This window comes from Micromonospora sp. C41 (assembly GCF_018070485.1).
GTDB classification, from domain to species: Bacteria; Actinomycetota; Actinomycetes; order Mycobacteriales; family Micromonosporaceae; genus Micromonospora; species Micromonospora chalcea.
The window spans coordinates 1-56,936 of sequence record NZ_JAGPXP010000013.1; the positions used below are offsets into that span (position 1 = coordinate 1).

The 56,936-nt window shown below is 74.3% G+C and carries 48 protein-coding genes and 1 pseudogene (1 of these 49 running past the window's edge); 27 read left to right on the plus strand and 22 right to left on the minus strand.

All coding sequences use genetic code 11. The features are described 5' to 3' along the window. The 3 genes and pseudogenes from KBX43_RS15810 to KBX43_RS15820 form a co-directional block, all read left to right on the plus strand. A pseudogene (locus KBX43_RS15810) lies at positions 1-954 on the plus strand (glycosyl transferase); the annotation flags it as partial. A 3-nt stretch (positions 955-957) separates the two neighbouring features. After that, the gene (locus KBX43_RS15815; protein ID WP_113973780.1) at positions 958-2,181 is read left to right on the plus strand and encodes a dolichyl-phosphate beta-glucosyltransferase; all 1,224 of its coding nucleotides are present in this window, start codon (positions 958-960) and stop codon (positions 2,179-2,181) included. Between the two features lie 103 nt (positions 2,182-2,284). Beyond that, entirely contained in the window at positions 2,285-2,998 is a 714-nt protein-coding gene (locus tag KBX43_RS15820; RefSeq protein WP_113973778.1) for a helix-turn-helix domain-containing protein, read from the plus strand. Positions 2,999-3,009: 11 nt separating this feature from the next. On the opposite strand, the gene KBX43_RS15825 is transcribed toward KBX43_RS15820, so the two are convergent. Further along, complete coding sequence (locus tag KBX43_RS15825) at positions 3,010-3,411, minus strand: VOC family protein (protein ID WP_043324537.1); 402 nt, start codon at positions 3,409-3,411, stop codon at positions 3,010-3,012. 179 nt (positions 3,412-3,590) lie between these two features. On the opposite strand from KBX43_RS15825, the gene KBX43_RS15830 reads away from it, so the two are divergent. The 4 genes from KBX43_RS15830 (at position 3,591) to KBX43_RS15845 (ending at position 8,659) form a co-directional block, all read left to right on the plus strand. Then, entirely contained in the window at positions 3,591-3,749 is a 159-nt protein-coding gene (locus tag KBX43_RS15830) for a hypothetical protein (protein WP_166456093.1), read from the plus strand. After that, positions 3,746-5,161, plus strand: a complete 1,416-nt coding sequence (locus KBX43_RS15835) for a bifunctional 2-polyprenyl-6-hydroxyphenol methylase/3-demethylubiquinol 3-O-methyltransferase UbiG (protein WP_210885130.1) — start codon at positions 3,746-3,748, stop codon at positions 5,159-5,161. The genes KBX43_RS15830 and KBX43_RS15835 overlap by 4 nt, the downstream gene beginning before the upstream one ends. After that, the gene (locus tag KBX43_RS15840) at positions 5,154-7,199 is read left to right on the plus strand and encodes a sulfatase-like hydrolase/transferase (RefSeq protein ID WP_210885132.1); all 2,046 of its coding nucleotides are present in this window, start codon (positions 5,154-5,156) and stop codon (positions 7,197-7,199) included. Before KBX43_RS15835 ends, KBX43_RS15840 begins: the two co-directional genes overlap by 8 nt. 176 nt (positions 7,200-7,375) lie before the next feature. Beyond that, positions 7,376-8,659 (plus strand): citrate synthase, encoded by a 1,284-nt coding sequence (locus KBX43_RS15845; protein ID WP_064446152.1) that lies wholly within the window; start codon positions 7,376-7,378, stop codon positions 8,657-8,659. 177 nt (positions 8,660-8,836) lie between these two features. Here the strand turns inward: KBX43_RS15845 and KBX43_RS15850 are convergent, their stop codons facing one another. From KBX43_RS15850 to KBX43_RS15895, 10 genes are all read right to left on the minus strand, one after another. Continuing rightward, positions 8,837-10,234 (minus strand): glycosyltransferase family 4 protein, encoded by a 1,398-nt coding sequence (locus KBX43_RS15850; protein WP_210885140.1) that lies wholly within the window; start codon positions 10,232-10,234, stop codon positions 8,837-8,839. Positions 10,235-10,502: 268 nt separating this feature from the next. After that, the gene (locus tag KBX43_RS15855) at positions 10,503-12,452 is read right to left on the minus strand and encodes a TOMM precursor leader peptide-binding protein (RefSeq protein ID WP_209961654.1); all 1,950 of its coding nucleotides are present in this window, start codon (positions 12,450-12,452) and stop codon (positions 10,503-10,505) included. Continuing rightward, a complete protein-coding gene (locus tag KBX43_RS15860; protein WP_209961656.1) occupies positions 12,449-14,353 on the minus strand; it encodes a hypothetical protein in 1,905 nt (634 codons plus the stop codon). The genes KBX43_RS15855 and KBX43_RS15860 overlap by 4 nt, the downstream gene beginning before the upstream one ends. After that, complete coding sequence (locus tag KBX43_RS15865; RefSeq protein WP_069089836.1) at positions 14,350-15,231, minus strand: TauD/TfdA family dioxygenase; 882 nt, start codon at positions 15,229-15,231, stop codon at positions 14,350-14,352. The genes KBX43_RS15860 and KBX43_RS15865 overlap by 4 nt, the downstream gene beginning before the upstream one ends. Beyond that, the gene (locus KBX43_RS15870; protein ID WP_209961658.1) at positions 15,224-16,804 is read right to left on the minus strand and encodes a hypothetical protein; all 1,581 of its coding nucleotides are present in this window, start codon (positions 16,802-16,804) and stop codon (positions 15,224-15,226) included. Before KBX43_RS15870 ends, KBX43_RS15865 begins: the two co-directional genes overlap by 8 nt. Before the next feature lies 1 nt (position 16,805). After that, positions 16,806-17,594 (minus strand): ABC transporter permease, encoded by a 789-nt coding sequence (locus tag KBX43_RS15875; protein WP_245254740.1) that lies wholly within the window; start codon positions 17,592-17,594, stop codon positions 16,806-16,808. A gap of 7 nt (positions 17,595-17,601) precedes the next feature. After that, positions 17,602-18,396: an ABC-2 family transporter protein gene (locus KBX43_RS15880; protein ID WP_069089834.1), complete on the minus strand. Its 795-nt coding sequence runs from the start codon at positions 18,394-18,396 to the stop codon at positions 17,602-17,604. Further along, a complete protein-coding gene (locus KBX43_RS15885) occupies positions 18,393-19,400 on the minus strand; it encodes an ATP-binding cassette domain-containing protein (RefSeq protein ID WP_209961660.1) in 1,008 nt (335 codons plus the stop codon). Before KBX43_RS15885 ends, KBX43_RS15880 begins: the two co-directional genes overlap by 4 nt. An 18-nt stretch (positions 19,401-19,418) precedes the next feature. Further along, the gene (locus tag KBX43_RS15890) at positions 19,419-20,771 is read right to left on the minus strand and encodes a glycosyltransferase family 2 protein (RefSeq protein WP_209961662.1); all 1,353 of its coding nucleotides are present in this window, start codon (positions 20,769-20,771) and stop codon (positions 19,419-19,421) included. Between the two features lie 94 nt (positions 20,772-20,865). After that, positions 20,866-21,084 carry a hypothetical protein gene (locus KBX43_RS15895; RefSeq protein ID WP_113973761.1) on the minus strand — a complete coding sequence of 73 codons (219 nt, stop codon included), beginning with the start codon at positions 21,082-21,084 and terminating at the stop codon, positions 20,866-20,868. A 543-nt stretch (positions 21,085-21,627) separates the two neighbouring features. Between KBX43_RS15895 and glgX the strand changes: the two genes are divergently transcribed. The 4 genes from glgX (at position 21,628) to KBX43_RS15915 (ending at position 28,613) form a co-directional block, all read left to right on the plus strand. Next, on the plus strand, positions 21,628-23,748 hold the full coding sequence (glgX, locus tag KBX43_RS15900; RefSeq protein WP_209961664.1) for a glycogen debranching protein GlgX: 2,121 nt from the start codon (positions 21,628-21,630) through the stop codon (positions 23,746-23,748). 3 nt (positions 23,749-23,751) lie between these two features. Then, positions 23,752-26,052: a malto-oligosyltrehalose synthase gene (gene treY, locus KBX43_RS15905; protein ID WP_174537268.1), complete on the plus strand. Its 2,301-nt coding sequence runs from the start codon at positions 23,752-23,754 to the stop codon at positions 26,050-26,052. Further along, a complete protein-coding gene (treZ, locus tag KBX43_RS15910) occupies positions 26,049-27,782 on the plus strand; it encodes a malto-oligosyltrehalose trehalohydrolase (RefSeq protein ID WP_210885142.1) in 1,734 nt (577 codons plus the stop codon). Before treY ends, treZ begins: the two co-directional genes overlap by 4 nt. Positions 27,783-27,965: 183 nt before the next feature. Further along, positions 27,966-28,613, plus strand: coding sequence for a maleylpyruvate isomerase family mycothiol-dependent enzyme (locus KBX43_RS15915; protein ID WP_113973753.1), 648 nt, complete (start codon positions 27,966-27,968; stop codon positions 28,611-28,613). 18 nt (positions 28,614-28,631) lie between these two features. Here the strand turns inward: KBX43_RS15915 and map are convergent, their stop codons facing one another. Then, positions 28,632-29,405 (minus strand): type I methionyl aminopeptidase, encoded by a 774-nt coding sequence (map, locus tag KBX43_RS15920; RefSeq protein WP_064446143.1) that lies wholly within the window; start codon positions 29,403-29,405, stop codon positions 28,632-28,634. Positions 29,406-29,471: 66 nt separating this feature from the next. Between map and KBX43_RS15925 the strand changes: the two genes are divergently transcribed. The 3 genes from KBX43_RS15925 (at position 29,472) to bla (ending at position 31,519) form a co-directional block, all read left to right on the plus strand. Beyond that, entirely contained in the window at positions 29,472-29,762 is a 291-nt protein-coding gene (locus tag KBX43_RS15925) for a helix-turn-helix domain-containing protein (protein ID WP_069089831.1), read from the plus strand. A gap of 50 nt (positions 29,763-29,812) precedes the next feature. Next, on the plus strand, positions 29,813-30,421 hold the full coding sequence (locus KBX43_RS15930) for a DUF6518 family protein (RefSeq protein ID WP_187693675.1): 609 nt from the start codon (positions 29,813-29,815) through the stop codon (positions 30,419-30,421). A gap of 171 nt (positions 30,422-30,592) precedes the next feature. Next, positions 30,593-31,519, plus strand: coding sequence for a class A beta-lactamase (gene bla / locus KBX43_RS15935; RefSeq protein ID WP_209961666.1), 927 nt, complete (start codon positions 30,593-30,595; stop codon positions 31,517-31,519). Between the two features lie 12 nt (positions 31,520-31,531). Here bla and KBX43_RS15940 read toward each other — a convergent pair whose 3' ends face one another. Further along, positions 31,532-33,010, minus strand: coding sequence for a glutamate--cysteine ligase (locus KBX43_RS15940; protein WP_210885144.1), 1,479 nt, complete (start codon positions 33,008-33,010; stop codon positions 31,532-31,534). A gap of 157 nt (positions 33,011-33,167) precedes the next feature. Between KBX43_RS15940 and KBX43_RS15945 the strand changes: the two genes are divergently transcribed. Further along, the gene (locus KBX43_RS15945; protein ID WP_209961671.1) at positions 33,168-33,539 is read left to right on the plus strand and encodes a DUF3817 domain-containing protein; all 372 of its coding nucleotides are present in this window, start codon (positions 33,168-33,170) and stop codon (positions 33,537-33,539) included. Here the strand turns inward: KBX43_RS15945 and KBX43_RS15950 are convergent. Together KBX43_RS15950 and KBX43_RS15955 are read right to left on the minus strand one after the other, a co-directional pair. Next, the gene (locus KBX43_RS15950) at positions 33,520-34,410 is read right to left on the minus strand and encodes an alpha/beta fold hydrolase (protein WP_069089871.1); all 891 of its coding nucleotides are present in this window, start codon (positions 34,408-34,410) and stop codon (positions 33,520-33,522) included. The genes KBX43_RS15945 and KBX43_RS15950 overlap by 20 nt on opposite strands. A gap of 36 nt (positions 34,411-34,446) precedes the next feature. After that, a complete protein-coding gene (locus tag KBX43_RS15955; protein ID WP_176722897.1) occupies positions 34,447-34,995 on the minus strand; it encodes a hypothetical protein in 549 nt (182 codons plus the stop codon). Between the two features lie 142 nt (positions 34,996-35,137). Between KBX43_RS15955 and KBX43_RS15960 the strand changes: the two genes are divergently transcribed. From KBX43_RS15960 to KBX43_RS15975, 4 genes are all read left to right on the plus strand, one after another. Beyond that, a complete protein-coding gene (locus KBX43_RS15960) occupies positions 35,138-36,262 on the plus strand; it encodes a Vms1/Ankzf1 family peptidyl-tRNA hydrolase (RefSeq protein ID WP_030504049.1) in 1,125 nt (374 codons plus the stop codon). Further along, entirely contained in the window at positions 36,255-38,003 is a 1,749-nt protein-coding gene (locus KBX43_RS15965) for a thiamine pyrophosphate-binding protein (RefSeq protein WP_187693678.1), read from the plus strand. The genes KBX43_RS15960 and KBX43_RS15965 overlap by 8 nt, the downstream gene beginning before the upstream one ends. A 430-nt stretch (positions 38,004-38,433) precedes the next feature. Further along, positions 38,434-39,843, plus strand: a complete 1,410-nt coding sequence (locus tag KBX43_RS15970) for a hypothetical protein (RefSeq protein ID WP_064446138.1) — start codon at positions 38,434-38,436, stop codon at positions 39,841-39,843. Positions 39,844-40,087: 244 nt separating this feature from the next. Further along, complete coding sequence (locus KBX43_RS15975) at positions 40,088-41,221, plus strand: SigB/SigF/SigG family RNA polymerase sigma factor (RefSeq protein WP_064446137.1); 1,134 nt, start codon at positions 40,088-40,090, stop codon at positions 41,219-41,221. Between the two features lie 103 nt (positions 41,222-41,324). On the opposite strand, the gene ctaD is transcribed toward KBX43_RS15975, so the two are convergent. From ctaD to KBX43_RS16000, 5 genes are all read right to left on the minus strand, one after another. Beyond that, positions 41,325-43,328, minus strand: coding sequence for a cytochrome c oxidase subunit I (ctaD, locus tag KBX43_RS15980; RefSeq protein ID WP_043324493.1), 2,004 nt, complete (start codon positions 43,326-43,328; stop codon positions 41,325-41,327). Positions 43,329-43,415: 87 nt separating this feature from the next. Beyond that, on the minus strand, positions 43,416-44,147 hold the full coding sequence (locus KBX43_RS15985; protein ID WP_043324490.1) for an ATP-binding protein: 732 nt from the start codon (positions 44,145-44,147) through the stop codon (positions 43,416-43,418). 134 nt (positions 44,148-44,281) lie between these two features. Then, positions 44,282-44,734, minus strand: coding sequence for a DUF4383 domain-containing protein (locus tag KBX43_RS15990; protein ID WP_043330186.1), 453 nt, complete (start codon positions 44,732-44,734; stop codon positions 44,282-44,284). Between the two features lie 87 nt (positions 44,735-44,821). Beyond that, the gene (locus KBX43_RS15995; protein ID WP_210885146.1) at positions 44,822-45,976 is read right to left on the minus strand and encodes a glycosyltransferase; all 1,155 of its coding nucleotides are present in this window, start codon (positions 45,974-45,976) and stop codon (positions 44,822-44,824) included. 19 nt (positions 45,977-45,995) lie between these two features. Continuing rightward, a complete protein-coding gene (locus tag KBX43_RS16000) occupies positions 45,996-47,027 on the minus strand; it encodes a glucosyl-3-phosphoglycerate synthase (RefSeq protein ID WP_187693681.1) in 1,032 nt (343 codons plus the stop codon). A 202-nt stretch (positions 47,028-47,229) separates the two neighbouring features. Here KBX43_RS16000 and KBX43_RS31575 point away from each other — a divergent pair, with 202 nt between their 5' ends. From KBX43_RS31575 to KBX43_RS16030, 5 genes are all read left to right on the plus strand, one after another. Then, on the plus strand, positions 47,230-49,332 hold the full coding sequence (locus tag KBX43_RS31575; RefSeq protein ID WP_247677452.1) for a Gfo/Idh/MocA family oxidoreductase: 2,103 nt from the start codon (positions 47,230-47,232) through the stop codon (positions 49,330-49,332). 158 nt (positions 49,333-49,490) lie between these two features. After that, complete coding sequence (secA2, locus tag KBX43_RS16015) at positions 49,491-51,785, plus strand: accessory Sec system translocase SecA2 (protein ID WP_210885156.1); 2,295 nt, start codon at positions 49,491-49,493, stop codon at positions 51,783-51,785. A gap of 192 nt (positions 51,786-51,977) precedes the next feature. Continuing rightward, positions 51,978-52,694 (plus strand): GAF and ANTAR domain-containing protein, encoded by a 717-nt coding sequence (locus KBX43_RS16020; RefSeq protein WP_205796412.1) that lies wholly within the window; start codon positions 51,978-51,980, stop codon positions 52,692-52,694. A gap of 76 nt (positions 52,695-52,770) precedes the next feature. Further along, positions 52,771-53,274: a DUF2231 domain-containing protein gene (locus tag KBX43_RS16025; protein ID WP_043324476.1), complete on the plus strand. Its 504-nt coding sequence runs from the start codon at positions 52,771-52,773 to the stop codon at positions 53,272-53,274. 52 nt (positions 53,275-53,326) lie between these two features. After that, positions 53,327-54,079 (plus strand): class I SAM-dependent methyltransferase, encoded by a 753-nt coding sequence (locus tag KBX43_RS16030; protein ID WP_210885158.1) that lies wholly within the window; start codon positions 53,327-53,329, stop codon positions 54,077-54,079. On the opposite strand, the gene KBX43_RS16035 is transcribed toward KBX43_RS16030, so the two are convergent. Together KBX43_RS16035 and KBX43_RS16040 are read right to left on the minus strand one after the other, a co-directional pair. Next, on the minus strand, positions 54,057-55,013 hold the full coding sequence (locus tag KBX43_RS16035; RefSeq protein WP_205796651.1) for a DUF3500 domain-containing protein: 957 nt from the start codon (positions 55,011-55,013) through the stop codon (positions 54,057-54,059). The two genes, KBX43_RS16030 and KBX43_RS16035, sit on opposite strands and share 23 nt — an antisense overlap. A gap of 47 nt (positions 55,014-55,060) precedes the next feature. Then, positions 55,061-55,453 carry an ankyrin repeat domain-containing protein gene (locus KBX43_RS16040; protein ID WP_104112510.1) on the minus strand — a complete coding sequence of 131 codons (393 nt, stop codon included), beginning with the start codon at positions 55,451-55,453 and terminating at the stop codon, positions 55,061-55,063. A 70-nt stretch (positions 55,454-55,523) separates the two neighbouring features. On the opposite strand from KBX43_RS16040, the gene KBX43_RS16045 reads away from it, so the two are divergent. The 3 genes from KBX43_RS16045 to KBX43_RS16055 form a co-directional block, all read left to right on the plus strand. Then, positions 55,524-55,901, plus strand: coding sequence for a hypothetical protein (locus tag KBX43_RS16045; protein ID WP_064446127.1), 378 nt, complete (start codon positions 55,524-55,526; stop codon positions 55,899-55,901). Positions 55,902-56,007: 106 nt separating this feature from the next. Continuing rightward, a complete protein-coding gene (locus KBX43_RS16050) occupies positions 56,008-56,460 on the plus strand; it encodes a cysteine dioxygenase family protein (RefSeq protein WP_210885160.1) in 453 nt (150 codons plus the stop codon). Between the two features lie 38 nt (positions 56,461-56,498). Continuing rightward, positions 56,499-56,936: the 5' portion of a rhodanese-like domain-containing protein gene (locus tag KBX43_RS16055; protein WP_210885162.1), read on the plus strand. The gene runs 57 nt beyond the window's last position; 438 of the gene's 495 nt are visible here — the first part of the coding sequence; its start codon is at positions 56,499-56,501; its stop codon lies off the right edge, out of view.

The window sequence follows — 56,936 nt, forward strand, 5'->3', positions numbered from 1 at the left end:
TCCCCGCCCCCTCCCGCCTCCCCGCCCACCCCGTTGATCAAGGAGTTTGTGTCCGGGAACGGCGTTCAGGCTGACGCAAACTCCTTGGTCAACTCCGGCATGGGGGTGGCGGCGGGGCACCGGGGCGGGTTTGCCGGGCGGGCCGTGCGGTGGCTGGTGCCGGTGGTGTCCGTCGCCGGGATCGCGGTGGCGCTGGCCGGGCCGGCCGCGTACGCGATGCAGACCGCTTCCACCCCGCACAGCGGTGCCATTCCGAGCGCCGGACCGGCCGGAGCGGGGGGCTTCGGCGGCCCGGGTGGCCCGGGCGGGCGGATGCCGGGCGGCGGGGACGGGCAGTTCCCCGGTCGCCCGGGCGGCGGGAACGGGCAGTTCCCGGGCTTCCCGGGCTTCCCGAACGGCACCGGCTCCAGCGGCACGGGTCCGGACGGCACCGGCCCGGGCGGCGGGGCGAACGCCGGCGGATTCCCCGGCTTCCCGGGCGGTGGTTCGGCTCCGGGCGCGCCCGGCGGCACCGGTCAGGACGGCGGCGCCGGTCCGGAGGGTGGCCCGGGACCGGACGGCCGGGGGCAGCGCGGCGGCGGCATGGGCGGGCTGCTCGACGCCCGCGAGCCGAGCGCCGAGATGACCGCGCTGCTCACCGCCGACGCCGACGACTACACCTGGGTCGCCGCCACGGTCGGCTCGAACAACGCCTCCGGCTACCAGCTGGCCACCGGGCGGCCGGTCATGCCGATCGGCGGCTTCAACGGCAGCGATCCGTCGCCGACGCTCGCCCAGTTCCAGCGGTACGTCGCCGACGGGCGGATCCACTACTTCCTCGGCGGCGGCGGGTTCCGGGCCAACGGCGGCAGCAACGCCTCGGCCGAGATCGCCGCCTGGGTCGCCGAGAACTTCACCGCGACCACCGTCGACGGCGTGACCGTGTACGACCTGAGCAGCGGAAAGCAGGGCTGAGCGATGACTGACACGTACGCGCCCCGGGCCGCCGTGCGGGCCCGGCCCGCCGCCGGCAGCGCGGTGCTGGACGTGGTGGTCCCGGTCTACAACGAGGAGACCGACCTCGGTCCCTGCGTCCGGCGGCTGCACGCGCACCTGACCGCGCACTTCCCGTACCCGTTCCAGATCACGGTGGCCGACAACGCCAGCGTGGACGGCACCCCGGAGGTTGCCCGGGCGCTCGCCGACGAGCTGCCCGAGGTGGGGGTGCTGCGCCTGGACGAGAAGGGCCGTGGGCGGGCGCTGCGCGCCGCGTGGTCGGCCTCGCCCGCGCCGGTGCTCGCGTACATGGACGTGGACCTGTCCACCGACCTGGCCGCGTTGCTGCCGCTGGTGGCGCCGCTCATCTCCGGGCACTCGGACCTGGCCATCGGCACCCGGCTGGCGCGGACCAGCCGGGTGGTCCGGGGCGCCAAGCGGGAGGTGATCTCGCGCGGCTACAACCTGCTGTTGCGCGGCACGCTCGCGGCGCGGTTCTCCGACGCCCAGTGCGGGTTCAAGGCGATCCGCGCCGACGTGGCGGCCGGGCTGCTGCCGCTGGTACGCGACACCGGCTGGTTCTTCGACACCGAGCTGCTGGTCCTGGCGCAGCGGGCCGGGCTGCGCATCCACGAGGTGCCGGTGGACTGGGTGGACGACCCGGACAGCCGCGTCGACATCGTCGCCACCGCGCTGGCCGACCTGCGGGGCATCGGCCGGCTGGGCCGGGCGCTGGCCACCGGGGCGCTGCCGCTGGCGCAGCTGCGCGCCCAGCTCGGCCGGGGACCGTTGCCGGCCCCGCCGGCGCGTGTGCCGGCCGGCCTACCGCGCCAGCTCGTCCGGTTCGCCGCGGTGGGCGTGGCGAGCACGCTCGCGTACCTGCTGTTGTTCCTGCTGGCCCGCGGACCGCTCGGGGCGCAGCCGGCGAACCTGCTGGCGTTGCTGCTCACGGCGGTGGCGAACACGGCGGCCAACCGGCGGCTCACGTTCGGGGTCAGCGGCCGGCGGCACGCCGGCCGCCACCACCTCCAGGGCCTGCTGGCGTTCGCGCTGGGCCTGGCCCTGACCAGCGGCTCACTGGCCCTGCTGCACGCCGCCACACGCCCGAGCCGCAGCCTGGAGCTGGTGGTGCTGGTAGCGGCCAACCTGGCCGCGACAGCCCTGCGCTTCCTCCTGCTCCGCCTGGCCATGCACCACCGCCCCTGACCCACCCCGAACACCCCGTCGATCATGAGGTTGGCGGCGCGACACGCCGGGCGCCGGCACCGTCAACTTCATGATCGACGGGGCGGGTGGCAGGGTTGGGGGCGTGTACCGGGAGTGGGGGGCGGCGGGGGTTCCGGGCGCGGTGCTGTGGGGCAGCGTGTCCGGCGGGGGTGAGACGCGGGTGCTGCCGGACGGGTGCCTGGACCTGCTCTGGTCCAGCCGGTCCGGGCTGCTGGTGGCCGGTCCGGACCGCACCGCGCACCTGTCGCGGTCCGCGCCGGGGGACCGGTGGATCGGGCTGCGCCTGCCGCCGGGCACCGGCCCGGCCGTGTTCGGCGTGCCCGCCGAGGAACTGCGCGACCGCCGCGTCCCGCTGGCCGACCTGTGGGGCCGCGCCGCCGCCGAGGTGACCGAGCGGGTCGAGGCGGCGCTGGCCGCGCCGGGCGCCGGTAGCGCCGCCGGGGTGCTCACCCGGGTCGCCCGCGACCGGCTGCGTGCGGCCGGCGGCCCCGACCCGGTCGGCGCGCGTGTCGCCGCCCGCCTGGCCGCCGGGGCCACCGTCGCCGCGACCGCCGCCGAGGTCGGCCTCGGCGCGCGGGCCCTGCACCGCCGCAGCCTGACCCTGTTCGGGTACGGCCCGAAGACGCTCGCCCGCATCCTGCGGATGCGCCGGGCGCTGGACCTGGCCCGCGCCGGCGCGCCGCTCGCCGAGGTGGCCGCGCGCAGCGGGTACGCCGATCAGGCCCACCTGACCCGCGAGGTGCGGGAGCTGGCCGGGGTGCCCCCGTCGCGGCTGCTCGCCCCGGCCACCGCCTGACCGGCCGCCTTTCAGTCGCCCGCCGGCAGCGGGGCGAACAGGTCCACGCCGTTGCCGTCCGGGTCGTGCAGGACCGCGTACCGCTGGCCCCAGAACGCGTCCCACGGGGGCAGCTCCCCGTGGTGGCCGGCGGCGGTCAGCTCGGCGTACCAGCGGTCCACCTCGGCCGGGTCGGCGCACCGGAAGGCCAGGCTCATCCGGTTGTTGCCGCCGGACGGGTCGAAGTCGGGGTGGAAGCTGCGGATCACCTCGACCGTGTCCCAGGCCAGCCGTACGCCGTTCGGCAGGGTGACCTCCACGTGCCCTTCCGTCTCGGCGCCGGCCGGGATCGGCAGCCCCAGCCGCCGGTAGAAGTCGAGTGTGCGGGCCATGTCGGTGACCACGGCCCCGACCAGATCGAACTGCGGTGTCATGGCGTCACGGTAGGCGCGACCGGTCCGGCCCGTCTTGAACGGATCGGACGGGGGACGAGTGGCCGGTGTGGCCCCGCGTGCGACGCCCGAGGCGTTACGGTGGGGGACAAGTCCGGCGCGAAGCACGAAAGCTCGCATTCCGGGCGCGCACTGACGACCGGCGACGGAAGGAAGCAGCCGTGACCCACCTGGCCTACCTGGACGCGGGATCGGGCAGTCTCATCGTGCAGGCGGTGGTCGGCGGCGTGGCCGGAGTGGCCGTGGCCGCCAAGCTCTACTGGCGCCGCCTGGTGTCCCGGTTCCGCCGCCAGCCCAGCGACCAGGGCCCCACGGCGTGACGGTCCCCGACACCGGCGTCCGCGTCGAGCCCGGCTCCTTCCGCGACCCCGGCAACCGGGTGTTCCACCGGGGCGAGGAGGTGCTGCGCGGGCTCGACGAGCGCTCCGCCCGGGACTGGCGTGCGCTGTCCGTCACCGACTTCTTCCGCCGCGCGGCCGAGCGGGGGCAGATCGTCGCCACCGAGGAGCTGACCCCGACCCCCGTCGACACGCGGTGGGCTGCGGTGCTGCGGCACGAGCGGATCCCGTTCGTCTCGCACCCCTACGAGTGGTCGTACGCGATGCTGCGCGACGCCGCGTTGCTGCACCTCGACGTGCTGCGCGCCGCCCTGGAGGCCGGCTTCACCACCAAGGACGGCTCGGCGTACAACGTGCAGTGGCGCGGCGCGCGACCCGTCTTCATCGACGTCGGCTCGTTCGAGGCGCTGCGCGACGGCGAGCCCTGGGCCGGCTACCGGCAGTTCTGCCAGACGCTGCTCTACCCGCTGCTGATCCAGGCCCACCTCGGGCTGGACTTCCAGCCGTTCCTGCGGGCCCGCGTCGACGGCGTCGAGCCGGACCAGATGCGCCGGCTGTTCGGCGGCGCCCGGCGCTGGCGGGCCGGCGTGCCCACCCACGTGCACCTGCACGGCGCGATGCAGGCCCGCAACTCCGCCGCGAGCACCACCGACGTCCGCGCCCAGTTGCGCGCCGCCGGCTTCTCCCGCGAACTGGCGCTGGCCACGGTACGCGGGCTGACGAAACTGGTCCGCCGCCTCGACCACCGGCCCGGCGACAGCCACTGGGCGGACTACCAGCGCACCTGCGCGTACTCGGTGCCGGACCGGCAGGCCAAGGAGGAGTTCGTCGACCGCGCGGTGGCCGCCACCGGCGGCGGCTCGGCGCTGGACCTGGGCGCCAACGACGGCCGGTACGCCCGCATCGCCGCCCGGCACGCCACGCACGTCGTCGCGGTCGAGCAGGACCCGGCGGTGGTCGACACGCTCTACCGCGCGCTGCGCGACGAGGGCGAGACGCGGATCCTGCCGCTGGTGATGGACCTGGCCGACCCGTCGCCCGGCGGCGGCTGGCGCGGCGTCGAGCGGGCCGCGTTCGCCGACCGGGCCCGCGCCGACGTGGTGCTCGCCCTGGCCGTCGTGCACCACCTGGCGATCGGGCGCAACGTGCCGCTGCCCGAGGTGCTGGACCAGCTCACCGCGCTCACCGCCACCGGCGGCAGCCTGGTGGTGGAGTTCGTCCACCCGGACGATCCGATGGCCCGCCGCCTGCTCGCCAACAAGCCCGACGGCCTGTTCCCGGACTACCGGCGCGACGCCTTCGAGGCGCTGCTGGCCCGCCGGGGCCGGGTGGTCGCCCGCACCGAGCTGCCGTCCGGCACCCGGACGCTCTACCAGGTGGTGGTGGGTGGCTGAGCGCACCCTCGCGCCACCCCGGGACCACACGGCCGGCCCGGACCGGCGGGAACGCCCGCCCTGGTGGCGGTCCGAGCTTGCGCGGCTGGCGGAGGTGACGGCGCTGGTCGGGCTGGTGGTGACCCAGCCGCTGCTCGACGTGCTCGGCCGCAGCCCCGACTTCTTCCTGTTCCACCGCGCGTCCCGGGGCGACGTGCTGCTCCTGGTCGCCCTGATCGCGCTCGCGCCGACGGTACCGTTCGCGCTGCTCGGCGCGCTGGCAGTGCCCGCCGGACGCCTTATCCGGGCCGCCGTGCACACCACCTTCGTCGGCCTGCTGCTCGCCGCGCTGGCCGTCCAGGCCGGCCGGCACGTCACGCCGCTTCGGGGCGTACCCCTGCTTGTCGCCGCCGGTGTGGCCGGAGCCGCCGGGGCGGCCGCGCACCGGCGGTGGCGGGCGCCCCGGCGGGTGCTGCGGGTGGCCGCCGCCGGGCCGCTGGTGTTCGTCGGGTTGTTCCTGTTCGCCTCGCCCGCCTCGGCGGTGGTGCTGCCGCGCGGCGAGGGCGGCGCGGCCGGGATCGCCGGCGCGGGCGCGCACCCGCCGGTGGTCATGATCGTGCTGGACGAGCTGCCGCTGGTCTCCCTGCTCGGCCCGGACGGACGCATCGACGCCGAACGCTACCCGAACTTCGCCGCGCTCGCGGCCGGGTCGACGTGGTACCCCAACGCCACAGGCGTCAGCGGCTGGACGCCCTACGCGCTGCCGGCGATGCTCACCGGGCGCTACCCGGAGCAGGGCGCGGCGCCGCACTACTCGCAGTACCCGGACAACCTGTTCACCGCGCTCGGGGGCCTCTACCGGATCAAGGCCGAGGAGAGCATCACCCGGCTCTGCCCGCCCAGCCGCTGCGAGCAGGCCACCACGCCGGAGCAGGGGCTCGGGGTGCTGGTCCGGGAGAGCGGCAAGCTGATGGGCCGGATCGCCGCGCCGGTGGACAGCCGCGTCGACCCGGAGGACTCCTACCGCGAGCGGACCGCCGCCGAGGCCGGGCTGGACGCCGCCGAGCCGGTGCCGGACGACCCCAAGTTCCGCTGGGACACCCTCGACGACAACCAGCCGGCTCGGTTCACCTCGTTCCTCGCCGGGCTGCGCCCCGACCCCCGGCCCACGCTGCACTTCCTGCACCTGCTGATGCCGCACTCGCCGTGGGCGTACCTGCCGTCCGGGGCGCACTACGCCGCGCCGGAGGACCTGCCCAACGACGGGACCGGCTGGGTCGACCTGGCCCGCGCCCGGCACCTGGCCCAGCTCGGCTACACCGACCGGCTGATCGGCGAGACGCTGCGGACGCTGCGCGCCACCGGCCTCTACGACAAGGCGCTGGTGGTGGTCACCGCCGACCACGGGGTGAGCTTCCGGCGGGACTGGCAGGGGCGGGGGATGGACGCCATCGAGCACGCCGCCAACGAGGTGGCCTGGGTGCCGATGTTCGTCAAGGAACCCGGCCAGCGCGCCGGCCGGGTGGACGACCGCAACTGGGAGCACGTGGACCTGCTGCCCACGATCGCCGACGAGACCCACATGCGGGTGCCCTGGCAGATGGACGGCCGGTCGGCCAAGGCGGCCCCGCGCGAGCGAGCCGACAAACGCTTCTACGACCGCCCCGGCCAGCCGGTGACGATCACCGGCGGGGTGCCCGCCCCGCTCCCGCCGCCGGCCGCTGATCCGCTCGTCGGGACCCGGGTCGGGAACGTGCCGGTGGGCGGGTCCGCCACGGTGGCGAACCGGGACGCGTTCGACGCGGTCGACCCGGCGCGCGGCGGCCTGCCCGCGCTGGTCTGGGGGACGGTCCCGGACGACGTGCCCGACGGGACACGGCTCGCCGTCGCGGTGAACGGCACGGTCGGGGCGGTGGCGCCGGTGGTGCCCCCGGACGCCGGTGGCCGGCGGTTCGCGGCGTTCCTCCCCGACGACCGGCTCTTCGCCGCCGGCGCCAACCGGCTCGACCTCTACCGGGTCGGCGACGACGGGGCGCTGCGGCGGCTCACGCTGTCGTGACGGGCCCCCGGCCGGCGCCCATGGTCGCGCTCCCAACCGGTTTCCGGACCGCCTGGCCGGGAAACAGGTGACGCACACCTCACCCCGAAACCATGACGAGCGGTGTTCTCCGCGCCGTGATTACGGTAGAAGCGAAGGCAATTCAACGAAGATCTTGCCGGCGAAGCGAGGAACAGATGACGGAAGTCAAGCTCGACCACCCCGGTGGGCAGCTGTCGATGCCGGTGCAGTCCGCGGTTGAGGGCCCCGCCGGGATAGGGGTGAGCAAGCTGCTCAAGGAAACCGGGATGACCACGTACGACCCCGGTTTCGTGAACACCGCGTCCTGCTCGTCCGCCATCACCTACATCGACGGTGATGCCGGCATCCTGCGGTACCGGGGTTACCCGATCGACCAGTTGGCCGAGAAGTCCTCCTTCCTGGAGGTCTCCTACCTGCTGATCTACGGCGAGCTGCCGACCCAGGCGCAGCTGTCGGAGTTCAGCGAGCGGATCCGGCGGCACTCGCTGCTGCACGAGGAGATGCGCCGGTTCTTCGACGGCTTCCCCCGTGACGCGCACCCGATGGCCGTGCTCTCCTCGGCCGTCAGCGCCATCTCCACCTTCTACCAGGACAGCCTGGACCCGTTCGACTCCGAGCACGTGGAGATGTCCACGGTGCGGCTGATGGCGAAGGTCCCGACCATCGCCTCGTACGCGTACAAGAAGTCGATCGGGCAGCCGCTGCTGTACCCGGACAACTCGCTCGGCTACGTCGAGAACTTCCTGCGGATGACGTTCGGTGTGCCGGCCGAGCCGTACGAGGTCGACCCGGTGGTGGCCCGGGTGCTGGACATGCTGTTCATCCTGCACGCCGACCACGAGCAGAACTGCTCCACCTCCACCGTGCGGCTGGTCGGCTCCAGCAACGCCAACCTGTTCGCCTCGGTCTCGGCCGGCGTGAACGCGCTGTTCGGCCCGCTGCACGGCGGCGCCAACCAGGCCGTGCTGGAGATGCTCCAGAAGATCCAGGCCGACGGCGGCGACGTCCGCTCCTTCGTGCAGAAGGTGAAGGACAAGCAGGACGGCGTGAAGCTGATGGGCTTCGGGCACCGGGTCTACAAGAACTACGACCCGCGTGCCGCCATCGTGAAGAAGGCCGCCCAGGACGTGCTCGGCCGGATGTCCAAGCCGGACCCGCTGCTCGACCTCGCGGTGCAGCTGGAGGAGATCGCGCTCGCCGACGACTTCTTCGTGTCCCGCCGGCTCTACCCGAACGTGGACTTCTACACCGGTCTGATCTACAAGGCCATGGGCTTCCCGACGAAGATGTTCACGGTGCTGTTCGCGCTGGGCCGCCTGCCCGGCTGGATCGCGCAGTGGCGCGAGATGATCAACGACCCGGAGACCAAGATCGGTCGCCCGCGGCAGATCTACACCGGCGCCACCGAGCGGGCGTACGTCCCCGCCGACCAGCGCTGAGGTGTAAGGAAGGGCCCCTTCTTAACGCCTCCGGTAGAGGAGGGGCCCCCTTTTAACACGCGGACGACGAAGGCCGCCGACCCGAGCAGGGTCGGCGGCCTTCGTCGCGTGCGCGGGGGTGCGGGGCGTTAAGAAGGGGCCCTTCCTCTACCGCAGGCGTTAACAGGGGGCCCTTCCTTACCGCAGGCCGGCGGCGGTGAGGAGGTTGCCCTCGGGGACGCGCGGCGTGGGCCGGCCGTGTGTCATGCGGTGCTGGGCGCGGGCGGCGGTGAACGACGGGTCGCCGGCGATCGCGGCGGCGTACGCGGCAGCCGTGCGGGACGCGATGGCCGCCCAGCCGTACCGCTCGTGGACCATGGCGCGGGCCCGCCGGGCGAGCACGCGGGCCCGGTCCCGGTCCGACAGCAGCGCGTGCACCGCCTCGACGAGCCCGTCCGGGTCGTGCGGGGCGAACGTCATCCCGGTGACGCCCGGCTCGACGATCTCGGCCAGCCCACCGGTACGGGCCACTGCCAGCGGCGCGCCCGCGGCGGCCCCCTCCAGCGCCACCATGCCGAACGGCTCGTAGATGCTGGGCACCGCGAAGCAGTCCGAGGCGGCCATCACCGCGGGCAGGTCGGCGCCGCCGAGGAACCCGGGCATGCTGACTGTGCCGCCCAGCCCGAGGCGGTGCACCTCGGCCTCCAGGTCCGCCCGGTACGGCCCGTCGCCGACGATCACCGCGCGCAGGCCGGGGTGCCGGTCGCGCAGCCGGGGCAGCCCGGCCAGCAGGTGCTGTACGCCCTTTTCGTACACCAGGCGACCGGCGAACGTGACCAGCGGGCCGTCGGCGGCGAACCGGGTCCGGGCGGCGGCGACCGCCGACGCGGGCACCCGCCAGCGGTGCGGCTCGACGCCGTTGGGCACCACGTCGACGCGGGCGGCGTCCACGCCGAACAGCGCGCCCACCTCGTCGCGCATGTAGCCGGAGCACACGATCACGCGCCCGGACTCGCCGGCGAGCCAGTGCTCGACGCCGTGGATGGTGCGGTTCATCTCCTCCGGCAGCCAGCCCTGGTGCCGGCCCGCCTCGGTGGCGTGGATGGTGGTCACGAGCGGCACGTCCAGGTGCTCGCGCAGCGTCATCGCGGTGTGCGCGACGAGCCAGTCGTGGGCGTGGATCACGTCGTAGGCGCCGGACGAGGCGGCGCGCAGCGCGGCCCGCGTCAGCGTGTGGTTGAACGCCATCGTCCAGGCCAGCAGTGACCCGGTGGCCAGGGGGAAGGTGACCGGGTCCTCGGCGGCGCGGACGATACGGACGCCGTCGGCGTACTCCTCCAGGGGAGCGCCCTCGGCGTGGCGGGTGACGACCGTGACCTCGTGCCCGGCGGCGGCCAGCGCCACGGACAGCGCGTGGACGTGGCGGCCGAGCCCGCCGACGAGCACCGGCGGGTACTCCCACGACAGCATCAGGATGCGCCGGGTCCGGGGCCCGGCCCCGGCCGGCGACGGCGGGGCCGGGCGGGAGGTGAGAGTGGGCCGGTGGAGCCGGTCCGTCGCGGTGGCGGGCTGCGCGCCGACCCGCAGAGTGGTCACGTCGATCTCCGTCCATGCAGGGTGAGGCACGCCGGCAGCGGTGGCGGCGTCGAGCGGTGGTCAGGAGCGACCGGACGGCCGGCCGGGCGCCGGCACCAGCTCGCCGACGACGGCCTGGCCGGATACCGATCGCGGGCCACCGGGAGGGTGCTGACGTCGATCGGCAACCGGAACCGTCCAGTCACCCTGCCAACCTACTGTGCCGGATCCTCTCGCGCGCGGTGAGCGATCCTCATCACTCTCCGACGCCTCCGCGCACATGGGACGGTCACGGGAACGGGTGCGGATACGGGTTGATCTCCTCCGGGACGAGCGGTTCGGCCCGGTGTCCGAGCCGGACCGGCAGCTCGCGCAGCCGGGGCAGGTCGACGCGCCGGTTGCGGTGACCGAACGTCATCGGCAGCAGCCCCGGGATCAGCACCTTCACGCTGGTGAGGCCGACGGCCTCCTGCTCGCGGGCGGTCTGGTCGACGACCACCACGTCCAGGCCCTCGTCGAGGTAGCGTCCGGTCACGTGCCGCAGGTCGTCGAGCAGGTCCGCGGCCGGGCGGTAGCGCGCCGCCGGTGGGAACGCCTCCGCCATGGACCGGATCTCGTCGCGCTCGTACAGGAACGCGAAGCGCGGCCAGGCGTCCGGGTCGGCCGCCGCCAGCAGGTGGTCCTCCATGGTCCGGACCAGGTCGGAGTCGGCGACCAGGCCGGGGGCGGTGGTGTCCTCGGCGACCATCTCCCGGGTGGCCTCGGCGACGCTGGCGAGCTCCACCAGCGCGGACCACAGGGCGCGCTCCGGGTCCAGGTGCGCCCCGGCGCCGCAGAACGCCCGGGGACGTCCCGGCCGCACCTCGTCGTCGACGAGCATCAGCCAGACCGCCGGGACGCCTTCGGGCATGGTGATGTCGAAGACGTCCAGGCGGCTGCCGGTGGTGCGCTGGATCCAGTCGACGAGCACGCGGGTCATCGGGTCGGCGGAGGTCATCGGGTCCACGCGCGGCACCGGTAGCCGGGCGTACCAGGTGGACAGGAAGGCGTCCCGTTCGGCGACTTCGAAGATGCCGTGCAGGATCGCCTCTTCGAGGTTCGCGCCCAGCGCGCAGCCGTTTGAGCACTCCGGACCGAAACCCGTGCCGTGCGAGCCGTAGTAGGCGAAGGTCTCCGGCACCAGCACCGGGCCGCCGCGCCGGAACGAGTACGCGTACACCCATTCCACGGGCCGGTCCGGGTCGTATGCGACCGCGTGGTCGTCGGGCGGCGCGGGCGGCAGCCCGAACTCCGTCGGCTCGACGGCCCGCCGCGGTCCGAGCTCGCGGAACGAGGCGCGGGTGACGGTACGGCGGGCGCGTGGCACGTTGCCGCCGAGCCGTTCCAGCGCCTCGGCGACGGCGACGGCCACGCTCGCCGGGTAGGTGAAGGTCCGGCCGTAGCCGGCCAGTTCACCACAGCACAACGGGCCACCGATCGCGCCGGCGAGGACCATCGGATGGTTGTGGTGGACGGTGATCGACGACAGCAGCCCGGTCTCCTCGTCGTGCAGCGCCGCCAGCAGGGCGAGGTGCTCGTCGGGAAGGCTGCGGGCCCGGTAGTCGTCCGGTGCCCGCTTCGGCCGGGACGTCAGCGTGAAGGTGCCGGCGGCCGGGCCGTCGTCCGGCAACGGGCCGCACACCGGGCAGCCGGGTTCGGGGACGAACCGGTGCCGCTTGACGGCCATCGAGGCCGTGGCGACCTCCAGCACCGCTTCCGCGCACCGGCCGTCGCCGCCCTGCGCGACCCGGCGCAGCTCGTCGGCCACGAGCGCGGCGACCGCGGCGCGTACCGGCGGGCCGAGGACGGGCCGGGCGGGCTGCACGGTGCCGTCGTAGAGCCCCTGCCACAGCGCGGACCGGTGCGGTGTCCCGGTGGTCCGCGCCCGGCGTTGCCGCACCTGGAGGCAGTGGTGGCAGCCCGGCCGGCCGGGTGTGACGAACGGGCCGATCCGTACGCCGCGCGGCGTGGTGTACACCGGCAGGAAGGACCGGCCGGCGTCGGCGGCAGCCCGGGCGGCCACGTCGACGTCCTCCGGTGGCCCGTCGACGACGAAGACGTCGACGTCGGTGACCGGGGCGGCGCCCAGCGCCTGTTCCACCGCCCGGCGCAGGGCGCCGACGCCGAGGATCCGCAGGCCGGGACGCGGCGCCACGTCGGACGGGGCGGGGACGGCCGGTGTGGTCGTGACGTCGGTCATGCGCTGCTCCCCGCTCGTGGCGACCACGCCGCCCTGATCATGAACGGCATCACCCGCTGCGCCCCGGGCAGCGAGTCGGCGGGCCGCACCAGCAGCGACCGTCCGTCCCGTGCCAGCTCGCGCAGCAGCGGCGGCAGCGCCGTGTCCCAGTCGTGGCCGCCCACGTCCGGCCCGATCTCGGCGCCGTCCGGGCGGCGTCCGGTCAGGACGGCGACCGCCGCCTGCATCGCGTTCGCCAGGGCGGTGTCCGTGTCGGTGGCGCAGCTGCGGGCGACCCATCCGCCGCCGACGGCGACGAACACGGTCGGGGTGCTCGATCCGTCGTGCCACGCCCGCGGCTCGTGGCCGAGGAGGGCCAGCTCGTGTGCCATGACGCGGGTCGGCTCCGGCCACCGCGCCCGGTCGAGCCAGCCGCCGGGCGGCCCACCGTCGGCGACCTCGGGTGGGGTCGCGGCCGCGCGTCGCAGTTTCAGGATCGCCCGGCCGCGCGCCTCCGCCCAGGTGTGACCGCCGGCGATCACTACGCCGTCCGGCCGTGCGTCGACGACAGCGCCACGCGCGGTGTCCCACCACACCGTGGCGGCGTCGCCGGCGCAGGCCCGGGCCGCGAGCGTCTCCAGTGCCGCCGTGGCGGCGCGCAGCAGCGCCTGCTCCCGGCTTGCGCCGACGGCGGTGAGCAGCCGCGGTGCGCCGCCGGCCAGGTCCACGACCGTCGCCTCGACGCAGCTGACCGAGATCTGCGAGTGGGCGCCGGTGTCGATGGCCAGCAGCGGGCCCAGCCGCGCGTCGACCAGGAACGGCATCCGGGCGACGAACTCCTCGACGCCCACCGGCGTGCGGGCGGCCATCGCGTCGACGTGCGCGGCGAGATCGGCGTACGGGGCCGGGGGCCGGCAGGAGCGGCAGCGGGGGTGCACGTCGAGCAGATGCTCGCTGGTCACAGCGGTTTCCAGGTCCACGCGGGTCATCCGGTTCGTCGCGGTGGTCTCCGCTCCCATCCGGTGGCGCAGGTACGCGAACCCGAGCGCCGCGCCGATCAGGCCGCAGACCGGCCCCGACAGCCACTCGGACGTCGTGTCGGGCTCGTCGGCGTCACCCGGGGGGAGCCCGGCGCCCTGCCGGCTGAGCAGGCCGCACTCCCAGCAGCCGCCGGTGACGCCGCCGCCGGTCGGGCCGATCCACGCCTCCGCGCCGCCGGGCACCGCGTGCAGGACCGGCACCCCGATCGCCCGGGCCGCCCGGTTCAGCCGCGTCGCCCGCCCGGCCATCGGACGGGCGGCGCAGTGCAGCACCGCGTCGTACCCCGTCAGCAGGCCGGCGAGCCCCTCGTCGGTGTCGAGGGCGGCGGCCGCGTCCAGCAGCGTCAGCCCGGTCGTCGGATCCTCGGCTCGACGCCGCTGCACGATCCGCCGGAAGCCGTCGCGTTCGGTGCCGGTCTCGGTGGTCTCGACCAGCGAGGCCGTACGCAGCCCGAGTTCGAACAGCGTCTGGACGAGCGCGAGCATGCCGGCGCCGGCGCCGACGAGCAGCACCCGCCCGTCGCGGAACGCCTCGAAGCGGCTCAGCGGCGCGTCGGTGACGTGCTCGGCGAACGCGATCGAGTCCCGGTAGGTGTCGAGTTCCCAGTCCCGCAACGTGTGTGGCGGCTCGCTGTCGAGGTCGCGGGCGATGCCCCGCCGCACCAGCATCCGGACCAGGTCGGTGACGAGCTGCCGCTGCGCCGGGGGCAGACCCGCGGTCAGCGCCTGAACCGTGCGGGTGCCGTCCAGATGCGGGGCGAGCCGCTGCACGAGGCCGTACGCCGACGCGCCCGCCAGGTGCGTGCCGGCGAGTCCCGTCTCCAGGTACACGCCGTCGTCGACCGGCACGTACATCAGGTCGTCGCGGAGCTTGACCCTCACGCGGCCCCCTCCTTCCGCAGGTGTCCCATCCGCACCGCGACCGCGCGTCCGGCGTCGGTGAACGCCTGCCGGCCGTGCAGGTACCGGGAGTTGTCCACGACCAGCACGTCACCGGACCGCCACGGCACCGCCACCGTCAGCCGCGCGGCGACGTCCGCGGCGGTGGCCACGAGGTCCTCGGGCACCGGCGCGCCGGTACCGGAGCGCACCCGCAGCCGCCGGTCGTGGTACTCGCCGGGCTGAGGGCGGCTGATGAACAGCGAGTTGCAGAACGCCGGCACACCTTCGAAGAGGGTCGGTGGCGTGCACCGGGTGCCGAAGCCGACAGTCATCGCGTCCTCGTCCACGTCGATGTGGATCGACTCCCACGGCCGCAGGTACGGCTCCCACTGCCGCAGCATCCGCTCCGCCGCCGCCGGGTCGGTCGTGCCGCACATCCGCTGCCACACCGGTGTGGGCAGCTCGCTCTCCCAGCGCAGCGTCAGTTCCTCGCAGGCGGCGCGGACCGTGGCGGGCAGGGCGGCCAGCAGCGCGAGACCGTCGCACAGCGTCGTGGCCCCGCCGTCGGCGGCGGGCCGCTCGCACCGGAACATCAGCAGGTCCGGCGCGCCGGGCGCGTACGACGCCTCCCGGTGCAGCGGCATGCCCTGCGTTCCCCGGGTGACTGTGGTCGTCGTCGGGTCACCGCCGATCACGTCCCGCTCGTCGTGGAACCCGCCCTGGTACGGCGACGCGGTCATCAGCGCGTCGCCGAGCGCGACGTAGTCCTCGTGCCGCCACCCGCCGCGCAGCAGCACCGCGCCGTGCTCGGCGACCGCCGCGAGCACCGCGTCCGGCGTGGGGGTGCCGACGAGCGCCGGAACGTCCTGTTCAGCCATGAGGGTTCCCTTCGGTGAGATGGGCCGCCAGCACCCCGGGACGCGGCGCGGGCGTGCCGACCAGCAGTTGTGTCAGCGGGGACGCCCCGTCCGGCAGGCCGAGCCGGGCGGCGACCGCGTCGGCGGTGAGGCCGCCCAGCGCCCGGCTCGCCGCGCCGGTCGCGGTGGCGGCGAGCCCGGCCAGGTGAAGGGCCACACCGGCGAGCAGGTGCAGCCGGTGGAACGAGGCCGGGGAGAGCTGGTCGACGGGCCGGCTCCCGGCGTGCACCAGGTAGAGGGTCGCGCCGCGGGTGACCATCCGGCGGTCGACCCGGTGCGGGTACGCCGCCGCGTCGTCGGCCGCTCCCGGCGGCCCGGTCGGCACCAGCCGGTGGTGCGGCTGGTAGCGGTACGCGTCCGCCGGGATGCCGTCGACGGCCCGGGCGAGGCACCAGAGCTCCGGGTACAGCGGCTGCCGGGCCAGCGCCGCCAGGGCCGGCGAACCGGCCCGGCCGGCGGCGCAGGCCAGGATGTCGGCGACCTGCCCGGCGGTCAGCCCCGGGCCGAGGTTCGCGGCGGAGGCGCGGCGGGCGGCGGCCGCGACCAGGTCGAGCGGCCGGGCCGGCGGCAGGTCCAGCGCCCGGCCCGCCGCCGGACCCACCGGAAGGCGGTCCGCCGGGAGGCGCCGGGCCGGGACGCCGTCGGCCGGAAGACGGTCGGCCGAGGGTGGCTCGGCGTCGGCGTACCGGTCGTACCTTGCCCGGTGCAGCGCCACCGCGCTCGGATGGGCGGCGTCGTGGCCGAGCCGGTCGTGGTCCAGCCCGGTCGCCGGGGGCGGCCCGCCGGATGCGAGCGGTGTCCCGGGGACGTCCGCGTGCGCGGGGAACTCGATCGCCGCGTAGAGGGCCTCCAGTTCGGCGTCGAGTCCGAGCAGCTCACCGGCGAGCGCCGGATCGAGGTCCAGGCGCGGTGTCGCGTCCACCGGCGACGTGAGCAGCTGGGCCAGCAGGACACCGGAGTCGACGATGCCCAGCCGGTAGCCGAACGCCCCGTACTTGCTGGTGTTCTTCCACGGCCGGTGGGTCAGCAGCAGCGCGTGCCGGGGCGCCGCCGCGACCCCGAGGAGCCGGTCGAGCCGGGCGGCCGGGCTGCCCGGGCGCAGCAGTTCCAGGCAGTGGTGCGGCGGGTCGTAGTGGTAGACGCCGGCCGCGAGGTCGGGGGAGCCGGCCCAGGCGAGGTAGATCTCGTTGGGGTGGAACGCCCCGCCGGAGGGCACCGACCGGCGCAGCGTGTGCCAGCCGGGCAGCAGCCGCGACGGCGTGCGCGTGTCCGACGGGGCGCCGGTCAACGCGGACAGTCCGGCCAGCGTGATCGTCTCCGCCCGGCGTGGCGCGTACCCGAGCAGCATCGCGCTGAGCCGGTCGAGGCAGCCGTCGCCGAGCGGCACGGACCCCGGGCCGGGCCACCGCAGCGGCCGGCGGGTCGCGCCCGGGTACCGCTTGCCGCACGGCGGCAGGTACGCCGTCGGCTGCCCGGTGTCGTCCCGCACCGCCGCCAGGTACTGGCCGGCGACGCCGGCCCGCGAGGCTGCCATCTCAGCTGCCCGCGCTCTCGTACCGGCGCAACCCGGCCCGGAAGACCGCCCACGCCCCGGCCGCGCAGGCCGCCGCGACGACCGGGGTGAGCGCGCCCGCCGTGGTCGAGGCGCCCTTGTCCAGCAGCGCGGCCGTCGGGAAGTAGCCGACGAACGCGACGGGTACGAGCGTCAGCAGCGAGCGCAGGCCGGTGCCGTACAGGGTCAGCGGATAGCGGGCCAGATCGCCCAGGGTGTGCACGCTCGCCGCGAGCGAGCTGGACGGGCTCAGCAGCCAGAAGACGACAGCGTTGGTGGCCAGGTTGACCGCCAGCTTGACCAGCACCCCGCTGACGAGCAGCACCACCGCCCAGAGCACCGTCAGCGGCGTCCAGGCCAGGTCGAGGTGGACGGCCGCGGCGCCGAGCAGCGCCGCGCCGAACCCGACGTTGCCGAGGCCGTTGAACCCGACCGCGTTGCCGGTGACCTGGAGCACCACCGGGTAGGGCCGGACCAGCAGGTAGTCCAGCAGGCCGAGGTTGACCAGGCCGCCGAGATGCCAGGTCCCCTCGAACAGCAGGGAGCCGACGCCCTCGGCGAGCATCACCATGGCGCAGACGTACAGCACCTCCCAGCGGGTCCACCCGCCGAGCGCGGTCACCTGCCGGAACACCATCACCACGAAGACCAGCCCGGCGAGCTGACCGAGCACCGTCGCCCCGATGGTCAGGAGCGCGTCGGCGCGGTACTCGAGCACCGCCCGCAGATGCGCGCCGAGCAGCCGGCGGTAGATCCGTGCCTCGTGCATCATCGGCCGGTCACCCGCCGTGCGCGGTCAGCCGCCGCACGCCCGCGGACCACAGCAGCCGGGCCGCGCCCCACAACACCAGAACCCAGAGCAGTTGTACGCCGATCAGCGTCACCGCCTCGGCGCCCCGTACCTGCCCCAGGTAGATCAGCGCCGGGGTGGAGACGATGCCGGGGAACGGGGAGAGCTGGCAGACGACCTGGAGCCAGCCGGGGAACAACGCGATCGGCACCAGCGCCCCGGAGAGGATGTTGGTGACCGCCACCCGGGACAGGCTCAGCCCGTGGAAGTTGCCGGTCCAGAAGCACAGCAGCCCGACGAGGTAGACCAGGCCGAACTTCAGCGGCACCACCGCCAGCAGGCTGAGCAGGAACAGCCCGGCCTGCCCGGCGGCGGGCAGCGCGGCGCCGCCGAACGCCGACACCAGCGTCGCCGCCATCACCGCCACCGTCAGCACCTCACCGACGACGTATCCGAGCGACAGCGCGAAACGCGAGAGCTGGTAGTCGATCGGCCGGACCAGGTCGAGCGCCACGGTGCCGTGCAGCACCGGGCCGGCGATCTGCGCGTCGGTGAAGCTCGACAGCAGCGCCCCGGTCAGGAACGCCACCACCAGGTAGCCCTTCATCTGCTCCCAGGACAACCCGCCCACCTCGCCGCCGGCCGCGCCGGCGAAGACCGCCTGCCAGACCGCGAACAGCGCCACTGTCTGCACCACGACCCCGGTGAGCTGGAGGAGGAACTCGCCCCGGTAGATCAGCAGCGTCGACCAGGACATCCGGGCCAGCGTCAGGTACGCCCTCATGCCGGCACCGACGGGCTCAGCTCGCCGGCGTACGCCCGGCGCACCACGTCCTCGATGGACGGCTCGTCGATCCGGATGTCCACCACCGGCGCCCGGCGGGCGACCACCGAGACGATCTCGCCCGCGCCGTACGCGCCGTGGTCGAACGTGACGGCGATCTGCCGTGCCGACCCGTCGTGGACCAGCCGGACGCCCGGCAGGTCGGCGTCGAGGTCGCCGTGCCAGTCGGCGCCGAGCGTCAGGTGCACGGTCCGCTGGTCGGCGACCAGCCGGCGGACGGCGTCGATCGAGCCGTCGAAGATGATCCGGCCCCCGTCGATGATCACGAGCCGGCGGCAGACCTGCTCGATGTCACCGATGTCGTGCGTGGTCATCAGCACCGTGGTCCCGCTCGCGCGCTGGGCCCGCAGGAAGTCCCGGACGGCCTGCCGGGCGACGATGTCCAGCCCGATGGTCGGCTCGTCGAGGAACACCACGGGCGGTGCGTGCAGCAGCGCGGCGGCCAGGTCGGCTCGCATCCGCTGGCCGAGCGAGAGCTGCCGGGCGACCACCGGCAGCAGCCGGCCGAGCCCGAGCAGCGCGTCGAACTCCTCCAGGCGTGCCGCGTACCGGGCCCGGGGGATGCGGTGGATGTCGCGCAGCAGCGCGAGGGAGTCGCGGACCTGCAGGTCCCACCAGAGCTGGCTGCGCTGGCCGAACAGCACGCCGATGTTGCGGGCGTTGGCGTGCCGGTCGCGGTGCGGGTCGAGGCCGCAGACGCGTACCCGCCCGGCGGTGGGGTGCAGGATGCCGGTGAGCAGCTTGACCGTCGTCGACTTCCCGGCGCCGTTGGGCCCGACGTACGCGACCGCCTCGCCGGCGGAGATCGACAGGTCGACGCCGTCGACCGCCACGTGCTCGACGTGTCGTGGCCGTACGAGATGGCGCAGCGAGCCGCGCAGGCCCGGCTGCTTGTCGGCGATCCGGAACCGCTTGGTCAGGCCACTGGCCTCGATCACTGGCATCGGCGTTGTCGTTCCCGGTCAGCCGGCCGCGACGGCGGCACGGTGGTGCGGGCGCAGCCGCAGCACCGTGCCGAGGCCGTCGACCTCGGTCAGGGTGGTCTCGAACGCGGCGCCCATGACCCGGCCGAGGTAGCCCAGGCTCGCCGGGTCCGGGTCGAACCGCGCCGAGAGCTCCGCGCCGGTGGAGACCAGGTGCACCTCGTCGGCGAGGGCACCGGCGACGTTGACGAACTGGCACAGGTCCTCCCAGTAGAGGTACCGCCAGAAGTCGACGCTGACCACGGCGTCCAGGCTGTCCGCGGCGACCGGTGGCCTGATCCCGACCAGGTGGAAGTTGGCCGGACCGGCCGGCGCCCCGTAGTCGTAGGTCAGCGCGCCGTCGGGCAGCCCGGCCTCGGCGCTGCCGGTGCCGACCCACAGCACCCGGTCGCCGGGCAGGCGACCGGCGAGCCGCTGCACCGCCGGCCCGATCCGGCACCAGGAGCGGCGTACGCAGTCGTCCATCGCCCGGCGGTAGTGCACCACCCGCTCGGCCGCGCGGGCCACGTCCACCGGCCCGGCGAACTCCCACTCCACGACCGGGTACTTGAGCGCGACCCGATCCAGGTTGTCCATGAAGTCGTTCCAGTTCTGGATGACGTTGCGGTGGTGCGGCAGGTGGTAGACGGCGGCCAGGTCGTCGTAGGCGAAGTTGCGGTTGAGTACGCCGAGGTGCGCGTGCACCCGGTAGAACAGCTCCATGTCCTCCAGGCCCCAGCGCAGGCCGAAGCCCTCGTCGAAGCCGCCGACCGCCTCGAACACGTCCCGGCGCACCGAGGCGTTGTGGGTGAAGCAGAACAGCCACCCGGCCAGCAGCCAGTCGTCGCCGGACGGTCCCTCCTCGGTCCCGAACCGCATGTCGCCGCCGCCGCGCCCACGCAGCCGGGGTACGGGCATGGTCGGCTGGTCGGCCAGCGCCGCGTGCACGTGCTCGATGCCGGTCTCGTCGCGCCGGCCCATCAGCACCGCCGGCGCGGACGGGTCGCGGTGGTGGTCGAGGTGGCGGCGCAGCAGGTCCGGCGTGGCGTACGAGTCGGCGTCGAGGAACAACAGCAGCGGCGCGGTCGCCCGGCGCGCGGCCTCGTTGCGGGCCGCCGCCCGGCCGCCGCGCTCGGGCCGTTCGACGAAGTGCAGGCGCAGCCCCTTGCCGGCGTCGGCGATGCCGGCGTACTGGCTGCCGTCCCCGCCGTCGCGGACGACGATGACCTCGAAGCGGTCCGGGTCCAGCGTCTGACGCCGCAGCGACCGCAGCGTGAGCTCCAGGCAGGGGGCGTCCGCGTGGGTGGGGATCACCACGCTCAGCTCGACGGCTCGACCGGGTTCAACGCTCATCTGACGTACCTCTCCGCTTGTCCCACGAGCCGGGCCACCGGCCGCGCTGACGATGGGACGGAGCCGCCGGCGATCGCCGGCGGCTCCGCGATGATCAGTGGCAGTTGACGCAGCACCACTGGATCGGCCGGCCCTGGCACGCGGCGCCGCCGCAGGAGCCCTTGCCCATGGCGGACGGGTCGGTCAGCGTGATCCCGCCGCCCGTCGGCATGGCGTACAGCCCTGCCGACGCCTCGTCGCCGGCGCCCGACCAGGAGACCGCTGTGGTGTCCAGGTCGGACAGGTCGATCGACAAGTTCCTGCTTTCACCCATCGATTCATCCTCTTTTCGGATCGATGTGGACAGTGGAACGAAGCGTAGGCCGGTACTGGCGGGATTCGCACCGCGCTGATGTAACAGGGAGATAAAGCGAGGCGGAACCGTCAATTCGCGCAGGTGAAGGCCGGTCGGGAACGGAAAGATTCCGGGCGGTGACGCGGCGTAGTTCCGGGATCCACTATTCGAGACGCCCAGGTCAGGTGGGGTCGAACGATGAATCACCGCATCAATTGCCTCCTTCTCCGATCGCGTGAAGACGATGTAACGAGAAGATTAAGTAGGGGAAGGTGTCAATGAATGCGGGCGACCCTCTATTGTGAAGTGACCTGCTTATTCGCCGACCCCGGCTATGGAATGCCGGGACGGGTGGCCCCGATCGCCGCAGGCGGGCCCGAACGTGACATCCGGCCCCACGAGGGCGGATTTCGGTTACCGTCCGAACGGGTGGATTGACGAGGCGTACGACTGGGCATCACCGGCGTGCGCATCGGCGGCCCCCTGTCCGCTGCGCTCACGATCATGGGCCGAAGGAGCGACATGCAGGTCTGGCCGGGCGAGAGCTACCCCCTCGGCGCCACCTACGACGGGATGGGCACCAACTTCGCGATCTTCTCCGAGGTGGCGGAGAAGATCGAGCTCTGCCTGTTCGACGAGTGGGACATCGGCACCGAGCGCCGGGTGGAGCTGCGCGAGGTCGACGCGTACGTCTGGCACGCCTACATCCCCGGCGTCGAGCCCGGCCAGCGCTACGGCTACCGGGTGCACGGGCCGTGGAACCCGGCCGAGGGGCTGCGCTGCAACCCGCGCAAGCTGCTGCTCGACCCGTACGCGAAGGCGGTCGACGGGGAGATCATGTGGCACCCGTCGGTCTACGACTACGAGGTCGGCGGCGACCCGGACCGGATGAACACCGAGGACTCCGCGCCGTACATGCCGAAGTCGGTCGTGGTGAACCCGTACTTCGACTGGGGCAACGACCGGCCGCCGCGCACCCCGTACCACCACTCGGTGATCTACGAGGCCCACGTGCGCGGGCTGACCATGCGCCACCCGGGCATCCCGGAGGAGCTGCGCGGCACGTACGCGGCGATCGCCTCACCGGTGATGATCGAGCACTTCAAACGGCTCGGCGTCACGGCGGTGGAGCTGATGCCGGTGCACGAGTTCGTGCACGACCACCGCCTGGCCGACCTGGGGCTGCGCAACTACTGGGGCTACAACACCATCGGCTTCTTCGCCCCGCACCACGGCTACTCCGCGCTGGGCCGCCTGGGCCAGCAGGTGCAGGAGTTCCGGGGCATGGTCAAGGCGCTGCACGCGGCCGGCATCGAGGTCATCCTCGACGTGGTCTACAACCACACCGCCGAGGGCAACCACCTCGGGCCGTCGCTGAGCTTCAAGGGCATCGACACGCCCAGCTACTACCGGCTCTCCGAGGACGACCGGCGCTACTTCGTCGACTACACCGGCACCGGCAACAGCCTCAACGTCCGCAGCCCGCACTCGCTGCAACTGATCATGGATTCGCTGCGTTACTGGGTGATCGAGATGCACGTCGACGGCTTCCGGTTCGACCTGGCGGCCACGCTGGCCCGCGAGTTCTACGAGGTGGACCGCCTGTCCACCTTCTTCGAGGTGGTGCAGCAGGACCCGGTGGTCGGCCGGGTGAAACTCATCGCCGAGCCGTGGGACGTCGGCCCCGGCGGCTACCAGGTCGGCAACTTCCCGCCGCAGTGGACCGAGTGGAACGGCAAGTACCGCGACACCGTACGCGACTTCTGGCGCGGCGAGCCGGCCACGCTCGCCGAGTTCGCCTCCCGCATCTCCGGCTCCGCCGACCTCTACCAGGACGACGGCCGCCGCCCGTTCCACAGCATCAACTTCGTCACCTGCCACGACGGGTTCACGCTGGCCGACCTGGTCTCCTACAACGACAAGCACAACGAGGCGAACGGCGAGGACAACCGGGACGGGGAGAGCCACAACCGGTCCTGGAACTGCGGCGTCGAGGGCGAGACCGACGACCCGGGCGTACGCGCGCTGCGGGCCCGGCAGCGGCGCAACTTCCTGGCCACGCTGATGCTGTCCCAGGGCGTGCCGATGCTCGGCCACGGCGACGAGCTGGGCCGCACCCAGCGCGGCAACAACAACGCCTACTGCCAGGACAGCGAGATCGCCTGGGTGGACTGGGACCGGGCCGACGACGAGCTGCTGGACTTCGTCCGCCGGCTCACCGACTTCCGCAACCGGCACCAGGTGTTCCGCCGCCGCCGGTTCTTCACCGGCCTGCCGGTGGGCGGCCGGGCCGCCGGCTCCGGACTGCCGGACCTGGCCTGGTACACCCCCGACGGCCGGGAGATGACCGGCGAGGACTGGGGCAACGACTTCGGCCGCTCGGTGGCCCTGTTCGTCAACGGCGACGGCATCGGGGAACGCGGCCAGTACGGCCAGCGCCACCGGGACGACTCGTTCCTGCTGCTGTTCAACGCGCACGACGCGCCGCTGGACTTCACGCTGCCTGGCGAGGAGTTCGGCAGCCGGTGGGAGCTGGTGATCAGCACCGCGGAACCCGACCCGGAGAAGACGACACTGGTCGAGGCGGGCGGCACGGTCTGCGTGCCGGACCGCTCGCTGCTGGTCCTGGAGAGGACGGCCTGACCCATGCCCGACACCCCCCGCTCGACCTACCGGGTCCAGGTGCGTCCCGGCTTCGACCTGGACGCCACGGCCGAGCTGGCGGGCTACCTCGCCGCGCTCGGCGTCACCCACCTCTACACCGCGCCCCTGCTCACCGCCACGCCCGGCTCCACGCACGGCTACGACGTGGTGGACCACCGCGCGGTCAACCCGCAGCTCGGCGGCGAGCCCGCCCGGGCCCGGCTGGTCCGGGCGCTGCGCGCGGCCCGGCTGGGCCTGGTCGTGGACATCGTGCCCAACCACGCCGGCGTCGCCCGGCCCGAGGCCAACCCGGCCTGGTGGGACGTGCTGCGGCGGGGACGCGACTCGGCGTACGCGCGCTGGTTCGACATCGACTGGGACCGGGGGCGGCTGCTGCTGCCGGTGCTCGCCGACAGCGCCGACGCGCTCGACGACCTGAAGCTCGTCGACGGGGAGCTGCGCTACCACGAGCACCGGTTCCCGGTGGCCGACGGCACCGGCGACGGCACGCCCCGGCAGGTGCACGACCGGCAGCACTACGAGCTGGTGAACTGGCGGCGCGGCGACGCCGAGCTGACGTACCGCCGGTTCTTCGCCGTGTCCGACCTGGCCGGCCTGCGGGTGGAGGACCCGGAGGTGTTCGACGCCACCCACGCGGAGATCCTGCGCTGGGTCGACGCCGGGGAGGTCGACGGCATCCGCGTCGACCACCCGGACGGGCTGCGCGACCCGGCCGGCTACCTGGCCCGGTTGCGCGCCGCCGCGCCGCAGAGCTGGCTCGTGGTGGAGAAGATCCTGGAGTACGGCGAGGACCTGCCGGACTGGCCGGTCGACGGCACCACCGGCTACGACGCGCTGGCCGCCGTGTCCGGGCTGTTCGTCGACCCGGACGCCGAGGCGGACTTCACCGCGCTCGACGGCCGGCTCACCGGCCGGCACACGTCCTGGGCGGACCTGACGCACGCCACCAAGCTGGAGGCCGCCACCCGGCTGCTCGCCGCCGAGCTGACCCGGCTGGCCGCGCTCGTGCCGGAGCTGCCCGGCGAGCAGGTCCGCGCCGCCCTGGCCGAGCTGGCCGCGTGCTTCCCGGTCTACCGCGGATACCCGCCCGAAGGCGCCCGGCACCTGGCCGCCGCCCGCAGCGAGGCAGGCCGCCGCCGTCCCGACCTGACCGGCGTGCTCGACCAGGTCACCGCCCGGCTGCGCGACCCCGGCCACGAGCTGGCCGCCCGGTTCCCGCAGCTGACCGGCGCGGTGATGGCCAAGGGCGTGGAGGACACCGCGTACTACAGGTGGAGCCGGTTCGTCGCGCTCAACGAGGTCGGCGGCAGCCCGGCCCACTTCGGTGTGCCAGCGGCCGAGCTGCACCGCTTCGCCGCCGCCCGGCACGTGCGCTGGCCGGCGAGCATGACCGCGCTGTCCACCCACGACACCAAGCGCGGCGAGGACGTCCGCGCCCGGCTCGCGGTGCTGTCCGAGCTGCCCGGCCGCTGGGCCGAACGGGTCGCCGACTGGATGTCGCGCGCGCCGCTGGCCGACCCCGCGCTGGCCCACCTGCTCTGGCAGACCGCCGTCGGGGCGTGGCCGATCGAACGGGAACGACTGCACGGGTACGCCGAGAAGGCCGCCCGGGAGGCGTCCGTCACCACCAGCTGGGCCGACCCGGACCCGGGCTTCGAGCACGAGCTGCACGCCCTGGTCGACCGGATGTACGACGACCCGGAGCTGCACGCCCAGATCACCGCGTTCGCCGCCGAGATCACGCCGCCCGGCTGGTCGAACGCGCTCGGGCAGAAGCTGGTCCAGCTCGCCATGCCCGGTGTGCCCGACGTCTACCAGGGCACCGAGCTGTGGGAGAACTCGCTCGTCGACCCGGACAACCGGCGGCCGGTCGACTTCACCGTACGCCGGGACCTGCTGGCCCGGCTCGACGCCGGCTGGCGGCCCGCGGTGGCCGCCGACGGCGCGGCCAAGCTGCTCGTGGTGTCCCGGACGCTGCGGCTGCGCCGCGACCGCCCGGACCTGTTCGGCGGCTACCGGCCGGTGCCCGCGCGCGGCCCGGCCGCCGCGCACGCGGTGGCCTTCGACCGGGGTGGGGCGGTCGCGGTGGCGACCCGGCTGCCGCTGCGGCTGGCCCGCTCCGGCGGCTGGCGGGACACGGCGCTGTCACTTCCCGTTCACGAGTGCACCGACTTGTTCACCGGACGGGTCTACAGTGGTTCTGAGCTGCTTCTTCATGATCTGCTGAGCACCTACCCCGTCGCCCTCCTCGCACCCACCGACTCTGTGGAGGCCGCCGCATGACCGAGTTCACGGTGTGGGCGCCCGAGGCCGCCCGGGTGCGGCTGCGCCTGCCCGGCGTCGCCGACCACGCGATGCGTCAGGCGCCGGACGGCTGGTGGCGGGTCGAGGTCCCCGGCGCCGGGCCCGGCACCGACTACGCGTTCCTGCTCGACGACGACGCCCAGGCGCTGCCCGACCCCCGCTCGGCCTGGCAGCCGGCCGGGGTGCACGGGCCCAGCCGGCTCTACGACCACGCCGCGTTCGCCTGGACCGACGCCGCCTGGACCGGCCGGCAACTGCCCGGCAGCGTGCTGTACGAGCTGCACATCGGCACGTTCACCCCGGAAGGCACGTTCGACGGGGCGATCGCCAGGCTCGACCACCTCGTCGACCTCGGCGTGGACATGGTCGAGCTGCTGCCCGTCAACGCGTTCAACGGCGAGCACAACTGGGGCTACGACGGCGTCTGCTGGTTCGCGCCGCACGAGCCGTACGGCGGCCCGGACGGCCTGAAACGGTTCGTCGACGCCGCCCACGCCAAGGGCCTGGGGGTGATCCTCGACGTCGTCTACAACCATTTCGGGCCCTCCGGGGCCTACGCGCCGCGGTTCGCGCCGTACCTCACCGAGCAGAGCAACACCTGGGGCCGCACCGTCAACCTGGACGGCCCGCACTCCGACGGGGTACGCCGCTACATCGCCGACAGCGTGCTGGGCTGGCTGCGCGACTACCACGTCGACGGGCTGCGGCTGGACGCCGTGCACGCCATGCCGGACGGCCGGGCCGTGCACTGGCTGGAGGAGGTCGCCGCCGAGGTGGAGGCGCTGTCCACGCACCTCGGGCGGCCGCTGTCGCTGATCGCCGAGAGCGACCTCAACGACCCGCGCCTGATCACGCCGCGCGAGGCGGGCGGGTACGGCCTGCACGCGCAGTGGAACGACGACGCCCACCACGCGCTGCACACGCTGCTCACCGGCGAACGGCAGGGCCAATACGGCGACTTCGGCTCGCTGGAGTGCCTCACCGACGTGCTGACCGGCGGGTTCTTCCACGCCGGCACCTGGTCCAGCTTCCGCGGCCGCAGCCACGGCCGCCCGGTCGACAGGCAGCGCACGCCCGGCCACCGCTTCGTGGCGTACCTGCAGAACCACGACCAGATCGGCAACCGGGCCACCGGCGACCGGATCTCCGCCACGCTGTCGCCCGGCCTGTTGCGCGTCGGCGCGACGCTGCTGATGACCGCGCCGTTCACGCCGATGCTGTTCATGGGGGAGGAGTGGGCGGCCACCACGCCGTGGCAGTTCTTCACCAGCCACCCCGAGCCGGAACTCGCGACGGCTGTCGCCACCGGCCGCAGACGCGAGTTCGCCGACCACGGCTGGGCCACCGACGACGTGCCGGACCCGCAGGACCCGCAGACGTTCCTGCGGTCCCGGCTGGACTGGGCCGAGCTGGACAAGCCCGAGCACCGCGAGACGTACGACCTCTACCGGCGGCTGATCGCGCTGCGCCGCTCCCGGGCCGACCTGTCCGACCCCCGGCTGGACCGGGTCGACGTCCGCCACGGGGACCGGTTCCTGGTGATGCGGCGCGGCGACACGCTCGTGGTGGCGAACCTGGCCGGCCGGGCGCAGCGGATCAACCTGCCCGGGGTGGTACGCCGGGTGCTGCTCGCCACGTCCGAGGGCGTCACGGTGATGCGCGACGGAATCGAGCTGCCGCCGGAGTCGGCCGCGATCGCGGCGCTCTGACCGCCCCCGCGGCCCCGCCCCCGGGCCTCCGGCCCTCGGCGCCGATCTTGGAGTTGTGGCGCCTCGAAGGTCGCGCATGCCGGGTTTGCGAACCACCACAACTCCAAGATCGGCGGGGTGGGAGCGGTGAGTTCGTCGACGGGGCGGGGTCCTAACTCCGACGACCCGGCCCCTGGAGGTTTCATGTCCGACACGCTGACCCGCCGTGAGCTGTGGGCGCTCGCGCACGCCGAGCGCGCCGCCCTGGCCGACGACCTCGCCGGAATCGACGCGGCGCAGTGGGCGCGGCGCTCGCTGTGCGGCCGGTGGACCGTTGAGGAGACACTCGCGCACATGACCGCGGCGGCAAGCGTCGGCCGGGCCCGCTGGGTCGCCAGCGTGCTCGGCGCCCGGTTCGACTTCGACCTGCACAACGACCGCCGGCTGGCCGAGCACCGGGGCGCCGACCCGGGGGAGACGCTCGACCGGTTCCGGCGGATCATCGGCAGCACCACGTCGACGTTCGGCCCGACCGAGGCGTGGCTCGGTGAGGTGGTCGTGCACGCCCAGGACATCCGGCGGCCGCTCGGCCTGGCCCGGACGCCCCCGGTCGAGGCGGTGACGCCGGTCGCCCGGTTCTACGCCGGGCGGGACTTCACGGTGGCCGGGCGCAGCGCGATCGACGGCCTGCGGGTGGAGGCGACCGACGGGCCGTTCACCGCCGGCGACGGCCCGCTGGTCAGCGGCACCACGCTGGCGCTGACGATGGCGATGGCCGGGCGGGCCGCGTACTGCGACGACCTCACCGGGCCCGGTGTCCCCACGCTGCGGGAGCGCTGCACGCCCGTGTGACCACGGCGGGTGCCCGGGTCACGGCTTCGGCAGCGTCAGGATCTCCGCGCCGTCGTCGGTGATGGCGATGGTGTGCTCGCTGTGCGCGGTGCGGCAGCCGGTCGCGCTGCGCAGCGTCCACCCGTCGGCGTCGGTGACGAGCGTGGCGGTGTCCGCCATCACCCACGGCTCCAGCGCCAGCAGCAGCCCGGGGCGCAGTTTGTACCCGCGTCCGGGGCGGCCGGTGTTCGACACGTGCGGGTCCTGGTGCATCGTCGACCCGACGCCGTGCCCGCCGAACTCGGTGTTGACCGTGTAACCGGCCGCGGTGAGGACCGATCCGATGGCGTGCGAGAGGTCGCCGATCCGGGCGCCGGGACCGGCGGCGGCGATCCCGGCCTGCAACGCCCGCTCGGTCGCGTCGATGAGCGCGACGCTCTCCGCGGGCCGGGCGTCACCGACGAGGAAGCTGATCGCGGAGTCGGCCACCACTCCGCCGAGGCTGACGGCCAGGTCGAGGCTCAGCAGGTCGCCGTCGGCGAGCGTGTAGTCGTGCGGCAGGCCGTGCAGCACCGCGTCGTTCACCGACGTGCAGATGTAGTGGCCGAACGGCCCGCGCCCGAAGGACGGCTCGTAGTCGACGTAGCAGGACTGCGCCCCGGCCTCGACGATCATGCGCTGGGCCTGCCTGTCGATGTCGAGCAGGTTGGTGCCGACGGTGGTGCTGCTCCGGAGGGTCTGCAGGATGTGGGCGACCAGGGCGCCGGTGTCCCGCGCCCGCCGTACGTCGGTGGGGCTCAGGATCTCGATCATGCGGGCGCCTTCCTCACGCGACCAATAAGTATCCCGGTCATGTTATCCCGGTATTAGAATCTCGGCATGGTCCGGTTGCCCCTCACTCCCGCCGAGGTCGAGCGCGGGCAGCGCCTCGGCGCGCTCCTGCGCCGCGCCCGGGGTGAGCGATCCATGCTGCTCACCGCGCTCGACGCGGGTGTCTCCCCGGAGACGCTCCGCAAGATCGAGTCCGGCCGGGTGGCCACCCCGGCGTTTCCCACCATCGCCGCCATCGCCGACGTCCTCGGCCTCTCCCTGGATGCGGTCTGGTCGGAGATCAACCACTCCGACGACGTGGCGCGTCTCGCGCCGTCCGAGCGGCGCCTCGCCTCGTAGGGCAGCCCTCTCGACGGGGTTGAGCATACCGAGTATGTAAGATTCCGTGCATGCCACCCTCGCGTCGCGCCGTCGCGCTTGTCGTTCCCGTCGCCGGTTTCCTGCTCGGCTTCCTGGACTTCGTCTGGATCAAGTGGGTGCCGTTCCCGTTCGCCGAACTGGGCAACTCCACAGCCACCTGGGCGGTGGCCGCGTTCGCGCTGGGCTGGTGGATCCGGTCGGGCGCGGTGCGTGCCGCCGTGGCCGCCAGCGTCCTGCTGATCGTCGCGGTGCCCAGCTACTACCTGGCGGCGACGCTGCTCCAGGGCGACGACCTCGCCGTGATCTGGGCGCTCACCTCGTTCGTCTGGATGGCGTTCGGCGTGGTGGCGGGCGTGGTGTTCGGCGTCGCCGGCATCTGGGCGCGGACCGACGGATGGCGGCGCGTCGTGGGGACCGCGCTGCCGGTGGCCGTGTTCGTGGAGGAGGCGCTGCGGTTCGCGCTGAAGTCCGGGTCCTACCCCGGAGCCTGGTGGAACGTGGCGATCGACCTCGGGCTGGCCGTGCTGCTCGTGGTGCTGATCGGCCGGTCCGCCCGGGTGCGGCTGCTGGCCGCCGCGGTGGCGCTGCCGCTGGCCGCGGCGGGCGCGCTCACGTTCGCCGCCGTCGCGGGGAGCTGACCTGCCCCGCCGCCGAGGCTGCGAGCCACCCCGCCGGCCGAGGATGCGGGCCACCCCGCCGGCCGAGGATGCGGGCCACCGCGTCGGCCGAGGCGGCGGACCACCGGCCCGACCGGGATCGGCGACAATGACCCGAGAACGGCGTGGTCCGGATGACGGGGGAGGAAACGGATGATCCGACGGCAGGTGCTCACGGCGGCGATGCTCACGGCGACGGCCCTGGTGGCCGGCTGCACAAAGGACCGGCCCGAAGCCGCGTCGCCCACCAGCGCCCCGACCGCACCCGCCGCGTCGGCGACGCCGAACGCCGAGCCGGTGCCCGCGCCGGCCGAGCTGGCGGCGCTGGAGCGGCGCTTCGGCGCCCGGATCGGCGTCTACGCCGTCGACACCGGCACCGGCCGCACCCTCGCACACCGGGCCGACGAGCGGTTCGCGTACGCCTCGACGTGCAAGGCGCTCGCCGCCGGCGCGATGCTGGCCGCCACGTCCGACGCCGACCGGGACCGGGTGGTCCGCTACCGGCGCGCCGACCTGGTGGCGCACTCACCGGTGACCGAACGGCACGTGGAGACCGGGATGACGCTGCGGGACGCCGCCGAGGCAGCGGTGCGGTACAGCGACAACACCGCCGGCAACCTGCTGTTCGACGCGCTCGGCGGCCCGGCCGGCTTCGCGCGGGCGCTCCGGGATGTCGGTGACCGGGTCACCCGGCCGGTCCGTACCGAGCCGGAACTCAACGCGGCCACGCCCGGCGACGAGCGCGACACCAGCACGCCCCGCGCGCTGGCCGGCTCGCTGCGGGCGTACACGTTGGGTGAGGCCCTGCCGCCCGCGGACCGGGACCTGCTGTTGAGCTGGATGCGGGCCAGCACCACCGGCAGCGGGCTGGTCCGGGCCGGCGTGCCGGCCGGGTGGCAGGTGGCGGACAAGTCCGGCACCGGCGGGTACGGCACCCGCAACGACATCGCCGTGGTGTGGCCGCCGGACTCCGCGCCGATCGTGCTGGCGGTCATGTCCAGTCGCGGCAGCCGCGACGCTAAGCCCGACGACACCCTGGTCGCCCAGGCCGCGCGGGCGACGGTGACCGCGTTGCGCTGACGGGAGGCCGGCTCAGGGGATGGGCCACTCGTGCACGGGCCGGTTGCTGTGCATCAGGTCGACGTAGTGGCGGACCACCTCGCGCAGCGCCGCCGGACGGTCCAGGTGGTCGGCCGACTCCAGCCGGTGCAGCGTCTCCACCTGCCAGGTCGCGCCGTTGCGGCTGGTCAGGCAGCGCTGCTCGACGATGCCGAGCAGCCGGTCCCGCTCGGCGGGGTCGAGGCCCCACCGGTCCAGCCCGTGGTGGGCCATCGGCAGCAGCCGGCGCAGCACCAGCTCGGTCACCGGCAGGTAGCCCAGGCCGGGCCAGTACACCTGGGCGTCGATGCCGTGCCGGGCGCAGGCGTTGAAGTTCTTCTCGGCCGCGCTGAACGACATCTGCGACCACAGCGGACGGTCGGACTCGGCGAGCGCCCGCACCAGGCCGAAGTAGAACGCGCCGTTGGCGACGGTGTCCAGCACCGTCGGCCCGGCCGGCAGCACCCGGTTCTCCACCCGCAGGTGCGGGCGGCCCTTCAGCACGTCGTAGACCGGCCGGTTCCACCGGTAGATGGTGCCGTTGTGCAGCCGCAGCTCGGCCAGCTTCGGCACGCCGCCGCTGTGCAGCGTGATGGCCGGGTCCTCCGGGTCGCAGACCGGCAGCAGCGCCGGGAAGTAGCGCACGTTCTCCTCGAACAGGTCGAACACGGAGGTGATCCAGCGTTCCCCGAACCACACCCGCGGGCGTACGCCCTGGGCCTTGATCTCCTCCGCCCGGGTGTCGGTGGCCTGCTGGAACAGCGGCACCCGGGTCTCGCGCCACAGCTCCCGGCCGAAGAACAGCGGCGAGTTCGCGCCGAGCGCCACCTGGATGCCGGCGATCGCCTGGGCCGCGTTCCAGTAGTCGGCGAACTGCGCCGGGCTGACCTGGAGGTGGAACTGGGTGCTGGTGCAGGCCGCCTCCGGGGTGATCGTGTCGGCGGTGGTGGCCAGCCGCTCCACCCCGCTGATCGCGATCGGCAGGTCCTCGCCCCGGGCGGCGAAGATCTGCTCGTTGAGCAGCGCGTACCGGGGATTGGCCGACAGCGTCTCGGCGGTCAGATGCTCCGGGCGCAGCGTCGGCAGGATGCCGACCATCACCATGTGCGCGCCGACCGTGCGGGCCTTTTCCTCGGCGGCGTTCAGGCTGGCCCGCACGTGTTCCTCGAACGCGGCGGTGCCGGTGCCGGCCAGCCGGCGCGGCTCGACGTTGATCTCGACGTTGAACTGGCCCAGCTCGGTCTGGAACGCCGGGTCGGCGATCGCCTCCAGCACGTCGGCGTTGCGCATGGCCGGGTCGAAGTCGTCGTCGACCAGGTTCAGCTCGATCTCCAGGCCGGTCATCGGCCGCTCCACGTCGAACCGGGACTCGCGCAGCATCTCGGCGAACACGTCCAGGCACCGCCGGACCTTCTCGCGATAGCGGGCCCGGTCCTCCCGGCTGAAGGTACGCACGCCGACGTCCTCGCCCATGGTCACCACCCTGTCACCGTTGGTTCTCCCCAACCTCGCACGGAGTGGCGGGTCAGGAAAGGTCCGCCAGACCCTTTTCTGTACCCCGTGGCGGCCCCGGTGATCCCCGTCGCGGGGCAGCGGGTTCCGTCCGGACAGCCCGGCCCGGGCGGCTAGCATGGCCGCCGACGGCGAAGGGGAGTGGCTGATGCGCGACGGGTGGATCCGGGCGTTCGTGGTGGCGGCGTTCGCCGAGGGCTGCTCGTGGGCGGCGCTGCTGGCCGGCATGGCGGTCAAGTACGGGCCGCCCGGAAACGAGATCGGCGTGAAGATCTTCGGCCCGATCCACGGCGCGTTGTTCGTGGTCTACGGACTGCTGACGCTCGTGGTGGCCCGGCGGCGCCGCTGGACGCTCGTGCAGACCGGGCTGGCCCTGGTCAGCGCGGTGCCCCCGTTCGCCACCGTGCTGTTCGAGCGCTGGGCGCGCCGCCGGGGCCTGCTCGACGCGCCGGCCCCGGTCGCGCGACCGCTCACCCCCGCCGGTCGCTGACCGAGGCAAGGTCCTCCGCGAGGAAACCGGCCAGCACGTCGGTCAGCTCCCGCGGCGCCTCCTCGGCCATGTGGTGCCCGGACGGGATCGAGGCGGTCCGCACGTCGTCGGCCCAGTCCCGCCAGATCGCGGCCGGGTCGCCGTACAGGTCGACCATGTCGTCGCGCTCGGACCAGGCGAACAGCACCGGGCAGCCGATCCGGCGTCCGGCGGCGCGGTCCGCGTCGTCCGCCGCCCGGTCCGGACCGAGCCCGGCCCGGTAGTCCTCACACATGGCGTGCACGGTGGCCGGATCGTGGATGGCGCGGCGGTAGTCGGCGTACGCCTGCTCGCCCATCTCCTCCGGTGAGCCGCCGTACCAGGCGTCCGGATCGGCGTTTATGACCCGCTCGGCCGGTTTGGCGAGCTGGCCGAGGAAGAACCAGTGCCACCAGCGGGCGGCGAACCGGGCGTCGCAGCGGGCCAGCGCCTCACCGATCGGCACCCCGTCCAGCACACCGAGGCGGCTCACCCGGTCCGGGTGGTCCAGGGCGGTGCGCATGGCCACGTACGCGCCGCGGTCGTGTCCGACGACGGCGGCCCGGCGGTGGCCGAGCGCGTCGAGCAGCCCGACCACGTCCGCGGCCATCGCCCGCTTGGAGTAGACCGTGTGCTCCGGGTCGCTCGGCGGCTTCGACGAGCCGCCGTAGCCGCGCAGGTCCGGGCAGATCACCGTGTGCCGCGCGGCCAGCCGCGGCGCCACCCGGTGCCAGGTCGCATGGGTACGCGGGTGCCCGTGCAGCAGCACCACCGGCGGCCCGGAGCCGCCGTGGCGTACGCGCAGGCGCACCGCGCCGGCGTCGATCTCGGTGAGCGTGAATCCGGCGAACATGGCCGCAGCGGTGCCCGCCACCGGCGACGGGGAAACCTAGGTCAGCGCGGAGCAGGCGGCCACGCCGAACAGCAGCACGGCGCCCAGCACGGCCTGGAGCAGCAGCGCCGGACCCAGGTGCGACCAGAGCGTGGCGGTGCGCGGGGTGAGCAGTTGCCCGGTGGTCAGGTTGACGATCCGCTCGATCCGGGGCGGCAGATCCTCGTCGCGCTGCGCCCGCAGCGTGAGCTGGACGTGGTCGCCGGGGTGCAGCGCGCTCTGCGGCAGGTGGCCGTGCAGCTCGACCTCGACCAGCCGGCCGGCGGCGTCGCGGACCCGGACCGGGGTGACCAGGAACTCCGGCCCCTTCTTCAGCTCCTTGAAGCTGCGCCGGGCCCCGCCGCCACCGCTGCTGAGCAACGCGCGCACCACCTTCAGCAGCAGCCCCACCACCCCCGCGGCGGTCAGCACCGCGACCAGCGCCGGCTGCCCGACCCGTACCTCCCGGGCGTAGCCCTCCATCAACCGGACGAGACGTCCGGTGACGACGCGCTCCGCCGGGTGGACGACGCGACGGGTATGCAGCTCCGTGTCCATGTTCACCACCGAGAGTTCCGATCCGTGCACAGATGGTATCGACCCGTGGAGTTGAACGACGTGAATGAACACCGGTCACGCCCGGGCGGCCGGCAGGTGAACTCCGCCGGGGCGCGGGTATGCGTGCGGCCGAGCCGGAAAGGGGTCGAGCATGCAGCTGTCCTTCCTGCGCCCGCTCTACAACCGTCCCGGGCCCTGGTGCTCGGTGTACATGGACGCCTCCCGCGACACCCAGGACGCGCGAGCGCAGGTCGACCTGCGCTGGCGGGCCCTCAAGGGCGATTTGCTGAGCCAGGGCGCCGACCCGGTCACCGTCGAGGCGGTGGAGGAGGTCGTCCGCCGGCACCAGCCGATGCCCGGCGACTACGGGATCGCCGTGTTCGCCACCCGGGGCCGCGTGGTGCTCACCGAGTACCTGTCCGCGCCGCCGCTGCGTGACCTGGCGAGCTGGTCGGCGCTGCCGCACACCATGCCGCTCGTGGCCCAGCGCGGCGAACAGGTGGCCTGGGTGCGGGTCCTGGCCGACCGTACCGGCGCGGACGCGATGGCGGTCAGCGCCGGCGGCGTGCCGCGCCGCGCCCACGTCACCGGCGGACAGAGCCGGCAGCTGCGGCGCGTACAGCCGGGCGGCTGGTCACAGTCCCGCTACCAGCGCGCCGCCATGGAGGCGTGGCACCAGAACGCCGGCGACGCCGCCGCGGCCACCGCAGACCTGGCCGAGCGGGTCGGCGCGGACGTCGTGGTGGTGGCCGGGGACATCCGCGCCACCGGCATGATCGCCGCCCAGCTGCCGGAACGGTGGCAGGACGTGCTGGTCCGCACCGACGCCGGCGCCCGCGACGTCGGCGCGGACGACACGCTGATGGACGACATCACGGCGCAGACCGTCGCCGAGGTCGCCGACCGGCGCGTCACCGCCGCCCTGGACCGCTTCGGCGTGCAGGAGGACGTCGGGGCCGGCCTCGACGCCGTGGTCTCCGCGCTGCAACGCAACCAGGTCGACACCATGCTCATCGTGGACGACCCGTCCGCCGACGGCGAGCTGTGGGTGGGCCCCGAGCCGACCGAGATCGCCACCGACCCGGGGCAGCTGTCGGACATGTCGGTGGCCGACCCCCAGCGGGTACGCGCCGACGCCGCGCTGCTGCGCGCGCTGATCGGCACCGACGCGGACCTGACGGTGCTCGCGCCCGAGGAGGCGCCGGAGCTGACCGACGGGGTCGGCGCGGTGCTGCGCTACGTCGACGCGAGCACGCCCGGGCGGGGTAATGGCTGAGCGCATCGTCGCCGACCTGGTGGTCGAACGCCTGCGGGCCTGGCGGGTGCCGCGGGTCTTCGGCTGTCCGGGCGCGGCGATCGCCCCGCTCGTGGGCGCGCTCGACGACGCGGGCGGGGACCCGGCGTTCGTCCCCGCCCGGCACGAGGAGACCGCTTCGTACATGGCCACCGGGCACGCGAAGTTCACCGGCGGCGTCGGGGTGTGCCTGGCCACCCAGGGGCCCAGCGCGGTGCACCTGCTCAACGGGCTCTACGACGCCAAGCTGGACAGCAAGCCGGTCGTCGCGATCGTCGGCGAGGACGTCACCGGCCCGCTCGGCGGCGCGCACGAGGAGATCGGGCTGAGCCGGCTCTTCGGCGACGTGTGCAACCAGTTCGTCCGCTACGGCCGCCGCCCGGAGCAGGTGCCGGCGCTGCTGGACCAGGCGTTCCGTACCGCCGCCGCGACGCGCAGCCCGACCTGCGTGGTGCTGCCGCGCGCGTTGCAGGTCACCGCCGTACCGGACCTGCTGCCGCAGACCGCCGGAGTGGTCACCGCGACGCCCGGCGAGCCGCTGGCCCGGGTGCTGCCGCACGACGCCGACCTGGACGCCGCCGCCTCGCTGCTGGGCAGCGGGCAGCGGGTGGCGATGCTCGTCGGCCAGGGCGCGCACGGCGCGGCCGAGGAGATCGTCGCGCTCGCCGACCGGCTCGGCGCGGGCGTGGCCACGTCGCTGCTGGGCAAGCCGGTGCTGGACGAGCGGCTGCCGTTCCACACCGGCGTGCTCGGCGAGGTCGGCACCACCGCCGCCGCGCAGCTCATGGGCGGCTGCGACACGCTGCTGATGATCGGCACCAACGATCCGTGGACCGACTGGTTCCCGATGCCCGGCCAGGTACGCACCATCCAGATCGACATCGACGGCCGGCGCGTCGGCACCCGCTACCCGGTGGACGTGCCGCTCGTCGGCGACACCGCCGAGACGCTGCGGGCACTGCTGACCCGGGTGCCCGACCAGCCCCACCGCGAGTGGCGCGGCATGGTGGAGAAGATGGTGGACCGGTGGCGGGAGACCGCCGCCGAGCGGGCCGCCACGCCCGCCGAGCCGGTCAACCCGCGGCTGGTGCTCCACGAGCTGTCCGCCCGGCTGCCCCGGCACGCCTCCGTCGCCGTCGACGTCGGCTCGGTCGTCTACTGGTACGCCCGGCACCTGGAGCTGCCACCGGGGGTGCAGGCGCGGCTGTGCGGCACGCTCGGCTCGATGGGCTGCGCGCTGCCGTACGCGGTCGCGGCCAAGCTGGCCCGCCCGGACGAGCCGGTGATCGCGCTGCTCGGCGACGGCGCGATGCAGCTCAACGGCCTGGCCGAGCTGATCACGGTGGCACACCACTGGACGCGGTGGCGCGATCCCCGGCTGATCGTGCTGGTGCTGAACAACCGGGACCAGTCCGGGGTGGGCGGCGGGCGTACGCCCGGGGGACGACGCTCCGACGTGCCGTACGCCGGGTGGGCGCGCCTGCTCGGGCTGCACGGCGTACGGGTGGACCGGCCGGACCTGGTCGGCGCCGCCTGGGACGAGGTGCTCGCGGCCGACCGGCCCGCCGTGCTGGAGGCGGTGGTGGATCCGTCCACGCCGCTCGACGTGCCCGAGCCGGCGCTGGCCGACCTGCGCGGCCTGGTCGCCGACGGGGACGCCGCCCGCCGGGTGCGGGAACGGGTGATCCAGACCGAGGCCATCGCGGCCGACGAGATCGTCTAGCGGCATCCGGGCGGCCCGCCCTCTCTTCCCTCGCGATCTTGCAGTTCCGGCCCCCTGAGTGCCCGCTTCAGAACGGTTTTCCGGGGGCCGAAGTGCAAGATCGCGGGGGAGGTGGCAGGGGGGCAGCGCTCGCGGTCGCCGGGCGGCCCGGAGACGTCTCGATACTCGGGCGTGACCAGCGCGAAGTCGTTGCGTTCCCGCGGCGGTCCGTCCCGGTACGGGGTGATGGTCGCCGCCGGGGTGCTCCCGTCGTCGGGCATGCGCCGTGCAGTGCCCGTCCCGGTCCGGCCCATACCCGCCCGTGACGGCGGGCGCGCGGCGCGACGGCGTACCTGGGTGCCGCGGGCGGTGCGGCCACCGGGCGGGCCTTGGTCCTGCCCCGTGGGGAGATGCCCCGTTTAGACCCCAGAGGGACGGGAAGCCGGGCCGCGTGGTGAGCGAACGAGTCGAACGGGCCGGCGGCGCGGGACTGCCCGCCGAGCGGGTGGTGGCGGCCGGCAGCGCCGCCCGGACCCTGGTCGCCGCGACCGCCCGGGCGCTGCGCGGCGACGACTGCGGCGACCTCGGCCACCCGGGCGCGCTGTCGCGCCTCGGTGGCGCGCCCGAGCCGGTACGCCGGGCCGCCGCGTCGCGGGCCGCCGGGCGGGCCGCGCTCACCGCCGCCCAGATCGCCGCCGTGGACGCCGAGCGGGTGGCCGGATGGTTCACCGGACAGTACCCGGACCGGCGCTGGCCCGGCGTGGTGCTCGGTTCACCGCACGGCGCCGCCGCCCACCTCGCGGTGGCGCTCGGCGTGCCGTGGTTGCCGGCCGGCTTCGAGATCACCGCCCGGTGGAGCCGGGGGGCGGTGGACCGCCCGGACGCCGCGTACGCGCACGGCGCCACGCTGGCCGCCCGGCTGCTCGACGCCAATCCGCGCGTGCACGTACGCCAGGTGCACTGCCCGGCGAGCCGGGGCGCGGCGGCGGGCGCGGTGGTGACGTTCGCGGTGCGCTGGCGCACGCTGCCGAAGGCGTACGCGCGTTTCCTGGCCGACCGGCTGGAACCGGCCGCGCCGGTGCTGCTGCTGCACGACGCCCGCACCTGGCCGGTGCGCGACGGCGGCGACGGGCACAGCTTCCAGACCGGCTGCCCGGCCGGCGGGCTGGACCCGGTCGACTTCCACCCGGACGCCCGCGCGCTGGGTCAGGTGCTGCGCGCCGCCGGCGGGGACGAGTCGCGCTGGGTCACGCCGGAGGTCACTGTCGCGGGCGCGTTCGCCGAGCACGGTGTGGAGTCCGGTTTCGAGCACGACGCCCGGTCTGCGGGGGACCGGCACGGGCACCCGCTGCACCGGGTCGTGGTGCCGCAGCCGGACGCGCTGAGCGCGGTGACCGCCGACCTGTACCGGCGCTGGCTGCGGCGGGCCGGCAAGACCGGGGACCGGCTGGTGGTGGAGTGCGGGCGGCTGCTCGATCCGGGGCAGGTGCTGCGGGCCGGCCTGGTGCCCTACTGGTGCGAGAACGCCACCGCGCGCCGGGTCGCCGGCGTCGAGTGGTGGCTGGCCGGCAGCGAGCCGTTCAGCTCGGTGGACGTGCTGCCCGAGCCGCCCGGCCTGCGCTCGCCCGCGCACGCGGGCCTGCCCCAGTGGCTGGCGGTGGCCGGTTTCGGGCGCAAGCGGCGGGCCCTGGACCGGGGTGCCGCCCGCGGCTACCCGGTCGCCTCGGTACCCACCCGACGTGCCACGGAGGTGTTGCGCAACCAGCCCTGCGACCTGCCCACGCCGCCGCCGCTGCGGGCGGCCGAGGCCCTCACCGCGCTGCGTGACGCGGGCGCGCACCAGGGCCTGCTGGTCTGCTGAACCGCCGCCGGGACCGGCTGCCGGGCAACCTGGCGAAACTTCCTCGCGATCCTGCGGTCCGTGATTGAGTACCTACGGAGCGGGAAGACCGCTCGCCGCGGAACGGCCCACGACGCCGTGCGGCGGACGGCCACCGCCTTCGACGTACTCCGTCACGTAACCCAACTTCCTCACCCGGTGCGTGGTCCGACCACGCGCACGACCGGTTACGACCGGGCGGGGACCTTCGGCGAGGGGGGCGCGGATGTTCGGACAGACCACCACACCCACACCACCGACCACCGACCGGGGTCTGGAGGACCTGGACGCCGCGGCGCTCGCGTACGCGGCCCGGATCGAGGGACTGCCACCGGAACGGCGGCAGGAGGCGCGGGACGACCTGGTCCGGTTCGCGCTGCCGTTCGCCGGCCGGCTGGCCCGGCGCTACCGGGGACGCGGCGAGCCGCTGGAGGACCTGGAACAGGTGGCCCGTCTCGGGCTGGTCAACGCCGTCGACAGGTACGACCCGGAACGGGGCTCGTTCACCGCGTACGCGGCGATCACCATTGTCGGCGAGATCAAACGGCACTTCCGTGACCGCACCTGGGGCGTGCACGTGCCGCGCCGGTTGCGCGACCTGATCCTCGAGGTCGGGCAGGCCACGGCGACGCTCACCAGCGAGCTGTCCCGCGCCCCCACGGTGGCGGAGCTGTCCGCCCGGCTGGAGACGCCGGAGGAGGAGATCCTCGCCGCGCTGGAGTCGGCCGCCGGCTACAGCCCGGCGTCGCTGAACGCGCCGGTCGGCGGGGAGAGCTCGGCCGAGTTCGGTGACCTGGTCGGCGAGTCCGACCACGCGCTGGAGTCGGTGGACGACCGGGTCACGGTCAGCGGCCTGCTGCACCGGCTGCCCTGGCGGGAGCGCCGCATCCTGGCGATGCGCTTCTACGGCAACCAGACCCAGGCGGAGATCGCCGCCCGGTTCGGCATCTCGCAGATGCACGTGTCCCGGCTGCTGTCGCGGGCGCTGACCTGGCTGCGCCAGGCGATGCTGGCCGAGGCGCCGCCGCCCTGGCAGAACGGCGCCGCCGAGGCCGAGCCGGCGAAGGCCCGCATCTCGGTGAAGCAGAACGGCGACCGGGTGGTCGTCGAGGTCGGCGGCGAGGTCGACCGGGCCGGCGCGGACCAGCTGCGCCGGGCCGTGCTCAAGGCGGTCACCGGGCAGCCCCGCGAGGTGGTGGTGGACCTGGTCGGCGCGGGTGGCTTCGACGCCGGCGGGATCGCCGCGCTGATGGCCGGGCGGGACGCCGCCGCGCGTACCGGGGTGCCGCTGCGGCTGACCCGGGTGCAGCCGGCGGTGCGCCGCTCGCTGACCGCTGCCGGACTGCCGGCCGCCGACTGACCCGCCGCACGCACGTACCGCGCCGGCTCCCACCACGGGAGCCGGCGCGCGGCGTACGCGACGGGGGCCGGCGCCCGCACGGCACCGGCCCCCGTCCGGTGTCTCAGTTCTCCGGGGTGTCCCCGTGCCCGCGCGGGTGCCGCCACCTGTCGTTGGGCTGGTCGTCGCGCTCGGCGTTGAGCGCGCTGTCCTCCGGCTCGTCGGTCTCCTCGAAGCTGGGCCGGCGTACCTCCTCCGGCACCGGCACCTCCACCGGCCGGGCGCCGGACTGCGGAGCGGGCTGGTAGTCCACCGCCTCGGGCGCCCCGTACGCGCCGCCGGCCGACGGGGACTCCGGCAGGTGCCGCTCGTGGCGCAGCTCCTCGCGGAAGCTCTGCGGCGGCTTGGTGGTGCGCTGCGGCAGGTCGCGGCCCAGGTCGGAGACGAGCGGGCCGTACTTGAGGTCGAACGCCGGCCGCTCGGAGCGGATGCGCGGCATCCGGTCGAAGTTGCGCAGCGGTGGCGGGCACGTGGTGGCCCACTCCAGCGAGTTGCCGAAACCCCACGGGTCGTCCACGGTGACCATCGCGCCGTACCGCCACGACTTCCAGATGTTCCAGATCACGAACAGGGTGGACGCGCCGAGGACGAACGAGCCGATGCTGGAGATCGTGTTCAGCGTGGTGAAGCCGTCACCGGGCAGGTAGTCGGCGTACCGGCGGGGCATGCCTTCGTTGCCGAGCCAGTGCTGCACCAGGAACGTGGCGTGGAAGCCGACGAACATGGTCCAGAAGTGCATCTTGCCCAGCCGCTCGTCGAGCAGCCGCCCGGTCATCTTCGGGAACCAGAAGTAGAGCCCGCCGAACGCGGCGAACACGATGGTCCCGAACATCACGTAGTGGAAGTGCGCCACCACGAAGTAGCTGTCGGTGACCTGCCAGTCCAGCGGCGGGCTGGCCAGCAGCACCCCGGTCAGGCCGCCGAGCAGGAACGTCACCAGGAAGCCGACGGCGAACAGCATCGGCGTCTCGAACGTGATCTGTCCCTTCCACATGGTGCCGATCCAGTTGAAGAACTTCACGCCGGTCGGCACCGCGATCAGGAAGCTCAGGATGCTGAAGAACGGCAGCAGCACCTGCCCGGTGGCGAACATGTGGTGCGCCCAGACCGTCATCGACAGCACCGTGATGGCGATGGTGGCCAGCACCAGGCCGGTGTAGCCGAAGATCGGCTTGCGGGAGAACACCGGAATGATCTCGGTGATGATGCCGAAGAACGGCAGCGCGATGATGTAGACCTCGGGATGGCCGAAGAACCAGAACAGGTGCTGCCACAGCATCGGCCCGCCGGTCGTCGAGTCGTACACGTGCGAGTGCAGGAGCCGGTCCGAGGCCAGCGCCATCAGCGCGGCCGCCAGCAGCGGGAACACGAAGATCACCAGCACGCTGGTGAGCAGCGCGTTCCAGGTGAAGATCGGCATCCGGAACATGGTCATGCCCGGGGCCCGCAGCGTCACGATCGTGGTGATCAGGTTGACCGCGCCGAGGATCGTGCCCAGGCCGGACACGGCCAGGCCGACCACCCACAGGTTCCCGCCGACGCCGGGGGAGTGCTGCGCGGTGCTCAACGGCGTGTACGCGGTCCAGCCGAAGTCCGCCGCGCCGGCCGGGGTGGCGAACCCGCCCACGACCATCAGCGCGCCCAGGAAGTAGAGCCAGTACGCGAACGCGTTCAGCCGGGGGAACGCCACGTCGGCGGCGCCGATCTGCAGCGGCACCAGGTAGTTGGCGAACCCGAAGAACAGCGGCGTCGCGAACAGCAGCAGCATGACCGTGCCGTGCATGGTGAACATCTGGTTGTACTGCTCCGGGGAGACGATCTGCATCCCCGGCCGGGCCAGCTCCGCCCGGATGACCAGCGCCAGGATCCCGCCGACGATGAAGTACGCGAACGACGTGATCAGATAGAGCAGGCCGATCTGCTTGGCGTCGGTGGTGCGCAGCAACCGCCACAGCGCGTTGCCCTTCACCGCTTCCCGTACGGGCCCGGGGAAGCCCCCGAACCGGGCCGGCGCGAGGATCGCGGGCCCCCGGTCTCGTGCCGGTTCCGTGACTACCCGCTTGGGCATGGCATCTCACCCCGTGTGACGACAGACAGGACGGGCGGGCGTACCCGGCCCTCTGCCCATGTAACCAGGCGAGAGCGGAGAATTCGGTCAATTAGCGGGGAGCATGGCCCAGACGACCTTGCCGGCGCCGACCGGGGTGCTGCCCCAGCGCTGGGTCAGCTCCCGCACCAGCATCAGCCCGCGGCCCCCCTCGGCGCGCGGGTCGCGGCTGGTCGCGGCGCGCGCGTCGGCCGGGCTGCCGTCCATCACCGCCACCCGCAGGTACGGCCGGCGCAGCGTCAGCGTCACCTGCATCGGGGTGCCGGCGTGCCGCACCACGTTGCCGACCAGCTCGCTGAGCACCAGCGAGGCCGGGCCGGCCAGCTCCGGCACGTTCCACCTGCCGCACGCCTCGGTGACCAGCTCCCGGGCCCGCCGGCAGGCCCCGGCCACCGGCTCCAGCCGCGCCCGCAGCCGGGGCGCCGAATCCGCGCCGGCCAGCGCCGCCGCCTCGGCGCAGTCCCGGCGCACCGGCACCACCCGGCAGGCGGTGGTCTCGTTCAGCCAGGCCGCCGTCTCGGCGCAGGGCGCGGCGAGCACCATCGGCACCGCCGGCCAGTCGGCTGCGCGCCGCGCGGCGGCGGCGAAGACGGACAGCGCCAGCGGCTCGCCGACCTCGATCTCCTCCAGGTCGACCACCAGGGCGTCCGGCTGCGCGGCGAGGCACCGGTCCAGCACCTCGTGCACCGCGCGCATCGTGCCCAGGTCGAGCGCGCCGGCCAGCCGTACGACAGTGACCGGCGACTCGTCGCGGACCTCGCACCTGATCCGGGTCACCATCGCCGTCCTCGTTTCCGTTTCGTCGGGGAGGGTCGCCCGGCCGCGGCGGTCGCCGCCTCCCGCAGCCGGAGGACTACGGACGTACCCGGGCCCCCGGCCCCCGAAACCGGGCATCCGGGCCGCCGGGGCGCAGGTCAGCGGCGGTCGCCGCGTCGCGACGCGAGCAGCCCCAGGACCAGCATGGCGGCGCCCAGCAGCAGGTGCAGCCAGGCGTCGGCGCGGTTGACCGCCAGCACGTTCGCCGCGTCGCGCCGGTCGACCGCCAGGCCGGTGAGCCACAGCGCCAGGTAGACCGCCCCGGCGCCGACCAGGAACGCGCGGGCCCCGGCGACGGTACGGGCCAGCGCCAGCCCGGCCACCCCGAGGACCAGGTGCACCAGGTTGTGCACGACCGAGACCTGGAACAGCCCCAGCAGCCGGGCGCCCGACCCCGGGCCGGCGAAGCGCAGATCCGCGTAGTCGCTGGTGATGCCGGGCACGAAGCCCAGCGCGCCGAGCAGCAGCAGGAGCACGGCGAACCCGGAGGCGATCCGGCGCACCGGCGCCCGGCCGTCGGCCGGGTTGCGGCGCGCCCGGGAGTGCGCCATCGAGTTCGTCACGCCGGCCTCCTCGCCACGCGGGGAGCGACGGTTTCCCGGGCCCGGCGCGGGCAAACGCCGGGCCGGCGGCGTACGTCAGGCGGGCTGCAACGGCTGCGCCGCGCCCTGGCGGACCCGCTCGTACAGCTCCAGATAGCGCTGCGCCATCCGGGCCGGGGTGAACCGCCGGGCCGCCTCGCGCCGGCACTCGTCCGGCTCCAGGCCGCCGGCGGCGAGAACCAGGTCGCCCAGCTCCTCCTCGACGCCGGTGAGCAGGCCGGTGCGGCCGTGCTCGACCAGCTCCGGCAGGCAGCCCCGGGCGGTGGCCACCACCGGCGTGCCCAGCGCCAGCGACTCGACCACGGCGGTGCCGCCCGGCTCCTCCCAGCGCAGCGGGAACAGCGACGCCCGCGCCGAGGCGACCAGGTCGTCGCGGTCCCGCCCGGCCACCGTGCCGACCCAGCGCACCCGGTCGCCGTCGATGTACGGCGCGACGTGGTCGTGGAAGAAGCGCACGTCCGGGTTCTGCCGCGCCTCGTCGCCGGCCGCGGCGAGATCCTCCGGCCGGTGGTACGGCCCGACCGGCCCGGCCAGCACCAGCGGGAAACCGGCCTCGTGGGCGAGCCGCGCGCCCAGGTCCTGCCCCTTGCCCGGGTTGATCCGGCCGAGGATCACCACGTGGTCGCCCTTCGCCACCGAGGCTTGCCGGTTCGCGTCCACCGCGAGCGGGGTGGACAGGTGCACGTGCCCCACCGAGTGCGCGCGCAGCGCCTCCGGCGCGCGCGCCAGCTGCGACGCGGACACGCCGTTGACCCGTACCCGGTCGCCGCCGTCGAGGTTGCCGTACAGCTCGGGGTGCTTGGCCAGGTCCCAGTGCAACGTGTGCAGCGCGGGCGGGGCGTCCGGGCCCATCGCCGCGAGCGTGGCCAGCCCGACCGCCTCCACGTGGTCGTGCACCAGGTCGATGTCGTCGCGGGCGTGCAGCGCCTGCACCACCCCGGACAGGTGCGCCTGGGACACGCCACACACCTGGTTGTACGGCCGTTGCAGCGCGTGGAACTGGCCGTCCGGGAAGACCGCGATCTTCTCGTCCACCGGCAGCGTGCTGCTCTCCACCGAGGCCAGCACCACCCGTACGCCCAGCCGGCGCAGCTCCGGCACGAGCGTGGCCACCACGTTCTCGATCCCGCCGTAGCCGGGCGGCGGCACGGACAGCCACGGACCGGCGTTCATCAGCACGGTGAGCGTCATGCGTTGTTCCTCCTCGCGCTCACGCGGCCGCGACCCGGCGGCGGCGCGGGATGCGGTGCCGCAGTTGCGCCAGCGGCGGGCGCTCCTGCACCGACACGTCGTTGACCACGACCTCGCGGTCCAGGTTGGGCAGCGCCTCCGAGCCGCCGCGGCGGAACTGGGTCAGCAGCGCGCCCGGCATCACCCCGGGCGCCGCCCAGCCGCGCCGTTGCAGCCGCGACCAGGCGGTCAGCATGATCTGCGCGGACATCCGGCCCAGCGCCGCGGTGTCCTGGTGCCGGTGCTTGCGCTCGCCCAGGTCGACCTGGGCCAGCGCGTCCAGCCCGACCAGCTCCAGCAGGTCGATGAGCATGGCTGTCTCCACCCCGTACCCGGTGACGAACGGCACCCGCTCCAGCACCCGGCGGCGACCGGCGTACTCGCCCGCGAGCGGCTGCACGAAGCCGGCCAGCTCCGGCCAGAACAGGTTGAGCAGCGGCCGGGCCATCAGCTCCGTCACCCGGCCGCCGCCGTCGGGCTCCACGCTCGTCGCGCCGACCAGCGGCCGGTGGTAGAAGCCCTTGACGAAGTCCACGCCCGGATCGGTGAGCAACGGCCCGAGCAGCCCGGTCACGAAGTGCGGCCGGAACTCGCGCAGGTCGGCGTCGACGAACGCGACCACGTCCCCCTCGGCCGCCGCCAGCCCGGCCCAGAGCGCGTCGCCCTTGCCGGTCAGCCGGGGCAGCCCGCGCGTCATCGCGTCCTGGCTGACCACCTCGGCGCCGGCCGCGCGCGCCACCTGCGCGGTCCGGTCGGTGGACCGGGAGTCGACCACGATCAGCTCGTCGACCAGCTGCACCCGGTCCATCAGGTGCTCCCGGACCGTCGCCACGATCGCGCCGACTGTCGCCTCCTCGTTGCGCGCCGGCAGCACCACGCTGACCCGGCTGTTTCCCTTTGCCCGGACCAGTCGCTGCGCCGGCCAGTCGGCGGCGGTGCTGGTGCGGTACGTGGCCCACGCCTCCACCACAGGTGAGACGGTCGAATCTGATTCCCGCACGGGCACCCCCATTAGTGGTGGAATCGCGAACCATGGTTTTCCCAATCCCGCATCCGCGCTAACCGGATCTTGCCTGACAACCTGATCACCAGGTGCGTACCGGGCGGTTCCGGGCAGATGAACGTTGCGTTGCGCCCCTCGGCGACGTTTCGGGCGCGGCCGCCGCGGGGAGTGGTGACCGCAGTCTTCCAGTCGTGGCGAGAGGGTTGGTCGGATGCGTACCTGCCGGGTGGGACTGGTCGGAGCCGGCGGGGTGGCGCAACGCCACGCCCGGGTGCTCACCGGCTTCGAGGACGTGGAGCTGCTCGGCGTGACCGACGTCGCGCCGGACGCGGCGCGGGCGCTCGCCGGCACGTACGGCGGCCGGGTGTTCCGCGACGTGGACGAGCTGCTCGCGGCCGGACCGGACGCGGTGTACGTCTGCGTGCCGCCGTTCGCCCACGGGCCGGTCGAGGAGGCGGTGGTCGTCGCCGGGGTGCCGATGTTCGTGGAGAAGCCGGTGGCGCTGGACCTGGAGACCGCCGAGCGGGTCGCGGCGCTGGTGGAGCAGCGCGGGCTGCTCACCGGCGTCGGGCACCACTGGCGCTACCTGCACGTGGTGGCGGAGGCGCGGCGGCTGCTCGCCGGCCGCCCGGTGCGGATGGTCAACGGCGCCTGGCTGGACAAGGTGCCGCCGGTGGCCTGGTGGGCGCGGCGGGACCGCTCCGGCGGCCCGGTGGTCGAGCAGGCCGCGCACGTGCTGGACCTGGTCCGGCTGCTGGCCGGCGAGGCGGTCGAGGTGAGCGCGTACGGCGACGGCAGCCCGCCGCCGGTCGACGGCGCCGACATCGACTCGGTGACCGCGGCCACGCTGCGCTTCGGCTCCGGCGCGGTCGGCACGCTCGCCGCGTCGTGCGTGCTGGGCTGGAAGCACCGGGCCGGCGTGGAGATCCTCGCCGACGGGCTGGCGCTGTGGCTGGCCGAGGACGGCCTGACCGTCCGGGACGGCGACGGCGAGCGGCACCTGCCCGCCGACCCGGACGGCGCGCGGATCGCCGTCGACCGGGCCTTCGTCGACGCCGTTCGTGGTCTCGGCGACGACGTCCGGGTGCCGTACGCCGAGGCGCTGCGCACCCACCGGCTGGCGCTGGCGGTGGCCGAGTCGCGCGTACCGGCCGGCCGGTGGCGCTGCCCACCGGCCCGGCGTCGCGGCTCACCGCGCCGGTCGTGGACGCGGGGGTGGGCGTCGATGCGTGACCGCGTGGTGGTGGTCGGCGGCCCGGGCCGGGTCGAGCTGGCCGAACTGGACGCGCCGGAGCTGCGCGAGGGCACGTTCCGGGTGGAGACGCTCTACAGCGGCGTGTCCGCCGGCACCGAGCTGAGCTTCGTCAAGGGCACCAACCCGTACCTGCACGTCACCTGGGACGCCGCGCTCGGACTGTTCCGGCCCGGCGGGGCGAGCACGCCGTACCCGGTGACCCGGCTCGGCTACATGCAGGTCGGGCGCGTGGTGGCCAGCCGTACCCCGGCCGTCGCGGTGGGCGAGGTCGGGGCCATGACGTACGGGCACCGCAGCGGCTGGGTCGCCGACCCGCTCACCGAGCGGTTCGTGCCGCTGCCCGACGACCTGGACCCGCTGCTCGGCGTGTATGTCGCGCACATGGGCCCGATCTGCGCCAACGGGCTGCTGCACGCCGCCGCCGACCTGTGCGGCGCCGACGTGCGCAAGCTCGGCGACGGCGTACGCGGTCGCCGGGTGGCGGTGGTCGGCGGCGGCGTGGTGGCGCTGCTGACCGCGCTGTTCGCCCGCCGCCACGGCGCCGCCTCGGTGGTCGTGGTCGACCCGACGCCGGCCCGGCGGCAGGTGGCCGAGGCGCTCGGCCTGGACACGCTCGACCCGGACGCGGACGACCCGGCGGTGGTGCTCAAGACCCGGTGGAACCACGCGGCCGGGGACCGGGGCGCGGACGTGGTCTTCCAGTGCCGCGGCCAGGACTGGGCGCTGCAACTCGCGCTGCGCCTGCTGCGACCGCAGGGCACCGTGGTCGACCTGGCGTTCTACCAGGCCGGTGCGGACGCGGTCCGCCTCGGCGAGGAGTTCCATCACAACGGGCTGTCGCTGCGGTGCGCGCAGATCGGCCGGGTGCCGCGCGGCCTGGCCCCCACCTGGGACCGCGAGCGGCTGTCCGCGGAGACGGTGGAGCTGCTGCGCCAGTACGGCGACATGATCCGCAAGCACCTGATCTCGGCAGTTGTCCCCCTGGACGAGGCCCCCGCCCTGCTGACCGACCTGGCCCAACGCCGCCGCACAGAACTCCAGGCAATCCTGACCCCCTGACCCCCTTTTCCAGGGCGTCGATCATGAGGTTGGCGGCGACAAAACGGGCGCCGGACGCCGCCAACCTCATGATCGACGGAAGCGGACGGGGCGGGCGGAACCCGGCGCGCGGCGGGCGGGGGTCACAATCGGCTCCGGTTCGCGTACCGTTGCCGCTCATGGGTGTGTCGCAACGGTTGAAGACCAGGTTCCGCCGGTTCCTCCAGCGCCCGGGGACGACTGTCGACCTGGCTCCGCTGGAGAAGCTGCTGCCGGCGATCGAGGCGCGCGAGGCTGACCTGGAGAAGCTCTCCGACGCCGAGCTGACCGAGGCCGCCGGCCAGGCGTCGGGGTACGAGGAGATCTGCGCGATCGGGCGCGAGGCGGCCCGGCGCGGGCTCGACCAGCGCCCCTACGACGTGCAGCTGCTCGGCGCGATGGCGCTGCTGTCCGGCAAGGTCGCCGAGATGGCCACCGGTGAGGGCAAGACGCTCACCGCGACCGTCGCCGCGTACGGCCACGTGCGGCTGGGCAACGGCCCGGTGCACGTGCTCACCGTCAACGACTACCTGGCCCGCCGCGACGCCGAGTGGATGACGCCGGTCTACGACCTGCTCGGGCTCAGCGTCGGCTGGGTCAACGAGGCGTCCACGCCCGACGAGCGGCGCGCCGCGTACGCCTGCGACGTCACCTACGTCTCGGTCAGCGAGGCCGGCTTCGACTTCCTGCGCGACCAGCTCGTCACCGACCTGGCCGACCGGGTGCAGCCGCCGCTGAAGACCGCGATCGTGGACGAGGCCGACTCGATCCTGATCGACGAGGCCCGGGTGCCGATGGTGCTGGCCGGGGCGGTCGGCGGCGAGCAGGACCCGGTGCACGCCGCCGCCGCGCTCGTACGCGGGCTGCGCAAGGGCAAGCACTACACGGTCGCCGAGGACGGCCGCAGCGTCGCCTTCACCTCGGTCGGCCTGGCCACCGTCGAGGCCAAGCTCGGCGGCATCGACCTGTACGACGAGGAGCACGTCGGGCAGCTCTCCGCGGTGAACGTGGCGCTGCACGCGCACGCCCTGCTGCACCGCGACGTGGACTACATCGTCCGGGACGACTCGGTCGAGCTGATCGACGAGATGCGCGGCCGGGTCGCCCAGCGCCGCCGCTGGCCCGACGGGCTGCAGGCCGCGGTCGAGGCGAAGGAGGGCCTGGACGCCACCGCCGAGGGCGAGGTGCTGGGCACGATCACCGTGCAGGCGTACATCGCGCTCTACCCGACGGTCTGCGGGATGACCGCGACCGCGGTGCTCGTCGGCGACCAGCTCCGCGAGTTCTTCGGCCTCGAGGTCGCGGTGATCCCGCCGAACACCCCCTGCGTCCGCGAGGACGAGCCGGACCGCATCTACGCCACCCGCGCCGAGAAGGAGGAGGCGCTGGTCGACGAGATCACGCGCTGCCACGAGGCGGGGCGGCCGGTGCTGGTCGGCACGCTCGACGTCAAGGAGTCCGAGGGGCTGGCCGCCGCGCTGAACGCCGCCGGCGTGTCGTGCGTGGTGCTCAACGCCAAGAACGACGACGAGGAGGCCGGGATCATCGCGGAGGCCGGCGCGTACGGCGCGGTGACGGTCTCCACGCAGATGGCCGGCCGGGGCGTCGACATCCGGCTGGGCGGCAGCGACCAGGCCGACCGGGACCGGGTGGCCGAGCTGGGCGGTCTCTACGTGATCGGCAGCGGCCGGCACGACAGCCGCCGGGTCGACGACCAGCTCCGCGGCCGGGCCGGGCGGCAGGGCGACCCGGGCGGGTCGGTGTTCTTCGTCAGCCTGGAGGACGACCTGGTGGTCCGGCACGCCGGCGACACCGTGCCGGCCTCGCCCCGGATGAACGCCGACGGCCTGGTCACCGACCCGCAGGTCGACTACGCGGTGGAGCACGCCCAGCGCGTCGCCGAGGGCGTCAACCACGAGATCCACCGCAACACGTGGCGCTACAGCCAGGTGATCGAGCAGCAGCGCAAGGCGCTCGCCGAGCGCCGGGAGCGGCTGCTGACCAGCGACATCGCCGCGCTGATGCTGCTGGAGCGGGTGCCGGAGAAGGCCAGCGAGATGGACGAGGACCTGCTCGCCGACGTGGCCCGCAAGATCGCCCTCTACCACCTGGACCGGCTCTGGGCCGACCACCTGGCCGAGCTGTCCGAGGTCCGCGAGGGCGTGCACCTGCGGGCGCTGGGCCGGCTCGACCCGCTCGACGAGTTCCACCGCAGCGCGGTGCCGGCGTTCAACGCGCTGGTGCCCGAGATCGAGACGCGGACCGTGGCCACGTTCGAGGAGACCGAGTTCGACGAGGGCTGGGAGCCGGACTCGTCGAAGCTGGTGCGGCCGAGCGCCACCTGGACGTACCTCGTGCACGACAACCCGTTCGGCTCGGAGCTGGACCGGCTGATCGCCTCGGTGGGCCGGCGGCTCATCTCCGGGTCGCGCTGACCCGCGCGGAAAGGCCCTTCCCGGCGCGACCGGGAGGGGTCTTTTTGCGCGGTTTCGCCCGCGGTCTGGGAGGGTAGTAGGCCGAGGCCCGGCCACAGGAGGGACGGACATGGGACAGGCAACGGCGCCGAGCGGGGACATCGGGTGGACGGTGGAGGCCACGGCCCGGTGAACCTCGACACGCGCCAACCCATGATCGACAACCTTGGTGTGCTGGAGACCGCCGCGCTGCTGCGCGAGCTGACCGCCGGACTGATCGGCGCGGCCGGGTTCGACGAGGCGCTGGACCGCCTGGTCCGCATCGCCCGCGACGCCGTACCGGCCGTGGACAGCTGCGGCTTCACCGCGCTGCGCGCCGGTGAGCCGGCCGGCGTGGCCGCCTCCGATCCGGAGCGGGCCGAGCTGGACGACCTGCGGCACGGCCCGGACACGCCCGCGATGACAGCGATCCGCCGCCGGGAGATGATCACCGCGGGCGGGCTGTCCGGCGACCCGCGCTGGCCGGTCTGGAACGAGCGGGCCCGCGCCCTGGGGGTGCACGGGGTGATCTCCGCGCCGGTCGACATCGACGAACAGGTCATCGGCGCGATCAACCTCTACGCCGACTCGCCCGACGCGCTGACGCCCCGGCACCAGCTCACCGCGATGCTCCTGGCCGAGCACGCCGGGCTGCTGCTGGCCGCCGCGCGCGACCGCGAGCGGGCGGCCACCCGCGCCGGTCAGCTCGACGACACGCTGCTGGCCGAGGGGGTGGTCGGGCAGGCCGTCGGCGTGATCATGACGCAGCGCGGCTGTCCCGCCCCGGAGGCCCTGCGGGTGCTGCGCAGCGCGGCGTCCTCGCTGGACATCCCGCTGCGCGAGGTCGCCGAGCGGCTCGTGCTGACCGTCTCCCGGCCCCGGGACAACTGAGCGACAGTCGTTTCACCCCGCGGCGCCTCGGGTAGCACTCTGGACTGGTGAGCTGCGCGGACCTGGGGAGGAAGCGATGCAGAGCCGTCTACGGGTGCAGGGGCACCCCATCCAACCGATGCTGGTGACGTTCCCGTTCGGCCTGTTCGTCTGTGCCGCGGTCTTCGACCTGGCCGACGTGGCGGGCGGTCCGGCGTTCCTCGGTGAGGTGGGCTACTGGACCGCGGTGGCCGCGCTCGTCGCGGCCGGGCTCACCACCGTCGCCGGAATGGTCGACCTGTGGGACGTGCGGGCCGGCCGGACCAGCCGGACGGTGCTGATGTTCAACCTCGTCAACGCCGTGATGGCGGCGCTGTTCCTGCTCTCCTGCCTGATCCGGGCGAGCGCGCCGCAGCGGGGCGCGACCGGTGTCCTGCTCGCCGCGGAACTCGTGGCGCTCGCCGTCGGCGCGGTCGGGGTGGCCCTGGGCGCGCGGCTGATGCAGCAGTTCGACCGGGTCACCGAGCCGGCCGGGTTCGAGCCGTTCGCCGACGTGCCCGCCGGTTCCACAGTCGAGATCGCCCGCCCGCGCCCGTACTGACGCCGGCCGAATTCCGTTGCCGCGGTCGGCGCGGAGCGGCAGGCTCGTGGGCATGGTCGGGACGTTCGAGGAACTGGTAGCCGAAGCCGAGGCGGCGCCGGTCGAGGGCTGGGGCTTCGACTGGCTGCGCGGCCGCGCCACCGAGGAGCGCCCGCCCTGGGGGTACGCGCGACTGGTCGGCGAGCGGATGGCCGCCGTGAAGGCGGCGCTGGACATCGACACCGGCGGGGGAGAGGTGCTGGCCGAGGTTCCCGCGCCGCCGCCGCTGCTGGTCGCCACCGAGGCGTGGCCGCCGAACGTGCCGGTGGCCCGGCGCAACCTTCGCCCGCTCGGCGCGACAGTGGTGCGGGTGGGCGACCGCCCGCCGCTGCCGTTCCGGGACGCCACGTTCGACCTGGTGGTGAGCCGTCACCCGGTGCACACCTGGTGGGACGAGGTGGCCCGGGTGCTGCGGCCCGGCGGCGCCTACCTGTCCCAGCAGATCGGCCCCGGCACGATGCGGGAGCTCAGCGAGGCGATCCTCGGGCCGCTGCCGCCGCCGGAGCACCGCCACCCGGAGGTGGCGGTCGCCGACGCGCGGGCCGCCGGGCTGAACGTCGTCGACCTGCGCGAGGCCACGCTGCGTACCGTCTTCCACGACATCGGCGCGGTGGTCTGGTTCCTGCGCAAGGTGGTCTGGACGGTGCCCGGCTTCACCGTCGGCCGCTACACCGACGAGCTGCGCCGCCTGGACGAGCGGATCCGCGCCGACGGACCGTTCGTCGCGTACGCCCGCCGCTTCCTCATCGAGGCGCGCCGGGACTGAGCGGGCCGGGCCGGTGGGCGGCGGCGTGGTGCGCGGCCAGCACGTCGGCGCCGAAGTCACCGGCCGGGCGGCGCAGCACCGTGTGCGCGTGGTTGCCGTCGTCGGTGGTGTTGTCGTACTCGATCAGCAGGTCCTCGCCCTGCACCCGGTAGTAGTGCCGCCGGCCCGGCTCGACCGGCCCGGCCCAGGCGAAGTGCAGCTCGCCGCCGTCGAGCCGGTCGGCCTCCCGGGCCGCCAGTTCCGGCGGGAGCCGGTCCAGGTAGAGCGCGACCAGCCGGTCCAGCAGCGCCCGGCCGGTCGGCCGCAGCCGCCCCCGGGGTACGCCGGGCGGGTCGAGCCGGCCGGGGGCGGTGGCCCGGGTGGCGCTGATGATGTCGGCGGGCGCCTCGTCGGCGATGATCGCGGCGGACCGGCCGCCCGGACCGAGCGCGTCGAGCAGCTCGCGGGCCAGGTCCTCCTCCGGGCCGAGCGGCCGGGTCACCGGGCGGCCGGCGTGCCGGACGGTGGCCGGGTTCGCGCCGAGGAAGACCGGCGCGGGAGAGACCCGGTCGTCGGCGACGGTCATGCTCACCGACAGGTGGTGTCCCTCGAACCGCCAGGCCCAGTCGTCGTCGCGGTCCGGGTCGCCGAAGACGGCCACCCAGTAGTCGCCGCTGTGCCGTCCGCGCCGCCAGTCCTCGGCCCGGTCCAGCACCTCCTCCAGCGCCATCACGGTCATGGCCTGCGCGTACGCGGCCGGGCTGAGCGCGGTGGCGAGCAGCCGGTGGGCGGCCTTGCGGGCGTCGACGTCCAGGCCGGCGAGCGCGACGCCGGGCCGGGGCCGTGGCCGGTACTCCAGCCAGCGCCGGGCCGGTTCGTCGTCGAAGGCGTGCCGGGCGGCGTCGCGGGCCGGCTCGTCCAGCGCGGCCAGGAACGCCGCCGCGGCCGCGCGCATCTGCTCGGGTACGGGATCCTCCACCGTCTCTGTATACCGCCTGGGGCTCACTCGCGGCGCAGCAGCGCCAGCATGTCCGGCAGCTCGAAGAACCGGGCGGTCTCGACCGCCGACGGGCCGCCGTGGTCCGGGTCGGCGCCGGCGTCCAGCAGCGCGCGGACCGCCGCCTCCTGACGCCGGAACACCGCCGCGGCGAGCGCGGTCTGCCCCCTGTCGTTCACCCGTGCCGGGTCGGCGCCCCGGGCCAGCAGCGCCGCCACCGTGTCCGGGTGGGCGTGGTACGCGGCGAGGATCAGCAGCGTGTCGCCCTTGGCGTTGGTGAGGTTGACCGGTAGCCCGGCGTCCACGTTGGCGGCCAGTTCCCCGGTGGCGCCGGCCCGGGCCAGGTCGAACATCCGGTGGGCGAAGGCGATGGTCTCGTCGTCGAGTTCGTCGGGCATCCGCCCAGGCTATGGCGTCCCGGCCGGACGCGCCTGGTAGCTTGCGCAGCCGGGCACGGGAGGCGCGCGCATGGACGATCGGGTGTACGTGGGCAACGCGGCGGTGGACGGCGCGACCGACGCGGGCTGGCTGCTGGGCCACTTCAAGCCGGCCGGGGACGTGCGGCACAGCACCGACGTCGAGGTGAAGTGGGGCGTGCACCCGGCGGGGGAGAGCCGGTCCCGGTGGGCCACGGGTGAGCGGCGCACCGCACTGCTGGTGCTGATCAGCGGCGCGTTCCGGATCGAGCTGCCGGACCGCACGGTGGTGTTGCGCGCGCCCGGTGACTACGTGGTGTGGGGCCGGGGCGTGGACCACTCCTGGTACGCCGAGCGGGAGTCCACGGTGCTCACCGTCCGCTGGCCGTCGGTGCCCGGTTACAAGGTGGATCCGCCGGTCCTGCGCTGAGCCGCGAGCCGGCGTCCCAGCATCTGGTATTACCTACTTAACCGATAGGCTTTGCCGTCTAAGCTGTGCGGGTACATCCGCTCCGCACCGTGAGGACGTCCCGCCGATGACCAGCACCGCTCCCGCCGATCTGCTCGCCGTCGCCGCCCGCTGGGCCGACCCGGACGGCTGGCCGGTGCCGCTGTGCTTCGACGCGTCCGAGCGGTGGTACGCCCGCCTGGACGCCGGCGACGAGCACGAGGTGTGGGCGCTGAGCTGGCTGCCCGGACAGGGCACCGGCCTGCACGACCACGGCGGCAGCGCCGGCGCGTTCCTGGTCGTGGCCGGCGTGCTCACCGAGGAGACGGTCAGCGGCGCGCGGCTGCGCCCGCACCGGCTCGCCGCCGGCGCCGGGCGGCGCTTCGGCGTACGGCACGTGCACCAGGTCACCAACCACGGCGGCCAGCCCGCCGTGAGCGTGCACGTCTACCGGCCGGCGCTGACCCGGATGACCCGCTACCGCCTCGTCGCCGGCCGGCTCCGGGTCGCCGAGGTGGCCGAGGCCGGCGTGGCCTGGTGACCCACCCCCGCAACCCCGACGAACGGAAGGACGCCACGATGGCGCAGATCCCCACCACCGCAACCGAGCGCTGTCCGGCTCCGCCGCCGGGCTCGCGGGGCATCGACGAGATCCTCGCCGCCGCCCGGGCCCGCCTGTGCCGCCTCGACCCGGAGCAGGCGCACCTGGCGTGCCGGGCCGGGGCGCTGCTGGTGGACATCCGCCCGGCCGCCCAGCGCGCCGCACAGGGCACCGTGCCGGGCGCGCTCGTCGTCGAGCGCAACGTGCTGGAGTGGCGCTTCGACCCGCGCTGCGCGGCCCGGCTGCCGCAGGCGGTCGACTACGACGTGCCGGTGATCGTGCTCTGTCAGGAGGGCTACACCTCGTCGCTGGCCGCCGCCGCGCTCCAGGACATCGGCCTGCACAAGGCCACCGACGTCGTCGGCGGCTTCGCCGCCTGGCACATCGCCGGCCTGCCCACGCTCGGTCCCACCCCG

Bases quoted from the DNA above. Each gene is read 5' to 3' on its own strand.
- KBX43_RS15950 (WP_069089871.1), bottom strand. From the start codon at position 34,410: ATGTTCGCCGGATTCACGCTCACCGAGATCGACGCCGGCGCGGTGCGC.
- KBX43_RS15890 (WP_209961662.1), bottom strand. From the start codon at position 20,771: ATGAGCGTTGAACCCGGTCGAGCCGTCGAGCTGAGCGTGGTGATCCCC.
- KBX43_RS16040 (WP_104112510.1), bottom strand. From the start codon at position 55,453: ATGCCCGACGAACTCGACGACGAGACCATCGCCTTCGCCCACCGGATG.
- KBX43_RS15815 (WP_113973780.1), top strand. From the start codon at position 958: ATGACTGACACGTACGCGCCCCGGGCCGCCGTGCGGGCCCGGCCCGCC.
- secA2 (WP_210885156.1), top strand. From the start codon at position 49,491: ATGGGTGTGTCGCAACGGTTGAAGACCAGGTTCCGCCGGTTCCTCCAG.
- KBX43_RS16045 (WP_064446127.1), top strand. From the start codon at position 55,524: ATGGACGATCGGGTGTACGTGGGCAACGCGGCGGTGGACGGCGCGACC.
- KBX43_RS15985 (WP_043324490.1), bottom strand. From the start codon at position 44,147: ATGGTGACCCGGATCAGGTGCGAGGTCCGCGACGAGTCGCCGGTCACT.
- KBX43_RS15895 (WP_113973761.1), bottom strand. From the start codon at position 21,084: ATGGGTGAAAGCAGGAACTTGTCGATCGACCTGTCCGACCTGGACACC.
- KBX43_RS16035 (WP_205796651.1), bottom strand. From the start codon at position 55,013: ATGCGCGCGGCCGCGGCGGCGTTCCTGGCCGCGCTGGACGAGCCGGCC.
- KBX43_RS15975 (WP_064446137.1), top strand. From the start codon at position 40,088: ATGTTCGGACAGACCACCACACCCACACCACCGACCACCGACCGGGGT.
- KBX43_RS15880 (WP_069089834.1), bottom strand. From the start codon at position 18,396: ATGAGGGCGTACCTGACGCTGGCCCGGATGTCCTGGTCGACGCTGCTG.
- KBX43_RS15845 (WP_064446152.1), top strand. From the start codon at position 7,376: ATGACGGAAGTCAAGCTCGACCACCCCGGTGGGCAGCTGTCGATGCCG.
- KBX43_RS15915 (WP_113973753.1), top strand. From the start codon at position 27,966: ATGTCCGACACGCTGACCCGCCGTGAGCTGTGGGCGCTCGCGCACGCC.
- ctaD (WP_043324493.1), bottom strand. From the start codon at position 43,328: ATGCCCAAGCGGGTAGTCACGGAACCGGCACGAGACCGGGGGCCCGCG.
- KBX43_RS15875 (WP_245254740.1), bottom strand. From the start codon at position 17,594: ATGATGCACGAGGCACGGATCTACCGCCGGCTGCTCGGCGCGCATCTG.
- KBX43_RS15960 (WP_030504049.1), top strand. From the start codon at position 35,138: ATGCAGCTGTCCTTCCTGCGCCCGCTCTACAACCGTCCCGGGCCCTGG.
- KBX43_RS16000 (WP_187693681.1), bottom strand. From the start codon at position 47,027: ATGGGGGTGCCCGTGCGGGAATCAGATTCGACCGTCTCACCTGTGGTG.
- glgX (WP_209961664.1), top strand. From the start codon at position 21,628: ATGCAGGTCTGGCCGGGCGAGAGCTACCCCCTCGGCGCCACCTACGAC.
- KBX43_RS15825 (WP_043324537.1), bottom strand. From the start codon at position 3,411: ATGACACCGCAGTTCGATCTGGTCGGGGCCGTGGTCACCGACATGGCC.
- KBX43_RS15965 (WP_187693678.1), top strand. From the start codon at position 36,255: ATGGCTGAGCGCATCGTCGCCGACCTGGTGGTCGAACGCCTGCGGGCC.
- KBX43_RS15945 (WP_209961671.1), top strand. From the start codon at position 33,168: ATGGCCGCCGACGGCGAAGGGGAGTGGCTGATGCGCGACGGGTGGATC.
- KBX43_RS15885 (WP_209961660.1), bottom strand. From the start codon at position 19,400: ATGCCAGTGATCGAGGCCAGTGGCCTGACCAAGCGGTTCCGGATCGCC.
- KBX43_RS15990 (WP_043330186.1), bottom strand. From the start codon at position 44,734: ATGGCGCACTCCCGGGCGCGCCGCAACCCGGCCGACGGCCGGGCGCCG.
- KBX43_RS15865 (WP_069089836.1), bottom strand. From the start codon at position 15,231: ATGGCTGAACAGGACGTTCCGGCGCTCGTCGGCACCCCCACGCCGGAC.
- KBX43_RS16050 (WP_210885160.1), top strand. From the start codon at position 56,008: ATGACCAGCACCGCTCCCGCCGATCTGCTCGCCGTCGCCGCCCGCTGG.
- KBX43_RS16020 (WP_205796412.1), top strand. From the start codon at position 51,978: ATGATCGACAACCTTGGTGTGCTGGAGACCGCCGCGCTGCTGCGCGAG.
- KBX43_RS15870 (WP_209961658.1), bottom strand. From the start codon at position 16,804: ATGGCAGCCTCGCGGGCCGGCGTCGCCGGCCAGTACCTGGCGGCGGTG.
- KBX43_RS15940 (WP_210885144.1), bottom strand. From the start codon at position 33,010: ATGGGCGAGGACGTCGGCGTGCGTACCTTCAGCCGGGAGGACCGGGCC.
- KBX43_RS15855 (WP_209961654.1), bottom strand. From the start codon at position 12,452: ATGACCGACGTCACGACCACACCGGCCGTCCCCGCCCCGTCCGACGTG.
- bla (WP_209961666.1), top strand. From the start codon at position 30,593: ATGATCCGACGGCAGGTGCTCACGGCGGCGATGCTCACGGCGACGGCC.
- KBX43_RS16030 (WP_210885158.1), top strand. From the start codon at position 53,327: ATGGTCGGGACGTTCGAGGAACTGGTAGCCGAAGCCGAGGCGGCGCCG.
- treY (WP_174537268.1), top strand. From the start codon at position 23,752: ATGCCCGACACCCCCCGCTCGACCTACCGGGTCCAGGTGCGTCCCGGC.
- treZ (WP_210885142.1), top strand. From the start codon at position 26,049: ATGACCGAGTTCACGGTGTGGGCGCCCGAGGCCGCCCGGGTGCGGCTG.
- KBX43_RS15930 (WP_187693675.1), top strand. From the start codon at position 29,813: ATGCCACCCTCGCGTCGCGCCGTCGCGCTTGTCGTTCCCGTCGCCGGT.
- map (WP_064446143.1), bottom strand. From the start codon at position 29,405: ATGATCGAGATCCTGAGCCCCACCGACGTACGGCGGGCGCGGGACACC.
- KBX43_RS31575 (WP_247677452.1), top strand. From the start codon at position 47,230: ATGCGTACCTGCCGGGTGGGACTGGTCGGAGCCGGCGGGGTGGCGCAA.
- KBX43_RS15925 (WP_069089831.1), top strand. From the start codon at position 29,472: ATGGTCCGGTTGCCCCTCACTCCCGCCGAGGTCGAGCGCGGGCAGCGC.
- KBX43_RS15995 (WP_210885146.1), bottom strand. From the start codon at position 45,976: ATGACGCTCACCGTGCTGATGAACGCCGGTCCGTGGCTGTCCGTGCCG.
- KBX43_RS16025 (WP_043324476.1), top strand. From the start codon at position 52,771: ATGCAGAGCCGTCTACGGGTGCAGGGGCACCCCATCCAACCGATGCTG.